Raw genomic sequence first — 56,887 nt, forward strand, 5'->3', positions numbered from 1 at the left:
AAAATCTCTCTCGCCGGAGAGACTCTTCAGTTTATCCCGAAGAATTGGGGACATTTTTAAGTAAGAATCTATTCAGCAGTGCGTATAACATCCGCAACAAAATGAGGAAACGGGAGTGCAGCTCGAAATCTCCCGGGGCCTGGGAAATAAGGTGCAGCGGAATGAAGGTTGATTATTAGTAGAGATTGCGACACGGCTCCGAAAAGCGATCACAGAATATCTGTGCGAGCACGCCGGCTGATTCCAGATCCACATCTATCAGCGATAATTTCGTGACGCGTCACGCAAAATATCGCTGTCCAGACACCGAAGGCAACGTCCGCCTAAACGATGCGCGATAACAGCAGCCCGATGACCAGTGAAACGGCCGCGTAGGCAATCCGACACGGAGCACGTTGAATGCCATTCGCCACGGCCTGGATGGCTTTTAGCCGGTCAATCTCACGCAAGCTCATCATCATCCTGATTCGTGATCATGATGGGCTCCTTGAGTCGAGCCTTCAGCAATCGCCAACCACCAAAATGATCGACATTTCCGGTTTGCAGAAATCGGACATTACAGCTTTGCTGCGACATGCCTAACTTCGCATAATCTATATTATGTCAAATGCGAAGTCGACGCCTGATCCTGTGCGGCTATTGCAGGATACCCCGCCACTTTCTGCTGTTTTTAAGTCCTACCCCGAAATGCCATTTCTGGCATGCAGCCGTTGTTGACCACAACGCCACGAACTACACCCGCAGCTGACTTTACCCGGCAACGTCGCTTTAAAGACTTTAAAGAGTCCGCGCTCAATGTGCTCGCCGTAATCGCCAACTGAAATCCCCCGATCGCACGGGACCGCCGGCCGCGACCGGTTTGACTATCTGTCCAGGCACTCGCACTGCCGTTCGACGCATAAACACTGGCCGCACTTCGCTGGAAATCGTCGCAAAGCATTTACGCGTTGCGCACCGCCAGGCATTTGGACGCCAGCTGGCAATGCCGTTGCCATCACTCCGTAAAACGCTCCATGCTATCAAGTGCGCATTCCGTTGCTCGTGCGGCTCCGGATGGCTGCCTCCCGTGGATTTCATCCCGTAAACGGCCGGTAGGCACTGGATTTGTGGGTTAAGCTCTGGCGGGATCATACGGGACAGTTGGTGACCATTGGGCGCCTGACGCCGTTGCCGTTCTATACATACCGGGGACATTCATGCCAGTTTGGTTTTGCCGGAATCTTGGCAACGGCGCCAGACACATGTGCCGGATTCAGCAAAGTCGACGACTGCTCGGAGCCCGGACTGGGCGGCAGTGCTGTTCCATCTGGCCCACGCCCCCTTGTGCTCAAGTAGGACATGGGGTATTGTTAATGTCATTTAGTAAATCTTATCTAATCGATATTATTGTGCATAATATCGATTAGATTTTGCGGTGACGTTTACCCGGATCGCCAGCACTTCCCCATTGCCATGCGATACGAAACTGGGCTCCGTTCAAATTCGTCCCTGATATAATCTGCCCTCCTCCTTGGACTTCCCGCCCGTGCGACAACTGTTCTGTATCCTGTTGCTGATATGCCTGCCGCTGCAAAGCATTGCCGCGCTGTGGGAACACGCGTCCGTCCAGGATGGCTTGTCGTTGCGGCATTTGGTGGAACATGACGAGCATGTCGAGCACCATCACGACGACGATGGGACGATCCATTATGACCACTCGGATGAGTCGGCCAAACACCTGCAGGACCACGCCGGATCAACACAGCCGGCCGGGATTGTCCTTGCCGCGCAACTCGTCTCCGGGACGGTGCCCCTCGTGACCCCGGCGCCGCCGGAACCCGCAACATTCCTTCCCGATCCGATACCGGATTGTCCCCACAAGCCGCCTTCCGTCGCCCTCGGCTGAGCCGCCGGGGGACCAATCGCACAACCGCCTGACGCCTGATGGCCTGCGCCGCCAGGCGCGGTGTGCCCGCCTCCCGGTGATCCATTGATGCACCTCGGGAGAATTCATGCGTATCTCACGCCTGCCTGTCTTTGTGGCAGTGGCGGCATTACTGATGCCGCCGGCAATCCGCGCGCAAGCCCAGCCCACGCTGGCTGCGCCGCAATTACATGATCTGGTGGAAAGCGCCTGGCAGCGCTCGCCGCTGGCGCGCACCCTGGCGGCCCGCCAGGATGAAATCGCGGCCGCCAGCGCGTTATCCGGTTCCTGGCTGGGCGGCGCGCCGACGCTGGGTTTATCCAATAGCAGCGACCGCTGGATGGCTCGGCACGGCCAACGCGAATCGGAACTGTCGCTGTCGGCGCCGGTGCTGCTGCCAAGCCAGCATGCCGCGCGCCGCTTGCTGGCACGGACGGGCAGCGATGAACTCGAAGCTCAACTATTGCAGGCGAAGCTGGCGATCGCCGGCGAGGTACGCTTGCGCCTGTGGGAAGCATCGGCGGCCTGTGCGGTGCTCGCTGAGAAACAGGATTATCTGGAGCATTTAACGCGGCTGGCCGCTGACGTGCAGCGCCGCGTACGCGTTGGCGAGCTGGCGCGCAGCGATGGCCTGATGGCGGAACAGGAAGTGCATGCCGCCACCTCGGACCTGGCAGCCGCGCGTGGCCGTGCCGCCGAGTCGCTGTCACGCTGGCGCCTGATGACGGGCGCCAGCAGCGTGCCGGACTTGCCGCCCGAAGCGCTGCCGGTAGCGGACGGCGCCACCGCTGGCCATATCCGGCTGCGTGCGGCCCTGGCCACCCAAACGCACGCCAGCGCCGCACTGGAATCGTCGGCGGCGCATCGCCAGGCGCCGCCCACCGTCGCATTGTCGGTGCGCCGTGAACGCGACAGCGCGACGGCCGCCAGCGACAGCCGCATCGGCGTCGCGTTGCATATACCGCTGGGCGGGGCTGTCCATCACCGGCCAGCCGAAACCGCCGCGGCCACCCAATTGGCCACCGCATCGGCCGAACTGTCACAGGTCCAGGCCAGTGTCGACGCGGAACTGCAACTGGCGCACGAACAGCTCGGGTACGCCCGCCAGGCGCTTGATGCGGCAACCGCGCGCGCCACGGCGCTGCGGGAACATACCGCGCTGTTCGACAAGGCGTTCCGCCTCGGCGAAAAGCCGCTGGCGGAATTGCTGCGCTCACAAGCGCTGTCCCATGAAGCGGCGCTCTCGCTGCGCCGGCAGCGCATCCAGCTGGCACTGGCCCACGCTCAACTGAACCAGGCATACGGAATCATTCCCTGATGAAAAATCTCCTTTCTCTACTCATAGTGCTGGCCGCTTTGGGGCCCGCTCATGCCTCCCCTGGCGCCCACGGCCCGAACGGCGAACACCTGGACGGCCCGGTGGCCGCCACCACGGCCGGCAGCGTGCCCCGGGTGGAAACCTTCAGCGAGCTGTTCGAAGTGGTCGGTCACCTGTCCGGCGGCGAACTGTCGGTCATGGTGGACCGCTACGATACCAATGAGCCGGTCTTGAATGGCAAGCTGGAAGTGCAATATAAAAACCTCAAGGCGCAGGCAACCTTCCATTCAGACATCGGCGATTACGCGATCGACGACGAACAATTCCTGCAGGCGCTCGGCAAGCCCGGTAAGCATGCGCTGCTGTTTACCTTCGTCCACGGCGAGGAAAGCGACCTGCTGGAAGGAACGTTGGAGGTCGGCGCTCCCGCAGGGCACAGCCACGACAGCGCATGGTCGCGCTGGTGGCTGCTGGCTGCCGTGCCGGCGGCGCTGCTTCCCGCCGCCGTCACCCGCCTGCGCCGCCGCAACCGCCGCACGGAGGTGCAGCCATGAACCGCCGCCTCCCCGCCCGCATATGCGCGCTCATGCTTGCCGTCGTGTTCAACGCCACCCAGGCATCGCCCGGCGCCCATGGCCCGAACGGCGAACACCTCGATGGCCAGGCGACGGCGCCCGCCAGTGGCCTGGCGCGCCTGCCCGACGGCAGTGTCAATGTGCCGAAGCTGGCCCAGCGGCGCATGACCATACGCACCATCAAGGCCGTACAAGCCGACCATCCCGTCATCCTCGAGCTCAATGGCCGGGTCGCCATCGACCCCAACGCGGGCGGCCGGGTGCAGGCGCCGTTCGCCGGGCGGATCGAGCCGGGGCCACGCGGTTTACCGGTACCCGGACAAGCCGTGCGCAAAGGCGAGGTTCTCGCTTACCTGCGCCCGCTGTCCAGCGCCGCCGAACGGGGCAGCCAGCAGGCGGCGCTGGCCGACCTGCGCGCCATTCGCGGCGCAGCGGAACGGCGCGTGCAGCGGCTGGAAGCGCTGGAAGGCACCGTGCCGGCCAAGGACGTCGACACGGCGCGTGCCGAACTGGCCAGCATCGTCGGACGTGAAAAAGCCATCGCCGCCGCCGTGGCCGGCCATGAGGCGATTGCCGCACCGGCCAGCGGCGTCATTGCCAGCGCCCAGGCGCTGGCCGGCCAGGTCGTCGAGGCGCGCGACGTCCTGTTCGACATCATTGACCCGGCCCGGGTGCTGGTGGAGGCGGCGTCCACTGACCCTGCGCTGGCGGGCCGGATTGCTTCGGCCGCCCTCCCCGCCGCGCCGGACGCGCAGCTGCAATTGGTCGGTGGCAGCCGCAGCCTGCGCGACGGTGCATTGACGATCAGTTTCCGCGCCGCCGGCAAGGCGCTGCCGCTGGCGGTGGGCCAACCAGTCACGGTGCTGGTGCGGCAGTACGCCACGGTCAAGGGCATTGCCGTGCCGGCGGAGGCGCTGGCGCGCAATCCGGCCAACGAAACCGTGGTGTGGATCAAGTCCGGCGCCACGCGTTTTATTGCACTGCCGGTCGAGGCCAAAGCACTCGATGCCCACACGGTTGTCGTCACAAGCGGACTGAGCCCGGAAAACCGGGTGGTGGTACGGGGCGCAGCGCTGATCAACCAGATCCGGTAGGCCGACATGTTTAACGCAATCGTACGTTTCAGCCTGAACAACCGGCTGCCGGTCCTGGCCGCCGCGCTGCTGCTGATGGTATATGGCGCGGTGACGGCGTTACGCACCCCGGTCGACGTGTTTCCCGACCTGAACAAGCCCGTCGTGACGGTCCTGAGCGAGGCCGGCGGTATGGCGCCGGAAGAAGTCGAGCAGCTCGTATCGTTTCCGCTGGAGACCGCGCTGAACGGCATGCCGGGTGTGACGCGGGTCCGCTCGACGTCCGGTGTCGGCCTGTCCATTGTCTATGCCGAATTCGACTGGGGGACCGACGTCTATCGCAACCGGCAACTGGTGGCCGAACGCCTGGCCCTCGTCAAGCAGCAACTGCCGGGCGGCGTCACCCCTGTCATGGGGCCGGTATCGTCGATCATGGGTGAAATCATGCTGATCGCGCTGCCGATCGACATGGCCAGAACCGACCCGATGCAGGCGCGCGACTATGCCGACTTCGTGCTGCGGCCGCGCCTGCTGTCGATTCCCGGTGTGTCGCAGGTGATCCCGATCGGCGGAGAAGTGCGCCAGCTGCGCGTGGAGCCGGACAGCGCCAGGATGGCGCAATGGGGTATCTCGCTGGACCAGGTCACCGGCGCGCTGCGCGGCTTTGCCGCCAACAGCAGCGGCGGCTTTATCGACCTGGGCAGCCGCGAAGTGTTGATCCGCAACCTGGGCCGCACCACCCGGCTTGAAGATGCGCGCGGTCTGCCCGTGGCTTACCGTAACGGTGCGCCCGTGCTGCTGGAACAGGTCGCGGTCGTGCGTTACGCTCCGGCGTTCAAACGGGGCGACGCCGGCATGAACGGCGGCCCGGCCGTCATCGTCAGCGTGCAAAAGCAGCCCGCCGCCGATACCGTCCACTTGACACGCCAGATCGAGACCGCGCTGGCGGAATTGCGGCAGGGCTTGCCCGCCGGCATGGCGGCGCCGCAAGTGCTGTTCAGGCAGGCCAATTTTATCGACGCGTCCCTCGGCAACGTGGCCGAAGCGCTGCGTGACGGCGCCGTCCTGGTGGCGGTGGTGCTGTTCGCTTTCCTGCTCAGCGCCCGCAGCATGGCCATTTCCCTGGTGGCCATCCCGCTGTCTCTGGCAGTCACCGCCGTGGCGTTTCATTTACTGGGACAGTCCATCAATGTCATGACCCTGGGCGGCCTGGCCATCGCCGTTGGCGAACTGGTGGACGATGCCGTCGTTGACGTGGAGAATATCGTGCGCCGCCTGAAGCAGCGCCCGCAAGGGGCATCCATTCTGGAGACCGTATGGCGGGCCTCCGTGGAAGTGCGTTCGGGCATCGTCTACGCCACCGTCATCGTCGTGCTGGTGTTTGTGCCCCTGTTTGCACTGCCCGGTATCGAAGGACGGCTGTTTGCACCGCTCGGGATCGCCTATATCGCCGCCATCCTCGCATCGATGCTGGTCTCCATGACCGTCACACCGGTGCTGGCCCTGTATTTATTGCCTCACATGAAACGGCTGCAACACGGCGACACGCCGCTGGTGCGATGCTTGAAGCGGTGGGATGAACGAGTGTTGCGGTGGTCGTTCCGCCATGCCCGCGCAGTGCTGGCGGTGGCGGCTGTCGCGGTATTGGCCGCCGCGGCATCGGTGCCATTTTTTCCGCGCGCCTTCCTGCCCGCGTTTAACGAGGGTTCGCTGGTGATGGGCATGACGTTTACGCCAGGCACATCGCTGGCCGAAGCCAACCGCATGGGCGCGCTGGCCGAAACCCTGATCGCCCAGGTGTCGGAAGTGGCCAAGGTGGGCCGCCGCACCGGCCGCGCCGAGCTGGACGAGCATGCCGAAGGCGTGCATTCGTCGGAGATCGACGTGGACTTGAAGCCGTCCAGGCGCTCGCGCGAACAGGTCATGGCCGCCATCCGCAGCCAGTTGTCCGTGATTCCCGCCTCGGTGGCGATCGGCCAGCCGATTTCGCACCGGCTGGACCATTTGCTGTCCGGCGTGCGCGCGCAGGTCGCCGTAAAAATCTATGGCGACGACATCGATACCCTGCGCGGGCTGGCCGATACGCTGCGCGGCAAGCTGTCCGGCGTGCCGGGCCTGGTCGACCTGTCGGTCGAACGGCAGGTCCTGATCCCGCAGATCAAGGTCCGCATCGATTACCGCAAGGCGGCGCAAGTGGGCATGTCCCCCGGGCAGATACTGGCGACGCTGGAAGCGATGTCGGAGGGAACGCGGGTGACGCAGGTGATCGACAGCGCGCACCGCTACGACCTGGTGCTGCGGCTGGCCGACACGCACCGCACGCCGCAGGACCTGCAGCGCCTGATGCTCGACACCCCCGCCGGGCGTGTGCCGCTGGGCACGCTCGCCTCCATTGAAGAGAGTGACGGCCCGAACCAGATCGGTCGCGAAAACGGCCGGCGCCGCATTGTGGTCTATGCCAATACCGACGGCACGAACACGTCGCGCATTATCACCGACGTGCGCCATGCGGTGACCGGCGCAGCGCTGCCGGGCGGCTATTTTGTCAGCATCGAGGGCCAGTTCCAGGCACAGGAGCAGGCGCAACGGTTGATCGCGGGGCTGTCGATCGCATCGCTGGCCCTGATTTTCCTGGTGCTCTACACGCGTTACCGTTCGGCCGTCCTGGCGGCGGTCATCATGGGCAACATACCGTTCGCCCTGGTGGGCAGCGTGCTGGCGATGTGGCTGGGCGGCGTCGCCCTGTCGGTGGCGTCGATGGTCGGCTTTATCACGCTGGCAGGCATTGCCACGCGCAACGGCATCCTGAAGATCAGCCACTACGTCAACCTGTGCAAATTCGAAGGCGAGACCTTTGGCTGGCCGATGATCATGCGCGGGTCGCTGGAGCGGCTGACGCCGGTGTTGATGACAGCGCTGGTGGCGGCATGTGCCCTGGTGCCACTGCTGCTGGCCGCCAACGCGCCCGGCAAGGAAATCCTGCATCCGGTGGCGGTGGTGATTTTCGGCGGGCTGCTCAGTTCAACCCTGCTTGACACCTTGCTGACGCCCCTGATTTTCTGGCGGGTCGGCCGCCGGCCGCTGGAAGCGCTGCTGGCCACCGATCACGAACAAGCATATTGAAGCAAAGGGTTGGCGGCGGCGCCCTGTTCCAGCCGCCGCGTCTATCTCAATAAACCATGGAGAGCAAAATGAAAAAACTGTTTGCAATGATGGCCCTCGGCGTGGCAGTCGCCGTTGCCGCGCCGGCCGGCGCGCACGAAAGCCCGGCCAAACACGGCGGCATCGTCAAAAGTGCGGGCGACATGTCGTTTGAACTGGTCAACAAGGATGGCAAGACCACGATTTATGTGGATGACCATGGCAAGGCGGTACCAATGGCGGGCGCCAGCGGAACGCTGACTGTACTGAAAGGCGGCAATAAGACGGAACTCGCCTTGTCCGGTGGCGCCGACAATACGCTGGTCGCCACCGGCGACGTCAAGCTGGACAGCGGCACCAAGGCAGTGGCGTTCATCACCTTCCCGGACAAGGCGCAAATGAGCGTGCGCTTCTCGGTCAAGTAACAGCCGCGCCCGCCGGCCCGCACGGACGGCCGTCGTTGATCACGGCACCAGGATAGCCGGCCCGGCAATGCGGCGTGCCTCGAGATCGGTGTGCGCCTGCACCACGTCGGCCAGGCGGTAGCGGACTGGCGTAATCGTGCCGAACACCCCGTCCTTCAGCGCCGCGAACAAGGTCCTCGCGCCCTGCTCCAGGCCGCTGCGGCTACCCGCATACTGGCCGGTGGTGGCGTGCTGGTAGCGGATGCCGCGCGCCGCCAGCGTATCGTGGTCGATGTCGGGATTGCCGGAGGCATTACCGATGTGAAGCAAGTGGCCGTCGCCGCGCAGCGCCGCCACCGACTGCGCGAAGGTGCTCTTGCCGACCAGTTCAAACACCACGTCGACGCCCCGCCCTCCGTTCAGGGCGCGCACCTTGGCCGCCAGTTCCGGATCGTTCGCATCGAGCACATGCTCGATGCCTGCCGCGCGCACCAGTGCGGCCTTGGACGGCGAACCCACCGTTGCGATCACCCTGGCGCCCAGCGCCCGGGCCCAGCGCGACACCATGGCGCCAACGCCACCCGCCGCCGCATGGACCAGGACTGTTTCGCCACGCTTCACTTGGTGCGCGCCGAACAGCATCATCCACGCGGTCAGCCCTTTGGTCAGCACGGCGGCGGCGGTTTCCGTACTCACCTGCTCCGGCAATTTGACCAGTTGGCTGGCGTCGATCAGCCGTTCGTCCGCATAGGCGCCGAGCGAGAAGAAATATGCCACACGGTCGCCTGGCTGGAGATCATCGACGCCATCACCTGCTGCCAGCACCACGCCGGCCCCTTCGACACCCATGGTGAATGGCAGCGGCACGCTGAAGGCGCCGTTGCGGAACAGGGTATCGACGAAGTTCAGGCCGATGGCGTCGTGGCGGATGCGGACCTGGCCGGGGCCGGGCGCGGCGTTGTCCCGCGCCAGCGCTTCGTATTGCATGACGGACGGCTGGCCGTTCTGGTGGATGCGTACCTGGTGGTTCATGGCGATTTCCTTTCTGTCTGGTTGCGATGCTTCAGGCCATCCGGGCGGCGGTCTTGCGCGTGGCGCCGCGATCAAGGCTGAACGCGCCGGCGCCAAAGGCCACGACTTGCAGCAGCCCGCCGGCCATGGCGATGTTTTTCAGCAGGTGAATCAGTTGGTTCTGGTCGCCGATGGCGCCGTGGAAGGCCAGGCCGGTGACAACAGAGAACACGGCCAGCGCGGCGGCCACCCGACGGGCCTGGAAGCCGAGCGCCAGCATGGCGCCGCCGCCCAGTTCCACGGCGATGGCGATCGCCAGGCCGAGCGTGGCGAACGGCAAGCCGCTGGACTGGATATAGCCGATCGTGGCGGCAGGATTGGCAATTTTGCCGATGCCGCTGAAGACAAAGATGGCGGCCATCAGGATGCGGCCGAGCGCAGGAGCAAGCGTGGTGGGGGTAACGGTGGTTTTCATGGCGATGATTCCTTTCGGGTGACGATGGAGCCATGGTAGGCTTGCCTTATGTATCGCGGTAGCCTATATATTTAGATGGAATATATCTAAGGAGAAGATGGATGCTGGACGCCATGTCACTGGACCAGCTGCGTACCTTTATCGCCGCGGCCGATGAAGGGAGTTTTTCAGCGGCCGGGCGCAAGCTGCGGCGCGCGCAATCGGTGGTCAGCCACACGCTGGCCAATCTCGAGCAGCAGGTCGGCTTTCCCCTGTTCGAGCGCACCGGGCGCTACCCGGTGCTGACCGAGGCCGGCCACGCGCTGCTGCAGGAAGCGCGGGTGGCGGTCAGCAGCATGGATGCGTTCAAATCCAAGGCCCGCATCCTCGCCGAGGGGCAGGAAGCCGAACTGGCCGTGGCAGTCGATGTGATGTTCCCGATTGCGACGCTGACCACGGCGGTGCAGGCCTTTCACCAGGCCTTTCCCGCCACCCCGCTGCGGCTGTACGTGGAAGCGCTGGGTGCGGTGCTGCAGCCCTTGCTCGATGGACGCTGCCGGGTGGCGGTGATTGGCTCGCTGCCGGACGTGCCAGACTCCTGCGCAGCGGAATACCTGCTCAGCGTGCAGGCGGTGACGGTCGTCGCGCCCGGCCACCCGCTGGCGGCCATCCGGGGCCCGGTGCTGCGCGCCACCACCCGGCAGCACGTGCAATTGGTGCTGACGGACCGCTCGTCACTGACCGAGGGCCGCAACTTTGGCGTGCTGTCGGCGCAAATCTGGCGCCTGGCCGATCTCGGCGCCAAGCATGCCTTCCTGCGCGCGGGACTGGGCTGGGGCCACATGCCGCTGCACATGGTGGAGCAGGATTTGCAAAGCGGCGCCCTGGTGCGGATAGAGCTCGAGACCCATCCCACTGTCGGCCCGGGGTTTTCCATGCAGGCGATTCATCGCAAGGACGAGCCGCCCGGGCCGGCCGGGAGATGGTTTATTGAGCGGCTGAAGCAGTAGGTGAAGCCTCTATGGATGGGGGCGTATGTCGAACCACCCTGCGCAAGTCATTCAGTCATTCCCGACGGCGCCCTGGCCTGGGAAATAAGTTCCTTGCAATGCTCCTGCACATCCGACAGCAGCGCTTGACGTGCCGCATCGGTTTCCATGGCGCGGGCGATCATCACCGCGCCCACCATCTGGCAGACCAGGGGCCAGGCCGCCGCTTCGTTTGCGACGTGCTGCCTGGCGATATCCCTGATTTTCTGGACGGTTTCCTCGAAGGCCAGCCGGGTGTCCACGCCTGACCGGGCAATCTCGGGCGTCAGGGAAGGCAGCATGCAGCCGGTCTCCGGGTGTTCCACGTGTTGCGCGCTGAGATAGTGCGCGACCGCCTGCATGAATTCGGCGCCGGTCTTGTCCGCAAAGCCACTGTGGGAGCGCGTCAACTCATGCTCGACCGTCGCGGTCAAGAATTCCGCCTTGGATCGAAAGTGGGCGTAGAACGCGCCGGCGGTCAGGCCTGCCGCCGCGGTGAATCCGTCCACCCCCGTGGCGCCAAAGCCACTTGTCTTCGCCATCCGCCCCGCTGTGCTGAGCAGCTTCGCGCGCGTTTGTTCCTTGTGTCCTGGCGAATACCGCATGGTAATGGTCCCTCGATAGGCAGTAAAAACGGCTTGCATTATAACATGACGACCGTTAGGCTAACGATCGTTATGTTATGAAACAACGGAGCCCATATGCCTGTCTACGAATGCCAAACCACCCAAGGCACGCTCAACGCGCAGCAGCGAAGCGCGCTGGCCGAGTCCATCACCGCAATCCACACCAGGGAAACCGGCGCCCCTGCAAGTTATGTGCATGTGCTGTTTACCGAGCTTGAAAGCGGACATGCGTTCACTGCCGGCAAGCGGGCGACGCCCGCCATCATTCGCGGCCAGATTCGTGCGGGCCGCCCGCAATCCATCCGGCACGCCATCATCCGCCAGGTGTCCGACGCCTATATCGCGCTGACCGGCGCCGATCCCCATGCCGTGATCGTGGCCGTGCTCGACGTGCCCGCTTCGTGGGTCATGGAAGGCGGGCAAATCATGCCCGAACCGGGACAGGAACCGTAAGCGCCGCAGCGGGCGTCACGCCCGGGCCGCGCGCACGAAGACGCGGCCCGGTGGAGGTCAACGTCTTCCTGTGCGGCGCCTTGCCGCCCGCGTCACCCTTCCCCATCAGCCTCCCGCCGGCACTGCGACGGACTCTTGCCGGTCCACCTGGCGAACGCCTTGCGAAAGTTCGCCGTGTCGGCAAAGCCGACGCGGTGCCCGATCTCCTCGACTGAAAGGCGCGTCGAGCGCAGGTACTCGGTGGCCAGCATGCGGCGCACATCGTCGATGATGGCCTGGTAGCTGGTCAGTTCTTCCCCCAGCCTTCGGAAAAACGTCCGTTCGGACAGCCCGAGTTCGCGCGCCATCGCCCCCGCCGTCGGCGACCGCCCGGCATAGCCGAGCAGGACGAGGCGGACTTCCCGCTGCAGCGGCGTCTGCCCGCCGCTCAGGGACATCACCCTGTCGCAAAAACTCGAACAAATCTTCGCGGTCAATGAACTGGCGTTTGGGCAGGCGGCATCGAGCACCGATGCCTCGAAATGCCATTCCATGCGCTCGCCGCCAAAGTGCGCCGCACAGTGCAACGCCTGGGCAAACTCGCCGGCATGGGACGGCGCCGGGTACGGAAAATACATCGCCCGGTTGGGAAACGGATGTTCCAGCACAAGACTCATCAAGGTGGTCATCGAGCTGCGCCAGAATTCCGCGACAAACGGCATCAGGGGCCCCAGCGCCTGCGGGTTGTGGGTGCGGAACACCGCAACCTCCCCCTCCACGACAAAGCTGATGCGCATTACGGGGCCGGCAAGGTCAAGGTGGCGCATGCCGAAGCGGATCGCATCGCCGATCGTCAGGCTGCTGGCGAGGGCATACCCGAACATGCCAAAGTCGCTGATGCGCTGGCGGCGTCCCGCGCGCAAGGCGGTGTCGGGCCGCCGCGCCAAGCGCCACGCATTGCGGATCAACGCCAGGCGCTGGCTGTGCGGCAGGGCCTCGGTGGGATGCGCGAACCAGTCGCGCGCGATCTGGGTACCGGCAAGCAGGTCGGCTTCGGCCACGCCCTGGTCGGCCAATTCGTCGCGCAAAGCCAGGAAGCCTTGCGTCGATCCGGAAGCAAGTTGAAATTCTGTGTGCATGATTGGCAGGATATCACCTCTTGAATGGCATGAAACAACCTTGTTTGCGTTGGGACCTCGCAGCACACTGCAGGTTCACCAAACCAACCAGGAGATCCGCATGTCCAACCCCAGCATCACTCTCACCATGGAAGGCCAGGTCGGCGTCCTGACCATGGCCCACGCCCCGCATAACCTGCTGGGTCCGGTACTCACCGCGGGTATCCTGCAAGGCCTGGACGACGCCATGGCCGCCGGCGCCCGCGCCATCCTGCTGCGCAGCAGCCTGCGCCACTTTTCCGCCGGCGCCGACCCGGTGGTGCTGCAGGAGGCAATGAAAACCGGCGCGGGCCCGTCCCATTCGCCCGTTGAATTCCTTCAACGCTTCGAAGCCTGCCCGCTGCCCATCGTCGCGGCGGTGCACGGGGTCTGTGTCGGCGGCGGCTTTGAATTGGCGCTCGCTTGCGACTTCATCCTGGCAGCCCGCTCGTCCAAGATCGGCTCGGTCGAAGTGACGGTTGGCCTCAATCCGCTGATGGGAGCGGTGCAGCGCCAGGCCCAGCGCGCCGGTGCGCTGCGCGCCAAGGAGATGTCCATGCTGGGCCACCGCTACGACGCCGAGACCATGGAACGCTGGAATCTGATCAACCGCGTGGTCGACGACGCCCATCTCGACGCCGCGGCGATGGCGGTGGCGCTGGAACTGGCCAATGGCCCGACTTTGGCCCACGGCATTACCAAGCGCCTGGCGGCCCTGGCCATCGACCAGGGTGTGGCCGCGGCGGATGCGGCGATGGAGCAGCTGCAACTGCCGCTGTGGCGCAGCGAAGACCTGGCCATCGGCATCGACTCGATGATGAAAAGCGGTTCGGGCATGGCCCGCTTCGTGGGACGCTGAGCATGGCCGCCCCTCTCGACGGCCTGCGCGTGGTGGACTTTTCCCGCGTCCTGGCGGGGCCCCTGTGCGCCCGCACCCTGCAAGACCTTGGCGCCACGGTGATCAAGATCGAACCGCCGCGCGCCGACGTGTCGCGCTTTTCGGCGCCGATCAACGCCAATGGCATGTCCGGCTACTATGCCCAGCAAAACGCCGGCAAGCAAAACATCTCCATCGACCTCAACCGGCCCGAAGCGCGCGAGATCGCGCTGCGCCTGTGCGACGAAGCCGACATCCTGGTCGAGAATTTCCGTCCAGGCACGCTGGCCGCCTTCGGGTTGGATTACGCCACGCTGGCGGCGCGCAACCCGCGCCTGATCTACGCCTCGATTTCAGGCTATGGCCAGCAAGGGCCGTGGCGCGGCCGCATGGCGTATGCCGCGACCGTGCAGGCGGAGGCGGGGTTTACCGCCCATTCGATGGACCACTTCGACAGCAACCTGGCCCAGCCGCAGACCGACGCCCTGTCGCACGGCGACGTCTACGCCGGCATGCAAGGCGTCATCGGCATCCTGGCGGCCCTGCGCCAGCGCGAAGCGACCGGACGGGGGCAGCATATCGACATCGCCATGGCCGCGACCATCATGGCAGTCAACGAGGCGGCGCATGTCAGCCTCAGTGGGCTCGACACGGGCGACGAACCGGCCATCCTCGGGGCGACCGACGGCGCCTTCTTTGACGGCCCGCAGGGCGAGCGCTTTATTTCCGCCATCAGCCTAGTGGGCACGATCACCTTCCGCTTCTTCCTCGCCGCCATGCGCCGCCCCGACTTGGCGGACGATCCGCGCTTCGCCACGGCGGCGGCACGGCGCGCCAATATCGATGCGCTCAAGGCCGTGGTCCAGGCATGGATCTATTCATTCCCCACCTTGGCGGCGGTCGACGCCCAGCTGGACGAGGCAAAAATCGCCATCGGCGAAATCCGCACTCTGGACCAGATTGCCGAAAGCGAATGGGCCGAGTACTGGGGCGCCACGATTGACGTGCCGGACCGCAATGGCGGCGCCTTCCGGCTGCCTGGCCGTCCGTGGCGGTTTTCCGATGCCGAACTTCCATTGCCGGGCGCCCCGGCCTTGCAAGGCGAGGACAACCATGCGGTGTGCCATGCCCTGGGCATGAACGACGCTGAGATCGCCGCGCTGGAAAGCAAAGGCGTTTTAATCGGCAACTTCGCCGCCCGCATGATCGCCGCCGTGATGGGCGGCGCACATTAATATCGAGACAAGCATGACAACGACGAATGAACTTAGCCGGCAACTCGAGGCCCTGCAGCGCGCCTGCCGCGCCCACCCCTACCCGAGTGCCGCCGAGCGCAAGCAACACTTGCAACAGCTGAAGGCCCAGATTTCCCGTTACCAGGACGTGTTTGCCGATGCCGCGCATGCCGATTTCGGCGCCCGCCCGCAGTTCGAGTCGCGCCTGGTCGAAGTGATCGGCACCCTGTGGGTGCTCGATCACGCGCGCAAGCATGTCACGAAATGGATGCGCCCGAAAAGCCGCATGCCGGAATGGATGTTTGCGGGACCGAACAAGCTGCAGGTTACCTATCAACCCAAGGGCGTGGTCGGCATCGTGACGCCCTGGAACATGCCGCTGTACCTGTCGCTGGGGCCGTTGGCGGCGGCGCTGGCGGCGGGCAACCGCGCCATGATCAAGCTGCCCGAGGTGACGCCGCATTGCAACGCCGTCATCAAGCGCATGCTGGCGGAGATTTTTCCGGAAGACCTCGTGACCGTGGTTGGCGAAGAGCTGGCCAATCCCACGGGCTTTACGGAGCTGCCGTTCAACCACCTGATCTTCACCGGGTCGCCCCGCATCGGCCGCATCGTTGCGCGGGTGGCGGCGGACAACCTCGTGCCGGTCACGCTGGAACTGGGCGGCAAGAGCCCGGCCATCGTCTGTGACGACTACCCGGTCGGCGACGCCGCACGGCGCATCGTGCACGGCAAGGCGACCATGTGCGGCCAGATCTGCGTCGCGCCGGACTACGCGCTGGTGCCGGCCAAGGCGGTGGCGGAATTTGTCGCGGCCGCGAAACAAGCCTTTACACAGATGTTCCCGGGCGGGGCCTGCGGCCAGCCGGACTATGCGTCCCTGATCGACGATCGGCAATTGGCCCGCATCAAGCAATTGCTGGCCGATGCGAAAGCCAAGGGTGCGCAAGTGACCGCGCTGGGCGCCTGGGATGGCGGCCGGCAAATGCCGCTGCACGTGGTGGCGAATATCACCGACGACATGGAGATCGCGCACGAGGAAGTCTTTGGCCCACTGCTGCCGGTGAAGAGCTACGGCAGCTTCGACGAGGCGATTAATTACGTCAACGACCACCCCCGCCCGCTGGCGCTGTACTGCTTCAGCAGCGACAGTGGCCGCCGCGACGCGGTGATCAAGCGTACCCATTCGGGCGGCGTGACGATCAACGACTGGGGCTGGCATACCGTCAATGCGGCGGTGCCCTTTGGCGGCACCGGCAACTCGGGCATGGGCACTTACCATGGCGAGGAAGGCTTCCGCGAACTGTCGCACGCAAAATCGGTGTTCCAGCGCGCGCGCCTGTTCCCGACGCAATGGTTCCATCCGCCAGTCAATCTCGGTTGGCGCGGCGCGTTCCAGCGCATGTGGATGAATTTCTATGCCGGCAAGGGCGATGCGTCGCTGGGCGGCACGCCTTACGGTGAGGCATTTGCCCGGAAAGCGGGGCAGCCATGAGCGGCATCACGACACTGCCCCGCATCGCATCGCTTGCCGACATCGAGGCACTGGAAGCCGTGCCGCTGGAGCAACGGCTGGAGGGACTCCACAGCACCTACGATGTGATCCGGCGCGGGGCCGAGCGCTTTGGCGACGCCCCGGCGCTGAGCTTCCTGCCCGATGGCGATCCCGACGCCGACGCGCACACCATCACTTACCGGGAATTGCTGGCCAAGGTGACCCAGGCCGCCAACCTGTTCGGCGAATTGGGCATCGGCGCCGGCGATGTCGTGTCGTATGCGTTGCCCAATCTGCTTGAAACCCACTACACGATATGGGGCGGCGAAGCGGCCGGTATCGTCAATGCCGTCAATCCCATGCTGGAACCGGCCCAGATCGCCCATATCCTGAACGCGGTCGAAGCCCGGGTGCTGGTGACCCTGGGCCCTGCGGCCGATGAGCCATTGTGGCGCAAGATCGACGCGATACGCGCCGAGGTGCCCAGCTTGACGACCGTGCTGCTGGTCGGCGAGCCACACGACCTGGCGCCCGATTTGCCAGCCTTCGGTCCCGCGTTGGCGCGCCAGCCGGCCGGCCGCCTGCTCAGCGGGCGGTCCATCCAGCGCGGCGATATGGCTTCCTGTTTCCATACCGGCGGCACCACCGGCCTGCCCAAGGTCGCGCGCCATACCCACTTGAACGAACTGGCCAACGCCAGTTCAGCCGGCTTGATGTGCGGCTTGACGGCGCGGGACAGCCTGCTGTGCGGATTGCCGCTGTTTCACGTCAATGGCGTCATCGTCACCGGCCTGGTGCCGTTCATGAACGGCGCCCATGTGATCCTGCTGGGTGCCAACGGCTTCCGCCAGAAATCCGCGCTGGCCAACTTCTGGCGCACGGTCGAAACATTCGGGGCCAGCTTCTTTTCCGCCGTGCCGACGGTGTTCGCGGCGCTGCTGGGCGTGCCGGTCGGCGACGCCAAGGTGGGCACGCTGCGCTATGCGCTCTGTGGCGCCGCCGCGATGCCGCCCGAGATCATCCGCCGTTTCGAGGCGGGCACCGGGATCAAGATCCTCGAGGGCTATGGACTGACCGAAGGCACCTGCGTCAGCACCGTCAACCCGCGCGACGGCCAGCGCCATAACGGCTCGATCGGTCTGCGCCTGCCTTACCAGGATGTGAAGACAGCCATCGTCACCGATGGCCAATGGCTGCGCGATTGCGCCACCGATGAAATCGGCACGCTGCTGATCCGTGGCGCCAACGTGTTTCCCGGCTACCGGGACGAAGCCGCCAATCGCGGCATCTGGGCCGCCCCCGGCTGGCTCAACACGGGAGACCTGGCGCGGATCGATGGGCAAGGCTATGTCTGGCTGACCGGACGGCAAAAGGAATTGATCATACGTGGCGGCCACAACATCGAACCGGCGATGATCGAGGACGCGATGCTGCGCCATCCCGCCGTCCAGTTCGCCGCTGCGGTCGGCAAGCCCGACGCCTATGCCGGCGAGCTGCCGGTGGTGTTCGTGGTCCTCCGGGCTGGCATGGCCGCGACCGGCGACGAGCTGCTGGCCCATGCCAGGGCCGCCATCCCGGAACGGGCCGCCATCCCCGTCAACGTCTTCGTGCGCGACGCCTTGCCGGTCACGGCCGTGGGCAAGACGTTCAAGCCACGGCTGCGCTTCGAGGCCACCGAAATGGTCTTGTGTGACCTGTTGCGCGGCCTCGGTGGCGATCAGGGCACGTTTGACGTCGCCGTCACGGCCCATGAACGCCATGGCACGGTCGCCCGCATTCGCGGCCGCGCCGGCGCGGACCGGCTTGCCGACCTGGAGGCCGCTGTGCGCAAGGCGATGGCGGGTTTGTGCCTGCAATACGAACTGGAATGGACGCACTGAACACGGCGCGCGCCGCCGCAAACAATCGAACGGGGAGTGCCAGCGACATGGCAAGCAAGCAATACGATTACGACTGGCTGATCGTCGGTTCCGGCTTCGGCGGCAGCGTGTCGGCGCTGCGCCTGGCGGAGAAAGGTTACCGGGTCGGCGTGCTCGAGTGCGGCCGCCGCTTCCGCGACGAGGACTTCGCCAGCTCGACCTGGCAGCTGGGCCGCTTCTTGTGGGCGCCCATGCTGGGCCTGCGGGGCATCCTGCGGCTGACGCCGTTCAAGGATGTCCTGGTCGCCAACGGTTCCGGCGTCGGTGGCGGCAGCCTGGTCTACGCCAACACGCTGTACCGTGCCAAGCCCGAATTCTTCGCCCATGAACAGTGGCGCGGCCTGGCCAACTGGAACGCGGTGCTGCAACCGCACTACGATACCGCCGAACGCATGCTGGGGGTCAATAACGTACCGTTCGACTCCACCAACCAGCAGTTGCTGCGCCGGATCGCCCGCCATTACGGCACCCCGGACAGTTTCCGGCCGACGCCTTGCGCGGTGTACTTCGGCAATCCGGGCCAGACCGTCCCCGATCCGTATTTTGGCGGAGAAGGCCCGGCCCGCACCGGCTGTATCCGCTGCGGCGCTTGCAGCGTCGGCTGCCGCGTCGGCGCCAAGAACACGCTGGTGAAGAATTACCTGTGGTTCGCCGAAAAGCGCGGGGCCGCCATCCTGCCCGGGCACCAGGTCGTCGATGTCACGCCAGCCGGCGCGCCGGACGGCAGCGAAGGCTACGTTGTCACCACCGAACGCCCCGGCGCGTGGTGTTTCAAAGACCGCAAGACCTTCACCGCGCGCGGCGTGGTGATCGCGGCGGGCACCCTGGGCAGCAACCGCCTGCTCGCCAACCTGAAGCATGGCGGCTCGCTGCCGCGCATCAGCGACCGTCTCGGTGAACTGGTGCGCACCAACAGCGAATCCATCCTCACCGTGCGCCTGCCCAAGGACATCGGCACCTGGAACGACGTGGCAATCAGCGGCAGCATCCATGTCGACGCCGACACCCATATCGAACTGGTGACCTTGGGCCGCAAAGGGGATTTCATGTCACTACTGTACACCTGCCTGGTCGGCGACGGCACGCGCCTGACCCGGCCGCTGACCTGGCTGAGCGGCTTGCTGCGCCACCCGCTGCGCGGCCTGAAAACCCTGTGGCCGGTCGGCTGGAGCGAGCGCACCACCATGTTCCTGGTGATGCAGGCGCTGGATAACGCCATCGCGTTGCGCGCCAGTAAACGCTGGTTCGGCCGCGGCTATGCCCTGAGCACGGAACAGGACGCCGCCCGGCCCAATCCCACCTTCATCGCCGCCGGCAATGCGGCCGCCGCCTGGCTGGCCGCGCAGACCGGCGGTATCGCCCAGAGCAATATCTTCGAAGCCGCCGCCAACATTCCCACCACCGCCCACCTGCTGGGCGGCGCGGTGATCGGCGCCGATGCCGGTTGCGGCGTGATCGACGCCAGCCTGCGCGTGTTCGGCTACCGCAACCTGCTGGTCTGCGATGGCGCCGCCATGCCGGCCAATCCCGGCGTCAACCCTTCGCTGACCATCACGGCGCTGGCCGAGCATGCGATGGCACAGATTCCGGGGGCTGCGGAAAACGCCGGCGCCGCCATTGCGCCTACTGCCTGAGCAACATTGCGGTCGCCTGTACCCGGCGCCACCGGCCAACGCGACGGTGGCCGGCAAGGCGGTGCTAGCACGCCGCGTGATTCACCGTCACCACGTGGATCGCCAGTCCCCCCAGCGACGTTTCCTTGTACTTGTCGAGCATGTCGGCGCCGGTCTGGCGCATGGTCTCAATCACTTCGTCGAGGCTGACAATATGGGTGCCGTCGCCCTTCAGCGCCAGCGTCGCTGCGGTGATGGCCTTGATCGCGCCCATGCCGTTGCGCTCGATGCAGGGAATCTGCACCAGGCCGCCAATCGGGTCGCACGTCATGCCGAGATGGTGTTCGATCCCGATTTCCGCGGCGTTTTCGATTTGCTCGTTGCTGCCGCCGAGCGCCGCCGCCAATCCCGCCGCCGCCATCGCGCACGCCACGCCGACCTCGCCCTGGCAGCCGACTTCCGCGCCGGAAATCGATGCGTTGCGCTTGCACAGCATGCCGATGGCGGCCGCCGTCAGCAGGAAGATCCGTACCCCCTGCTCCGGGTCTGCCGGTTTGCATGATTCGACGTAATAGCGCAGCACCGCCGGAATAATCCCGGCCGCGCCATTGGTTGGCGCCGTCACCACCCGGCCGCCCGCGGCATTTTCCTCGTTGACCGCCATCGCGTACAGGCTGACCTGGTGCATTGCATCGTGCGGCCGCGCATGGGTAGCGTCCGGACCCGCTTCATTGACTTGCCGCCACAGCCGGGCGGCGCGGCGCTTGACGTTCAAGCCGCCTGGTAACGGGCCTTCCGTCACCAGGCCACGGGCGATACAGCCGCTCATCACTTGCCAGAGGCGATCCAGCCCGGCGTCCAGCGCGGCGTCTTCCATGCGGGCGCATTCATTGGCGCGCAACATGCGGGGAATCGATAACCCACTGTCGCGGCCATGCCGCAGCAATTGCCCCATGTTGTGGAACGGGTACGGCACCGGCACGGCGCCATCGGTTCCCTGGGCGAGCGGCGCTTCGCCGGCTTCACGAATAAAGCCGCCGCCTACTGAAAAAAAAACGCGTTCAACAAAACTGCCATCGTCCAGGGTCAGCGTAAACCGCATGCCGTTCGGGTGTTCCGGCAAGCTCTCGGTCTTGTGGAACACCAGGTTGTTACGGGCAGTAAAGCGCACGGGATAGGCGCCAAGCAGTTTTAACTGGCCATCGAGTTCAATTTGCGCCAGCAAGTCATCGACCGCATCCGGATCGACACCCGGCGGAGTCTCGCCCAGCAAGCCCAGGATCACGGCCTTGTCGGTCGCATGGCCGACACCGGTCAGCGCCAGCGAACCATACAGAGCCACTTCAATCGCCACGGCTTTGTCCAGCCGCTTGCATTCAAGTAAAAAGCGGCGCGCCGCCACCATCGGCCCGACAGTATGGGAACTCGACGGGCCAATGCCGACTTTGAAAAGGTCAAACACACTCATGTCCATCAACGGTTTCCTTCAAAAAAATTGGGTAGACAGGCCGGCGGCAGGGGAAGGCGCCACCGGCCGGAACGGGTCAGGCGCGGCCTGGCGCCAGCAGCGACACGGGACACTGCCGCTCGCGGGTGGACGCCATCATGCCGGCCACCATGTCGGCCGTGACGGCGCACAGGGTCCAGCCCAGGTGGCCGTGGCCCGTGTTGTAGAACACGCCCGGTGCGCAGCCGGGACCGACCCGGGGCAGCATGTCCGGCATCATCGGACGCAAACCGGCCCACGGCACCACGCGGTTGGTCTTGATGCCAGGGAAGCATTGCGCCACCCAGTCGGTCAGGGGACGGATGCGGTCGGCCCGGATGTCCCGGTTGAAACCGTTGAATTCCGCAGTGCCGGCCACCCGGAAACGGTCGACGCCGAGGCGGCTGGTCACCAGTTTGGTGGCGTCGTCCAGCAGGCTGACCTGCGGCGCGGCGGCCTGGCTGCCCGCGTCATCGAGGTGGACCGTGATGGAATAGCCTTTGACCGGATAAATGTTGACCCGGTCCCCCAGCATGTGGGCGAAGGTGCGGCTGGCGGTGCCGGCGCACACCACCACGCCGTCAAAGGTCTCGACCTGGCGGAAGCCCAGCTGGACCGTCGCGACTTCCACACGGCCATCCTTGCTCGACAGCGAACGCACGTCCTGGCCCAGGCGGATGCCAACACCGAGGCGCAGGCAGGCGTCCGACAGGGCCGTGGTGAACTTGTGGATGTCGCCGGTGGCATCGCTCTCCGTGTAAAAACCGCCGTAATAGTCACCCTGCAGCGCCGGTTCGATCTGGCGCATCTCGTGCGGCGTCACGGCTTGCCGCTGCAGCCCGCCTTCGGCCAGCATGCCCGACACCGCGCGCGCATGGTCAAACCCGGCGCGGTCGCGGTAGATGTGCAGGATACCCTGGCGGCGGACGTCGAAATCGATCCGCTCGGCGCGGGCCCATTCAAACAGGTGTTCGCGCGCGGCGATGGCCAGGCGCGCCGTGGTAATGGTGTTGCTGCGGTAGTACGGGATGGCCGCCATGAATTCAGCGAACCAGCTGAATTTGTGCCACGACGGCTTGGGATTGACCAGCAGCGGCGCATCATTGCGCAGCATCCATTTCACGCCTTTGACGATGGTCGACCAGTGGTTCCAGACTTCCGCGTTGGAGGCCGACAGCTGGCCGCCATTGGCGAACGAGGTTTCCATGGCGGGATAGCGGTTGCGTTCGAATACCGTGACGGCAAAACCTTGTTTTGCCAGCGCATAGGCGGTCGTGATCCCGGTGACGCCGCCACCGATAACAGCAATTGTTTTCATGATGCTCGAGACTCCAGAAGTCAAAAGAGGGTCCCTGCGCGGATACGCAAGAGACACCCCCTCTGTTCTGGACCTGAGAGATTTCGCATGCCCCTGCCGTGGCAGTTCGATGCTTGCTCCTTCGGTGCACCGGGCGACGACTTCCGGCAGCTCTTCAGAGTGTGAATGTGGTATCGGTCCTTTTGCCTGAGAGTTTCCGGGGCGGTTGCTCCTTCGGCGCTGTCCTCGCACTGGGCGGACAGTCTCTCCCGATATCACCTGGAGCGAAGCATAGTCGAAGATGTGACGATTTACCAAACATTTTTCATATGAATTTCACATTTCAGGGCGCCAAATGCCCATGCTATACTGCGCCGCTATGGCCCGTAAGTTCCTGTTCTTCATGCTGACAATCGTCGCACTCCAGTTCAGCTGGATGGCGATCAGCGTCTATTGCGGACACGAATCGGGCCGCGCCGCGCAGCACTTCGGCCACCACCAGCATACCGGGCACCCCGACGACACCGACCTGGCGAAAGATAGCTCGCCGTCGCTGGCGAAAAAACTGACGCCCCATACCGATTGTTCGTCCTGTTCCCATGCGCCGCTGGCGCCGGCGACTTTGGACACGGCGCTGGCCCATGCCCCGCTGGCCGGACAGCGGCAAACCATGCCGCTGTCCACGCCCTCCTCGGCTTACACCCCGCCACCTGAACGCCCCCAGTGGCGCGCCGCCGCTTAAGCCCGGCGGCTGTTTCACCTCTTTCAGTCGAGCCAAGCAAGCTGAGCCAAGCTGCACAAGTGGCATGCGCGACCGCGCGTGCCCCGTTGCCGCATCGCTCACGCGCTGCATAGCCTGAACGCTGCATAGCCCTCTCGCCGCCGGATTGTCTTCGACGTCCTCTTTCGGAGTGAAATCCATGCGATCCAGATTCATCATGCTGGGCGCCACGGTCCTGTTGTCAGGTCAGTGCCTGCCCCTGGCCGCCCATGCGGCCGCCCCGCAGGTACCCGATCCGGTATCCCCTGCGGCACCCAATGCCACATTCAATCTGGCGCTGATCCAGCCGACATTAACGCTGGAACAGGCCATCGCCCTTTCCCTGTCGTCCAATCCCGCCCTGCGCGCGGCCGGCGCCGGTATTGCCATTGCCGACGGCGCCCGCCAGCAGGCCGGCCTGTTGCCCAATCCCGAACTGTCCGTGCTGCGCGAAGGCGCGTCCCATGGTAACCGCACGCAAACGGTGCAACTCAGCCAGCCGCTGGAACTGGGCGGCAAACGCGCCGCCCGCATCGCGGTGGCGGAGCTGGACCGGACCCTGGCCGCCGACGAGGTGTACGTCAAGGCGGCGGAACTGCGCGCCGACGTGACGGCCGCCTACTTTGATGCGCTGGCAGCCCAGGAACGTGTCGAACTGGCGCAGGGCGCACTGGAGCTGGCGCTGAAAACCAGCCATGCGGCCAACCGGCGCGTGACCGCCGGCAAGGTGTCGCCGGTGGAAGCCACGCGGGCCAATGTGGCCACGTCCCATGCCCGGCTGGAACTGACGCAAGCCAATGCCGACCTGGCCAGCGCCCGGCGGCGCCTGGCGGCGATGTGGGGCAGTCCCTACGCGCTGCAGCAGCGCCTGGCACATCCCGAACCCGATGGGACGGCATTGCCGCCGCTGGAAATGCTGGAAGCGCGACTGGAAGCGGCGCCGCAACTGCGGCAGGCGCGCACCCGCCACGAACGGGAACAGGCGCAAGCCGGCCTCGAACGGGCGCAGCGCCTGCCGGACCTGACCGTCACGCTCGGCAACAAGAAAGACTATGACCAGGGCCGCTCGCAGGCCGTGGTCGGCGTGGCGATTCCCCTGCCCGTGTTCCACCGCAACCAGGGCAATGTGCTGTCGGCGCTGCGCCGTGCGGAACAAGCCGCGCTGCAACTCGACGTGGTGCGGTTGGAAGCCGGCCAGGCGCTGGCCGACGCCTACCTGCGCGCCGAAGTGGCGCAACAGCAGATCGACACCATCCGCACCGACATGCTGCCGGCCGCGCAAAGCGCGCTCGATGCGGCCATGACCGGGTTCGAACTCGGCAAATTCAATTTCCTCGATGTCCTCGATGCGCAGCGCACGCTGTCCCAGACCCGTGCGCAATACCTGGCCGCCCTGTCCGGGCGCTATCGGGCCATCGCCGACCTGCAACGTTACGTGACCATCAAATGAACCAATCCATCAAGCCCGTACTGGGCGTTATCGCGGCCGGCCTGGTGCTGGGCGCCACCATCCTCCTTTGGAACAAGGACGGTCCTGACCGGCATGCGCCGCAAGCGGAACACGCGGAGCATGCGGAACGTCCGGACGGCGCGCCGCATGGCCCGGCAGAAGCCGCCCAGGTCGCCATGACCGCCGAGCAAATCCGTGCGGCCGGCATCGTGCTGGCCAAGGCCGGACCGGCCGGCATCGGCACCGTGCTGCAATTTCCCGGCGAAGTGAAATTCAATGAAGACCGCACCGCCCACGTGGTGCCGCGCCTGCCGGGCGTGGCGGAATCGGTGCAGGCCGATCTCGGCCAGCACGTCAAAAAAGGCCAGGTGCTGGCCGTGATTGCCAGCCCCGAACTGGCGGAATTGCGCAGTACCCAGCTGGCGGCGCAAAAACGGCTGGCGCTGGCGCAATTGACGTATGAACGGGAAAAGAAGCTGTGGCAAGACAAGATCTCGGCCGAACAGGATTACCTGCAGGCGCGCCAGGCGTTCCACGAAGCGCAAATCCAGGCCCAAAGCACCAGCGCCAAACTCGATGCACTGGGTGCGGGCGGCAATGGCAATGGCAATGGCAATGGCAACCAGGGTGCGCTGAACCGGTATGTGCTGCGTGCGCCGTTTGACGGCGTGGTGGTGGAAAAGCATATCGCGCTCGGGGAAGCCGTGAAGGAAGACGCCAATGTCTTCCTGCTGTCCGACCTGTCCACCGTGTGGGTGGAAGTCAATGTGGCGGCGCGCGACATCGAGGCGGTGCGCACCGGCGAACCCGTCACGATCCAGTCCACCACCACCAGCTCCACCGCCACCGGCAAGATCAGCTACGTCGGCAGCCTGCTGGGGGAACAAACCCGCACCGCCAAGGCCCGGGTCGTGATCGCCAACCCGCAGATGGCGTGGCGTCCCGGCTTGTTCGTCAATGTCGCCATGGCGCAAGGCGTGCGCCAGGCGCCGGTCGCGGTGCAATCCGACGCGGTGCAGACGGTCGACGGCAAGCAAGTGGTCTTCCGTCAAACCGCGCAGGGCTTCCAGGCCAATCCGGTGCGCACCGGCGTGACCGACGGCGCCATGGTGGAAATCCTGGAAGGCTTGCCGGCCGGCGCGGCCTATGCGGCGGCGGGCAGTTTTGTGGTGAAGGCGCAGCAAGCCAAAGGCAGCGCCGGCCATGAGCACTGAGCGGGAGGTCGATCATGTTTGAACGGATCATACAACTGGCCATCGGCCACCGCTGGCTGGTGATGCTGGCCGTGCTGGGAATGGCGGCGCTCGGCGTGTACAGCTACCAGCGCTTGCCGATCGACGCGGTGCCCGACATTACCAATGTGCAGGTACAAATCAACACCACGGCCGCCGGCTATTCGCCGCTGGAAGTGGAGCAGCGCATCACCTTCCCGCTGGAAACCGTGATGGCGGGCTTGCCGAAACTGGAGCAGACCCGGTCGCTGTCGCGCTATGGCCTGTCCCAGGTGACGGTCATTTTCAAGGATGGCACCGACATCCATTTTGCGCGGCAACTGGTCAACCAGCGCCTGCAGGAAGCCAGGGATCATTTACCGGCCGGGGTCAATCCGGCCATGGGGCCGATTTCCACCGGGCTCGGTGAAATCTTCCTGTGGACCGTGGAAAGTACACCGGGCGCGAAAAAGGCCGACGGCCAGCCTTACACCCCGGCGGACTTGCGGGAAATCCAGGACTGGATCGTCAAGCCGCAATTGCGCCAGGTGGCCGGGGTCACGGAAATCAATTCGATCGGCGGCTACGCCAGGGAATACCACATCACGCCGGACCCGGCCAAGCTCAGCTCCTACCGCCTGACCTTGAAGCAGGTGGTGGCAGCGATCGAACGCAACAATGGCAATGTCGGCGCCGGCTACATCGAGCGGCGCGGTGAACAGTTCCTGGTGCGCGCGCCCGGTCAGGTGCACTCGCTGGACGATATCCGCAACACCATCCTCGACAACGTGCAGGGGGTGCCGATCCGCGTGCGCGATGTGGCGGCGGTGGAGCTTGGCAGTGAATTGCGGACCGGCGCGGCCACGGAAAACGGGCGCGAAGTGGTGCTGGGGACGGTCTTCATGCTGATTGGCGAAAACAGCCGCACCGTGGCGCAGGCGGTCGCAAAAAAAATGGTGGACGTGAACAAGACGCTGCCGGCGGGCGTCAAAGCCATCCCCGTGTATGACCGCACGGTCTTGGTGGACAAGGCCATCGCCACCGTGAAAAAGAACTTGCTGGAAGGCGCGGTCTTGGTGATCGTGGTGCTGTTCCTGTTCCTCGGCAACCTGCGGGCGGCCATGATCACCGCGATGGTGATCCCCCTGTCGATGCTGTTTACCTTCACCGGCATGGTGAGCTACAAGATCAGCGCCAACCTGATGAGCCTGGGAGCGCTGGACTTCGGCATCATCATCGATGGCGCGGTGGTGATCGTGGAAAACTGTGTGCGCCGCCTGGCCCATGCGCAGCAGGCGCAAGGCCGGGCCTTGAGCCTGGAACAGCGTTTACAGGAAGTGTTTGCCGCCGCCAAGGAAGCGCGCCGGCCCCTGCTGTTCGGGCAGTTGATCATCATGGTGGTGTACCTGCCGATCTTTGCCTTGTCCGGTGTCGAGGGCAAAATGTTCCACCCGATGGCGTTTGCCGTGGTGGCGGCGCTGGCGGGGGCGATGATCCTGTCGCTGACCTTCGTGCCGGCGGCGGTGGCCCTGTTTATCGGCCAGCGCGTGGAGGAAAAGGAAAACCGCCTGATGGCCCTGGCGCGCCGCGCCTACCAGCCGCTGCTGGCCAAGGTGCTCGATCACACTGCACTGGTGGTCACCAGCGCCGTAGTGCTGGTAGTACTGTCGGGCTTGTTGGCGACACGGATGGGCCGTGAATTCGTGCCCAGCCTGAATGAAGGCGACATCGCCCTGCAGGCGCTGCGCATCCCCGGCACCAGCCTGACGCAATCGCTGGACATGCAAATGAAACTGGAAACCGGCCTGAAAGCCAGGTTCCCGGAAATCGACCGTATTTTCGCCCGCACCGGCACGGCGGAAATCGCTTCCGACCCGATGCCGCCCAACATTTCCGATGGCTACATCATGCTGAAACCGGAATCCGCGTGGCCCAAACCGAAACGCAGCCGCGCGGAACTCATCGATGCGATCCAGGACGAGGCGGAACTGTACGCGGGCAACGCGTATGAATTTTCACAACCGATCCAGTTGCGCTTCAATGAATTGATTTCCGGCGTGCGCAGCGACGTCGCCGTGAAAATCTATGGCGATGACATGGATGTGCTGGCGGCGACCGGGCAACAGGTGGCGAACGTGTTGCAGCGCGTGCCCGGCGCCACCGAAGTCAAGGTCGAGCAAACCGGCGGCTTGCCGATGTTGACGGTCAATATCGACCGGGAAAAGACGGCCCGCTATGGCCTCAATATCGCCGACGTGCAGGAAGCGCTGGCCACCGCCACCGGTGGCCAGCATGCCGGGACCGTGTTCGAGGGCGACCGCCGCTTCAGCATCATCGTGCGCTTGCCGGAAGCACTGCGCAATGACGTCGATGCGCTGGGCCGCCTGCCCATTGCGATCCCGCGTCAGGATGGCGCCGGCACCGCCTTTATCCCGCTGGCCGAAGTGGCCACCCTGGACTTCGCGCCCGGCCCGAACCAGGTCAGCCGGGAAAACGGCAAGCGCCGCATTGTGGTCAGCGCCAATGTGCGGGGACGCGACATCGGCAGCTTTGTGCCGGACGCCGAGCGCGCGCTGGCGGCCGGCGTCAAAATTCCACCGGGCTACTGGACTGGCTGGGGCGGCACGTTTGAACAACTGCAATCAGCCACCCAGCGCCTGCAAGTGGTGGTGCCGCTGGCCTTGTTCCTGGTGCTGGCCTTGCTGTTTGCCATGTTTAACAACATCAAGGATGGCTTGCTGGTGTTTACCGGCATTCCATTCGCCCTGACCGGCGGCATTGCCGCGCTGATGCTGCGCGATATCCCGTTGTCTATTTCCGCCGCGGTGGGCTTCATTGCGCTGTCCGGGGTGGCGGTGCTGAACGGCCTGGTCATGCTGGCCTGCATCCGCGCCCTGCGCGAGGAAGGGATGCCGTTGGAGCTGGCGGTGATGCGCGGCGCCCTGACGCGGCTGAGGCCGGTATTGATGACGGCGCTGGTGGCGTCGCTGGGCTTCGTGCCGATGGCGCTGGCCACCGGCACCGGAGCCGAAGTGCAGCGGCCGCTGGCGACGGTGGTGATCGGCGGCATCCTGTCGTCGACCGCGCTGACCTTACTGGTGTTGCCGGTGCTGTACCGGCTGGTGCACCGGCGGTAACTCCCTAAGGCGGTTGCCGCGTTGGCAGGAGCCGCCATGCCGATATCGTAGGGCGGTAAGCCGCAGGCTTGCCGCCATTGTGTGCGGACAGGTGCTGCAAACGCTGGCGATGGCGCACGCATGGCGGCTTCCGCCCCGGCGGAAACCGCCCTACGAAGGCGTCCGCGATTGATTCACAAGCGCTACGCAGTCTGCGCCGCCGGACAACGCAATCGCCAAATCCCGCTGCGCCAGCCCGTCCGGGAAGATCGACAGCACTTGCATGAAGCTGCCTTCCGGCTGGGCCGTCAATTGCAGCCACTCCCCCGTCACCGGATGGTGAAAACCGATACCGGTGGCGGCCAGCATCAGCCGTCCCTGGCCAAACCGCTCGGCAAAATAGCGGTTGTGACGGCCCCGGCCGTGATTCGCATCGCCAATGATGGGATGGCTGATGTGTTTCATATGGCGCCGCAACTGGTGGCGGCGCCCGGTTTCCGGCGTCAGTTCCACCAGGCTGTAGCGGCTGCTGGCATACCCTTCGATGGCCACCGGGATTTCCGTTGTCGCCAGGCGGCGGTAGCGCGTCAGGGCTTCCCGCACCGGCGCTTCCTCGTCCTTGCAGCGGCGGTCTTCCGGTTCTTCGCGCAACGGGTGGTCGATCACGCCCTGCTCCGGGCACCAGCCCCGCACCATCGCCACATAACGCTTGCGCACCAGGCCCTCCATCAGCGCCTTGCCCAGCAGGCTGGCTGTATCCGGGTCGCGCGCAAACACCAGCAGGCCGGACGTGGGCCGGTCCAGCCGGTGCAGCGGGTACACATACTCGCCGCCATTCATGGCGCGCGCATATTGCAGGGCAAATTCAGTTTCGTGCGGGTCGATGGGGCTGCGGTGCACCAGCAACCCGGCCGGCTTGTGCACCACGAGTAGCCACTGGTCGCGGTAAATTTCAGTCAGTGGATTGTGTGGCAGGCTGGACATCGGATGGTGGCGAAAAGCGGCAAGGGCCGCCATCTTACCAGTTGCGCCGGCAGCCGCCCTCTCCAGGCCAGCACCGGGATGCGTGGTTCGCCAGTTGCATCGTGTCATGCGGCACGTTTTTTCTCCTCCAGCCTACAATCGGCCATCGGACCTCAAACACGGTGCAAGGTGTGCTATGTGGCAACAGATCTGGCTGACGTTACAGCAGGAATTTTCCGACCTTGGCGACGTCCGGGGCATTACCCAGGTGGTGATCCGCCTGCTGGTGGCGGTTGCGCTGGGCGCCATGCTGGGCTATGAACGGGAATCGGTGGGGGCCTCGGCCGGATTACGGACCCATATGCTGGTGTCGCTGGGTTCTGCCTTGTTCGTGCTGATCCCCCTGCAGGCGGGCATGCCGATCGCGGACCTGTCGCGGGTGTTGCAGGGGGTGACGGCCGGTATCGGTTTTATCGGCGCCGGCGCGATTTTAAAACTCCAGGATGAAAACCAGATTACCGGGTTGACCACGGCGGCCGGCGTGTGGCTGACGGCCGCCGTCGGGATAGCCGCCGGCATGGGGCGGGAAGCCACGGCGGTCTTGAGCGCCGTGTTCGCACTGATCATCCTGTCGCTGTTGCATCACGGCGTGGAGAAAAAACGCAAACGGCCACCGCCGCCCGCCGGCAATCCGGATGACTGACGCAGGTCAGCGCATTAGCATCCCGACCGCCATTTCAGCCAGCACGTTCCGCACTTGCGCGTGAAATGTTTTCAGGGCTTTGGTCATGATGTGCTCCTTGATGAGGGGGGTATGACACCATGTTAACGGCCATACAGGACAGTTTCCGCCCTGATTTCGAATGATACCGCTTTCCCATGCAACGTTGCCGCCCGCACATGGGATGGCGGCGTCCGCCGCTCCCGCCGGCCACCATACCCGCGCCGATGAATTCCAATAAATCCCATTAAAAACAGTTGCTTACTGTGTCTCATTCTTAACATGCTTGAGGACTTTGTTAAGAATGAGACACCAATGTTGCACAAATGCCGACACAAACACGTCTAGACAGGCGTTTAAGACCACTTTTGCAATTTCCCATTGAAACATTTCGCTGGCTCATGTGACGATATGTTCACGGATGGGCTCACAAGGCCCGCCAAACGACAAGAACTTCAACGATCGGAGATAAGCATGCAATGGAATAATGCGGTAAAGATTGGCGGTTCGGTAATGGCAGCAGCCCTGTGCTTCGGTGCGCAAGCGGCAGGCAATGGCATCGTCACCAGCGTCAGCATGGACAAGAAATCACTGGGCGCCAGCGATGACGTGGTGGTCAAGGTCACGATGACGAACACCTCGTCGTCGCCGCAGCAAATCCTGAAATGGCATACGCCGTTCGGCGATGTCGAAGAAGCGCTGTTTGAAGTGACCCGCGACGGCGTCGCCGTGCCGTATGAAGGCATGCACGTCAAGCGCCAGGTACCGACCGCCAGCGATTACTTCACGATCCAGCCAGGCAAATCGCACTCCGTGCATATCGAACTGTCGTCGATGTATAACATGGGCGTGACGGGCGAATACAAGATCCGCTACAAGACCAAGGGCCGCGCCCTGTTCGCAGCGGACAAGAACAAGAACACCGAAGAAGTCGCGTCGGAAGCCGTATCGGTGTACATCGAAGGCGCGCTGCGCCGTGGTGTCGTGCCGGAAGCGCAACCGCAGCCACTGGCCGGCGGCAGCCTGTCGTTCAGCAAGTGCAGCGCGTCGCAGCAAAGCACCATCACCTCGGCCATGTCCGCTGGTAACAACATGGCGACCAACAGCGACGCCTACCTGACGGCCGGCACCACCGGCACCCGCTACACCAAGTGGTTTGGCGCCTACACGTCGGCCCGCTACAACACGGCCAAATCGCACTTCGCCGCGATCAAGGACGCGTTCAACAACAAGCCGGTCACGGTGGATTGCTCGTGCAACAAGACCTACTACGCTTACGTGTACCCAACCCAGCCATACAAGATTTATGTGTGCAAGGCGTTCTGGACCGCACCGATGACGGGTACGGACTCGAAAGGCGGCACCCTGGTGCATGAAATGAGCCACTTCAATGCCGTGGCAGGTACCGACGACCACGTGTATGGCCAGAGCGGCGCAGCATCGCTGGCAATCAGCAATCCAGACCAGGCGCTGGATAACGCGGATTCGCATGAATACTTTGGCGAGAACACGCCTGCCGGCAACTAAGCGGCAAGCTGGCAACTAAGCAGCAACACAGCAACAAAGCGGTTCCCGGCAGGGGCACGGGAACCGGCTCTCCCTGGTAGTACGCTCCAAAAGACGAAGCCAGCCATTTACCCCGGCTGGCCCGGCGGTTCCCGGCAGGGGCACGGGAACCGGCTCTCCCTGCGTAGTACGCTCCAAAAGACGAAGCCAGCCATTTACCCCGGCTGGCCCGGCGGTTTCCGGCAGGGGCACGGGAACCGGCTCTCCCTGCGTAGTACGCCCCAACAGACGACGGGCCTTCGCCCCTGCTCGCCCCATCCCAGCTTGCAGGGGTCTTTTTGTTTACCGCCCCGCCATTGGCGTGCTGTCGCCCCGGTACGTAAAGCTGACCGGCGCCACCGACAACCGCACCGTTCCATCGAGTTTCGCAAGATCCGGTACGGCAAAAGCCGCATAACTGAGCTGGTACGTGTTCTGGCCCGGCTTGAACGCATAACTGTCGGTGATGTCCAGCGTATTGCTGTGACGCGTGCCTGGTTTCACCGTGAAGTAATCGTCGGCCGTCAGCGGGCCACGCTTGACCAGCGGGCCCTGGTATTCCACCAGCTTGCCAGTGGCCGTATCGCGGATTTCAAACAGCCGCCCCAGCAATTCCTTATCCGTGGCAATCGCGTTGGGGACGTGCATCGGATGGCCATTGGGGTTGTCGAGCACGACAGTGACCAGCACACGGCCGCCACTGGACGCCACCGACAACGTTTCACTGAATGATTTCATTAACTTGCCTCCAGCCTGGGAAGCCAGCGGCACTGCCAGCAGCAGCGCCGCACACGTGGCAGCAGGGATCCATTTCACGGTAACCTCCTTCCGGTGATTCCACATCCGGCCAACCTCTGTTCAACTATAGGCCAAAATACACTTAACAGGCGTCCCTAATCATGCCCGTCAGGCGATATTGTTGCCGTTCACGGACGCCATGATTTCATCATGGCGTTCCAGGTCCGACTTGTGCAGGTAAGCCGCCGTCGTCACGATGCTGGCGTGCCCTGCCGTGTCTTGCAGGGTTTTCAGTTGCACGCCATTGTTGGCGTGGTTGGTCAGCATGCTGTGGCGCAGCCAGTGGGCGGACGCCTGGCGCAATGCGGTGGCGCTGTCGGCGTCGCCCAGCAAGTCGGCCGCCACGGCGGCATCGGCAAACACGGCTTTCATCGCGTCAGCGGCGGCTTCATCCGTGACGCGTTGCAACTGCACACCTCGGCTGGACAACACCATTGGCGTGCTGTCGCCGCGCGCAGTCTGGGGCGTCAAACCATAGGCGCTGCGATAGCGGCGGAAGGCGTCCAGCATATCGGGCGGCACCGGCAAACGGCGCGCCTTGTTGCCCTTGCCTGTCACGTCCAGCCACCAGCGGCCATTGCCTTCCGTATACAGCGCCCCCATGTCCGCGCCGACAATTTCCGACAGGCGCGCGCCGGTGTGGGTATACGCCAGCAACAGGAACCGGTCGCGCTCACGGCGGCGGATGGTCGCCTGGCTCAGCGCTTCGCGCCGCTCCACGGCGGCCAGCGCCAAACGAATCGCATCGGGCGACAGGTAGCGGGTGATGCGGGCGGCCGTGGCGACCCGGACGTGGTGCACCAGGGCGCCGGGATTGCGGTCCAGGTATCCGGTTTGTTCAGCAAAGCGCAGGAAGCCTTTGACGGCAATCACCGCCTGGCGGCGGCTGGCGTCGGACAGCGGCCCGGAAAACGGGCGGTAGCGCGCATCGTTGCGCGGCCACTTGGTGGCGGACACCCAGTCGGGCGGCGGTGCGCGCAGGAAATCCTTATAACTGTTGATATCGGAAACCGTCAGCTCGCGCAAGGTTTTGCGGGCTTCTTCCCGGCACCAGGTCAGGAAGCGGAACAATTCCTTTTGCGAATTGGCGCGCGAGGCGGGACTCAGTTCGCCGTGGCCGATATACTCGCGCGCCAGCTCGCTGTCGGTGTGCGCGGCGGTCAGCCGTCCGCCGCCCGCCTGACCGCCGCTGTACGACGTCATGACGGACGGTAAAGACGGCGTCGTGACCGGCTCGAGGTCAATCAAGGCGAATTTACTGGTCATTTATCCAGTATACCATACAGTGGTTTATACAGTAATCGGCGGCATCGCATAAATTGCGTGACGCGTCACTTTATTTGCGGATATTATCGTTACGCGTCACACAAAATAAGGAATCGGCATGGATGAAAAACGGGGCCGGGGACGGCCGCCCAAAGACGATGCGCTGACGCCGGCCGAACGCGCCAAGCGCTACCGCGACAACCGGCGGGCGGAAAAAGAAGCGATTGCACTCAGCCGCGAACTGGACGACCACCCGCCGGACTCGCCGCACCGCCTGTTCGTGGAACTGGACCGGGCATTGACGCGGGTGGCGGAACTGGAACAGCAGCTGGAACAGGCGCAACAGGAAATCCGGCGCCTGCAAAAGCACGCGCAGTGAGCCATCACGTGATTATGCGGCAACACTGATGTTGCGTATTTGGTAATCCAGTCAGGGATATCGGTTAAGATTCACCGACGAAACTCCGCAAAGGAACACCAGCATGATCGTCGGCATAGACCTGGGCACCACCAACAGTTTGATCGCGGTGTGGGAAAGCGGGCTGGCGCGCCTGATTCCCAATAGCCTGGGCGACGTGCTGACGCCGTCTTGCGTGAGTGTCGATGACGATGGTTCAATCCTGGTGGGCCGCGCGGCGCGCGAACGGCTGCAGACCCACCCCGCGCTCAGCGCCGCCACGTTTAAGCGCCACATGGGCAGCGACAAAGTCACGCACCTGGGCAAACGCGCGTTCCGGCCGGAGGAATTGTCCGCGCTGATCCTGCGCTCCCTGAAAGACGACGCGGAAGCGGCGCTGGGACAGCCGGTGACGGAAGCCATCATCACCGTGCCGGCCTACTTTTCCGACGCCCAGCGCAAGGCCACCCGGGCGGCCGGCCAACTGGCGGGGCTGAAGGTCGAACGCCTGCTCAATGAACCGACCGCCGCCGCGCTGGCCTATGGCATTCACTTGCGTGATACCGAAAGCAAATTCCTGGTGTTTGACCTGGGAGGCGGCACCTTTGACGTCTCCGTACTGGATTTGTTCGACAACGTGATGGAAGTGCGCGCGTCCGCCGGCGACAACTTCCTCGGCGGCGAAGATTTTGTCGGTGCGCTGGTGGAGCGTTTTTTTGAACTGAACAAAATTCCGACACCGCTGAAAAACGACGCGATCTTCATGCAGCGCCTGAATGCCCAGGCGGAACTGGCCAAGCGCGCGCTGTCATCCGCCCACCAGGCAGAGGTCAGGGTGCGCGAAGGCGCGGCGGAATATGCGATGGCGCTCGATGAGGCGGCGCTGGAAAAAATCTGCGCACCGTTATTGATGCGCCTGCGCGACCCCGTCGAGCGGGCGCTGCGCGATGCGAATATCCCGGTGGCGGAGCTGGACAACATCGTACTGGCCGGCGGCGCCACCCGCATGCCGGCCGTGCGCCGCATGGTGGCGCGCATGTTTGGCCGTTTTCCGTCGTGCGACATCAATCCGGACGAAGTGGTGGCGCTGGGGGCTGCCGTGCAGGCTGGCCTGAAAATGAACGACAAGGCGCTCGACGAAGTCGTCATGACCGACGTCGCCCCCTATTCGCTGGGCGTGTCGGCTTCGATGCAACTGGACGCCAACAACTTTTCTTCCGGCCACTTCGACCCGATTATCGAACGCAACACCGTGGTGCCGGTGAGCCGGGTCAAACGTTATTTTCCCGTCCAGGACCAGCAGCGCATGCTGCAGATCGACGTCTACCAGGGCGAAGCGCGGATGGCGTGGGACAACATCAAGCTGGGCGAACTCAGAGTCGACCTGCCCGGCGGCAAGCGCGACAACAATGGCGTCGACGTCCGGTTCACCTATGACGTCAACGGCTTGCTGCAAGTGGAATTGACAGTGCTGGCCACCGGCGACACCCACAGCCTGCTGATCGAAGGCAATCCCGGGCTGTTGACGGAACAGCAAATCCGGGAGCGCTTTGCCGCGCTATCCACCTTGAAAATCCATCCCCGCGACCAGATGGAAAACCGCACCCTGCTGGCGCGCGGCGAACGCCTGTACCAGCAGGTGCGGGGCGACGCGCGTGAACACCTGAGCCGCCAGATCGTGCGTTTTGAGCAGGCACTGGAAACCCAGGACGCCGCCGTCATCGCGCCCGCCGTCAAGGGCTTTTCGGAATTGCTGGATTATTTCGAACACCAGAATTTCACCAACCCTGTGCCATTCGGCGACGAGTAAGCAGCGATGAGTGACAGCCGCGATCTGCCGTGGTTCCTGCAGCGGCTGGCGCTGGACGGCACGGCCGACCAGCGCGCCATCCGGCGCGCCTATGCGCGGGAAGTCAAGCGAATCGACCAGGGCGCCGATGCGGAAGGGTTTCAGTTCCTGCGCGAAGCCTATGAAATGGCATTACGGTGGGAAGAGTACCAGCGCTTGTATGCGCAGCAGGAAACGCCCGCCCCGCCTGTCGATGCCGATGCCGATGTGGACACGGATACACCCAAGCTGGCGCCCGGCCGTGCGGCAGCCGCCGCCCGCAGCGCCGCTCAGAACGGGGACGACGCGTGTGTCCAGCCTTGCGCGCAGGAAGACGCCGAGGTAAATGCGCCGCACATCGCCCCAGCGCAAATCGAGCCTGTGCAAACCGATCCCCAGCAACTCAGCGCCGACGTGTTCGAAGCCTTCATGACCGGCTGTTCCGGCCTGGCGCAAGGCCGCACCTTGCACGACGCGTCCGCCTGGGAATTGCATTTACGGACCTGCCTGAACGACGACCGGCTGATGAACCTGGCCGCGCGCGGTATTTTCGAGGCGCGGGTATTGCACTTGCTGGCGGGCGGTTGGCGGCCGGGCAATGAAACCTTGCTGGAAGCGGCCGCCGACGTGTTCCAGTGGCGCAGCGACCGCCACCGCTTGCTGCGTTTTGGCCACGCCGGTGCGATGGTCGATCGCGGTATCGATGAACGCAGCATGTTCGACAACCAGGAGCGCGACCTGAAAGCCATGCAGCGCCAGGTGATCCTGCGCCTGCGCGACCTGGAAACGCCGGACCCGATCCAGCTGCGCGCCGACATGCCCCATGTGGAACAACTGGCGGCGCGCTTCCCGACTTGGCTGGAACTGGTCGCCAGCATGGACAACCTGGAACAGTGGCGCAGCGCCTATGCCACGCTGCCCGCGCCCGCGCTACCACCTGGCTATGGCGCGGTCCCCTCGGCGTGGACCATCCCAAACACGGCGCGCGACGCGCCGCATCCAGCCGAGACGGACGTTGACGACAGCGCATATGGCGGCGATAGCGGCGAGAGCGCCCGCCCGGCTTTCAAAGACCGCATCAAGCGGATCGCCTGGCGTTTTGCGCTGGGTTTTATTGCCTTCAATGTGGCGCTGGTGCTGATGCGTGCTTTTATCAGCGACGATGCCGCGCCAGGCAAGCCCGGGCCAGCTGTAGTGGCGCAGCCCAAAAGACAACACGATATCGAACACGAAGCGCCCGAGAAAAAATATGCCGCCCATCGCGCCGAACGGGAAGCCCGCGAAGCCACGCCAGCCAAGGCCCGGACTGAAACACGGCCGCCGGCCAGGGAACGCATCGCGGAAATCCAAAGCCGCATCCGCTACCGTCTGACCCGGATGGAAAAGCCGGGCGCCTACCGCGCGGAGTTTTATGTGCAACTGGATACCCAGGGAAGGATCAGCAAGGTGGAATTGCTCACGGCATCGGGCTTGCCGCTATATGACGCGATGGTCGAGCGGGCGATACGCGAGACCGCGCCATTTCCGCCGGGGACGGCGCCGGCCTTCAAACTGGCGTACGGGATCGACATCGTCACCCGGCCAGCCGCGCCGCCCTCGCCCACCACGGCGCCAGAAGGCGTGGCCCCGGAAACGCCACCGCCACAATAACCGCATCCGGCGGGCGCTACGACCCCGCCCGCTCGCGGCTCGCCGCGGACAATTCCCGCGCCGGAATGTCACACTGCGCCACCGGCCGTGCCAACGACATCAAACGTCACTCATTGCTCCTCGCCAGGCGCGCGGAACAAGTCCTCCAGCGCCTGACGGTCGCTGTCCTTGCGGACCCGGCTGGTCTTGCCGGTATAGTCTTCTTCGATGTTGTCGCGGTAATAGCTCCAGGCGGAAGCGGAGGTCGACAGCTTGCGCCAGACATCCGGGCCGACCCCGGCATAATCAATGGCATTGCCGTCATCCAGTTCCACCCGCAACTGGCGCGCCCGCGCATCGTAGCCGATCGCGCGCAGTTTTCCGGCGTTGACGCGTTTCATCTCCATGGCAGCTCCTCAGAAAAAATGCGCCACCGGTCAGGGTGGCGCGCAGGGTTATTTCTTCTCGGGTTCCGCAGGCTTGCTGTCGGCCGGCTTTTCTTCGGGCGTACCGAAGTCCAGCACCGGCGGTTCCTCGTTCTGGTCCGGCTGGGTCCACTCCTGGTTGCCCATGGTTTCCTGGTCGATCACCAGTCCGGGCGGCGTGCCGTCGCCGGCGACGCCCTTGTCGAGGAAGGCCGTCACGGTTTGCGGGAACACCGCCACCAGCAGCACCATCACCAGTTGCAAGCCCACCCACGGCAACGCGCCCCAATAAATATCGGACGACTTGACTTCCTTCGGCGCCACGCCGCGCAAGTAAAACAGTGCAAAGCCGAACGGCGGGTGCATGAACGACGTCTGCATGTTCACGCACAGCATCACGCCGAACCACACCAGGGCCGCCGACGCGGCCGCCTCCGGCGTGCCCATCGAGGCCAGCAACACCGGCGCCAGCACTTTTTGCGCGACGGGCGCGAGCATCGGCACCACGATAAACGCGATTTCAAAGAAGTCCAGGAAGAAGGCCAGGAAGAACACGAACAGGTTCACCACCAGCAGGAAGCCGATCCAGCCACCGGGAATACCCTCGAACAAGTGTTCGACCCAGCGGCCGCCATCAACGCCCTGGAACACCACCGAGAAGCAGGTCGAACCAATCAGGATGAAGACCACCATCGCCGTCAGGCGCATCGTGCTCTGGTAGCTCAGCTTGATCAAGTCGCGCAATTCCTTGATGTGGCTGGCGCGGAACACCAGGTACGCCACCATCGCATAGACCACCGCCAGCACCACCGGCAGCGCCAGTTTGACCGGCGCGGCCAGGCCTTCGCCTTCCTTGCCAAAGACCAGGCGCATCAGGCCGAACACCACCAGCGCCACCATGCCGACGCGGAACACCAGCTTGTCGCGGTCATTGAAGGCCGGATGGCGGATCACGGCCAGGATCACGGCGCCCAACGCCCCCATGGCGCCCGACTCGGTTGGCGTGGCAATCCCCGCCATCATCGTGCCCAGCACCATGAAGATCAGCACGGCAGCGGGAATGATGCCGCGCAGGCATTGCTTCCACAGCGCCCAGCCGGACAGCGAACTGGCGTCGCGCGGCGCGGCCGGCAACCATTCCGGCTTCAGGCGCGACAGGATGAACGTGTACAGCGCGAACATGCCGATCTGGACCAGCGACGGGCCCCATGCGCCCAGGTACATGCTGCCCACGTCCGCACTGGCGGTCTGGGTTTTCAGCTGGTCGGCCAGCACCACCAGGACCAGCGATGGCGGGACCAGCTGGGTAATGGTGCCGGACGCCGCCAGCACGCCGGTGGCGTAGCGCATGTGGTAGCCGTAGCGCATCATGACAGGCAGCGAAATCATCGCCATGGCGATCACTTGCGCCGCCACGGTGCCGGTGATGGCGCCAAGGATGAAGCCGACAATGATGACGGAATAGCCGAGGCCGCCGCGCATCTTGCCGAACAACTGGCCCATCGAGTCCAGCATGTCTTCCGCCAGGCGGCATTTTTCCAGGATCGCGCCCATGAAGGTGAAGAACGGGATCGCCAGCAGCAAGTCATTGGCCAGCACGCTGCCGAAAATACGCTGCGGCACCGCCTGCATGAATGCCACGTTGAAGAAACCCAGTTCGATCGACAGTCCGGCAAACGCCAGGCCCACCGCCAGCAGCGAAAACGCCACCGGGAAACCGACCAGCATGAACACCACCAGGCCGCCAAACATCAGCGGCGGCATTAGCTCCAAAGGAATCATTGCACCGGCCTTTCGTATTTATTGTCGAGATGCGTCTTGCCGGCCAGTGCGGCGATACGTTTGATGAGTTCGGATACCCCTTGCACGGTCAGCAGGGCAAAGCCGATCGGGACGATGATCTTGATCGGGTAGCGCGGCAAGCCACCGGAATTGCTGGACTGTTCCATCACGTCCCACGATGGCATGAACAGCGAGTCCCACGACAGCCAGGTAAACAGGATACAGGCGGGGAACAGGAAGAAAATGATGCCGAACACATCGATCCACAGTTGCTTGCGCTCCGAGACATGGCCATACACCAGGTCCACGCGCACGTGCTCATTGCGCTGGAACGTATACGACGCGCCCAGCATCACGGCGGCGCCAAACAGATACCACTGCATTTCCAGCAGCGAATTGGAACTCCAGTCGAAGCCATAGCGGATCAGCGCATTGCTGGCGCTGATCACGCAGGACGCGAGAATCATCAGGTTGGCCAGCTGGCCGCAGCGGTATCCGATCTTGTCGAGAACGGATGACAGCCGTAGTAAGCCTTGCATAGTTGTCTCCCCAAACAGCGTTTGCATGCCCACCCAGCCATGGTTACCGCCATTCGATATTGATGTAAAAGAATAGTTGCAAGGATACTAGCTGATCGTGCGCAGGTTGAACAGCCGCCGCCCGCGCTATTTGCGTGATGCGTCACGTAAATTTGTGCAAACAGGCAAAGTAGCGCCTTGGTACCGTTCACTCCTCCACAATGGCTGCATACAGGAAGAAGGGGCAACTTGCCAGCGTTCACTCCTCCACAATGGCGGCATACAGGAAGGAGGGGCAACTTGCTAGCGTCCCTTCCTCCACAATGGCTGCATTCTGGAAGGAGGTCAACATGGATACGGAATTGCCCAAGGATGGCGATGTCGTACGGCCGATCGGCTGGCGCCAGAAAATGATGGTGGTGGGTCCGGCGGTGGCGGCGCCGGGTGTGGAAGATGGCGTGCGGTGCCGCTGGCGCGACCGTGAAGGGGCGCATGAACAGGTGTTCAGCGCGGGCCAGCTGGAAATCGTGAAAACCCGTGCGGAATTCAAGGCACGGCCGCGCCGCACGGTCTTCCTGCGGCGCTGGCTGGTGCGAAGTTGACAGCGGAGGCGGCCTTAGCGGCCCATTGACATGGGCGGCTCGGCATCCCAGTAAAACGCGGCGGATTTACTGCCGCCACTGCCCACGCTGATGGTGCGCTGTTGTTGCTGGCCATCGACATTGGCCGTCACGCGATAACGTCCCGGCGGCAATTGCGCGTACAGCAAGGGGCCGGTGTCTTCCGCCTGCATCCGTACGTTGCCGCGCATATCGCGCACTTCCACCGACTGGCCGGAACGGTAATCACCGGTGCCCTTGTCGGCAAACGTGAGTTTCACATTGAATTGCGGACTGAGTTCCTGCATGGCCTGGCGCTCTTCGCTGCCGACGCCGCCGGTCACGTAAGGCACGCCATTGGACGACTTTTGTTCAATTTCCTGTGCCACCGCCGCCGGCAGGAAAGCGCTGTAAGCCAGCGCTGTGGCGGCCAGCAGGCCGCACCGTTGGATCTGGTTCATGATGTGCTCCCTTGATGAATCATGCCGGCAGTATCGGCCATCGGGAACGCGGGTGGCGCGCGTGTGCCACCCGGAAATCATGAAGGTAACGGGCGTTCGATCAGGATCGGCACTTCCTTGAAGGCCGGCGTATTCGAGCCGCGCGCGGTCAGGCCGGGCGGCGACAATGGCGTCAATTCCGGGAAATAGCCAAACACATCGTCGCCGAGAATCGGGTATTGCACCAGGCGGTAACCTTCCACCACGCGGTCGATCCCGTCCAGCGATGCGCCCCGCAGGTTGACGATATCGCCATCCACAAAACCCAGCCGCGCCAGGGTGGCCGCGCCGATGAACAAGACCTTGCGGGTATGGTGCACGCCCCGGTAACGGTCCACTTCCCCGCGCGGGTCGTGGTAGACCGTGGTGTTGTATTGCCGGTGCGCGCGCACGGTGGCCAGGCACAGCACCTTGTCGCCATACACCGCACGGGCGCGCCGCATGATGGAGTCGGCCGGCAGCGCATGGGGCGCGAAATTCGCCCGGCCGGTATCGGTTTTCCAGATCCGCAGCGCGGCGGTATTGGGCAAATGGAAGCCGCGGCGCTGGCGGATATTCTTGTTGTAATCCACGAAACCGGCGACGGCGCCATCGGCCACCTGTTCGATGTAATGGCGCGTGGTGTCGTAATCGCGGCCCATGGCGCGCCAGTCCACCGTGGAATCAGGCAAGGTATGACGCGCCAGTTCCGTCACGATATATGGTTCCGAACGCAACTGTTCGCTGGCCGGCCGGTTGCGCCCGGTCGAGGCATGCACCATGCTGGCGGTATCTTCCACGCTGACGAATTGCTGGCCGTTATCCTGTTCATCGTGCTCGGTACGGCCCAGGCATGGCAACAGCAAGCCGACCTGGCCCGGATACAAATGCGTGCGGTTCAGCTTGGTGGCGATGTGTACCGTCAATTTGCAGCGCGACAAGGCATTCAGCACGCGCGGGCTGTCCGGTCCGGCCACGGCGAAATTGCCGCCCAGGCCGGTGAAGGCGTGCACGGAACCATCCAACAGCCCGTTGATCGTGCCGACCGCATCCAGGCCTGCCTGCTGCGGCGGGGTAAATCCGAACACCCGCTGCAAACCTTGCAGCCATTCCGCCTTCGGGCGGTTGGTAACGCCGACCGTGCGGTCGCCCTGCACATTCGAGTGGCCGCGCACCGGCATCACACCGGCGCCGGGCTTGCCGACATTGCCGCGCAACAGCATCAGGTTGACCAGCATCTGAATGGTTTCAATCGCATATTCGTGCTGGGTCAGGCCCATGCACCAGGTGGCGATGGTGGCGTCCGACGCGATATAAGTCCGCGCCGCCTGTTCCAGTTGCGCGCGGCTCAAGCCGCTGGCCTGTTCGATGGCGTCCCACGGCTGGGCGCGGACCGTATCGGCCATGGCTTCAAAACCTTGCGTATGCTGGGCAATAAAGGCGTGGTCGATGATGGCGGCGCCCGCTGCCGGAGGGACTGGCCGGCCGGTTGCGTCACCGGGCGCGCGATGGGGGTTGTCGCCCGCCGCTCCGTGCGCCGCTTCGTTCCCCGCGCTATTCGCGACGCCATTCGCTGCCTCGGCCGCCGCCAGGACCGCCTTGATCATGCCCGTCAGCGCCGCCAAGTCGCCGCCCACGCGCACCTGGTAATACTCGTCGGCGATCGGCGTGCTGGCGCCGGTCAGCATTTCTCCCGGCGACTGCGGGTCGGTAAATTGCTGCAGCCCCCGCTCCAGCAGGGGATTGAACACGACAATGCGCGCGCCGCGCTTTTTCGCCTCGCGCAAGTCGCCCAGCATGCGCGGGTGGTTGGTGGCGGGATTTTGGCCAAACACAAAAATCGCCTGCGCATGCTCGAAATCTTCGCGCGTCACGGTGGATTTGCCGACACCAAGCGACAGCCGCAGCGCATCGCCCGACGATTCGTGGCAATAATTCGATGAATCCGGGATGTTATTGGTGCCGAACGCGCGGGCAAACAATTGGTAAGGGAACGCGGCTTCGTTGCTGCTGCGGCCCGAGGCGTAAAACACGGCGCGCTGCGGGCTGTCCAGTGCGCGCAGTGCGGCGCCGGCCAGCGTGAACGCCTGTTCCCAGCCGATTTCCCGGTAGGTGTCGGATGGCGCGTCATATAACATCGGCGCCGTCAGGCGCCCGATCGCTTCCAGCTGCCATTCTTCCCGCGTGCGCAATGCCGTGACGGTATGCTGCGCAAAGTATGCCGGCGTGGCGCGCTTGGGCGTGGCTTCATGGGCGATGGCCCAGGCGCCCTGCTCGCAAAAATCCACGGATTTATCGGTGGGCGAATCCGGATAGGCGCAACCGGGACAGTCGATGCCTTGCGGCTGGTTGACGTGCGGCAGCGCTTTCAGGGCAGGCAAGGCGCCATTGCCCTGCAGCGCGCTGGCGGCGCCGCGCAGTGAACCAAAGCCGCCGGCCGGCTTGTCATACGCGTGGATCGGGATGGTTTTCGAGTGTGTCATGGCATGTTGTATAGAGCAGTGGCGCGCACTTTATCATACGCCATGGCCAACTCAAATTGCGCCCGCCGCAGCCGTTGCGTCAGCCAAACGCCTGGTCCGGATGGGCCGCCGCCAGCAACAGAGCACGTTCCGGCGCCGGTGGATAGATCCACTCGCGGTTGATCTGGTTCTTCAATGCCTTCGCGTCGGCGCCGGCCATGCCGACCTCGCGCTGCCAGCCTTGCGTCAACACGGCGCCCCAGCCGCCCAGGTCCAGGCACGTCACATAGTTCGGCTGGCGGTAGGCCAGCGTGGCCAGTCCCAGTACATCGCGCGCGGCATTGTGCCCGGCATAACGCCCCGTCACCAGCGCATGCTGGCACGCCATCAGCGTGGGGTGGCCTTGCTCGTCCGTGCGTGCGATGGCGGCGTCGCCGGCGGCAAAGATGTGATGCGCACCTTCGACCCGCAAGTCATCGGCCACCACGGCGCGGCCCAGCGCGTCGGATTGGCAGGCCACTTGTGCCGCCAGGCCCGTGGCACGCATACCGCCGGTCCAGACCACGGTGGCGGCATCGATGCGCGCGCCGTCGGCCAGCACCACGCCGTTGCCATCGAGCGCCGCGACCGCCCGGCCCAGCACCCGTTCGATTCCCAGGCTGGCGAGCGCCTGTTCGATCACGGGACGGGGACCGGGGCCGAGATCCGGGCCGACGTCATCGGCGCGCTCCACCAGCACGACGCGCGGCTGCGCGCCCGGCAAGCGGGCCTGCAAGCGCGCCGGCAATTCGCACGCCAGTTCAATGCCGGTAAAACCGGCGCCGACCACCACCACCGTATCGCGGGCCGGCGACGCGGGTTGCATGGCCAGCAATGCCAGGTGGGCGTCGAGTTTCTCCGCATCGGCCGGCTGGTCGATACTGTGGGCATGCTCGCCGAGCCCCGGCACGCCGGGCCGGTGCAGCGCGCTGCCCGCCGCCAGCACCAGGCGGTCATAGGCCAGCGACATGTGTTGGCCATCGGCGCCTTCGACGTCCACCCAGCCATCGCCGCGATGGATGCGCCGCACCGTGCCCTGCACATAGCGGACGCCCGCCGCTTGCAGGTGCGGCAAGATATCCGTGCGCCAGGCAACCGGATCGCTTTCATGCAGGCGCGGCCGCATGGCCAGTTGCGGCTGCGGCGCAACCAGCACGATCGCCACCTCCGCCGCCCGCTGTTCATCGACCACCCGCGCCGCCGCCAGTGCGCCCCACAACCCGGCAAAACCGCTGCCCACCACCAAAATCGTTTGTGCCATACCCCAATGCTCCCTGTTAAAGTTAACTACGACTCGTTACATCGTAGTTAACAATATTACACTTCCGTGCGGCGTGCAAGCTTGCCAGCGGCGCGGCCGCTCCGCTATCCTGCAAACTACGAGTGATGAAGTCGGGGTTTAAACAATGTCGCATATCAGTACCGGGGTGGAATACGCGCTGCACTGCCTGCTGTTCCTGTCAGGACGGCCGGGTGGCGCGGAAGAAGCCAGCGTCAGGGACCTGGCGGATTTGCAGGGTTTGCCGGCCGATTACATGGCCAAACTGTTTACCAAGCTGAGCAAAGCTGCGCTGGTCCGCGCGACGGAAGGCGTGCGTGGCGGCTTTGCGCTGGCGCGCGAGCCCGCGGCGATTTCCGTGCTGGACGTGGTCGATGCCATCGATGGCGGCAAGGCGCTGTTTGATTGCCGCGAAGTGCGGCAGCGCTGCGCCGTGTTTGAAGGGAATGACCTGGATTGGAACGGGGTGCCGCCCTGCACCATCCACGCCGTCATGATGTCGGCGGAACAGCGCATGCGGGAAGAATTGGCCCGCCACACGCTGGCGGACCTGGCGCAGCGGGTCGCCACGGTGACGCCGCCCGTCTATAACCAGTCGGTGGTGGCGTGGCTCGATACGCGCGCGGCCAGCAAGCGGCCTGCCCGCGCGCCCGGCACGGCGGAGTGAGTTATTGCAGTGCTTCGGCCGGGCCGAAGAATTCAAAGTGGGTTTGCGTTTCCGGGACACCCAGCTCTCGCAGGTGGGATTTCACAGCCTGCATGAAACCTTTCGGCCCCAGGAAATAGGCATCGACGTCGCGGTTTTCCGGCAGCCATGCGCCCAGCTGCTCCTTGCTCAGGAAACCCGATGCGTGCGCCAAGCCTTCGTCATCGCGTTCATACACATAGTGGCGGCGCAGTTGCGGATGCACGCCGGCCAGGTGATCGATGTGGCCACGGAACGCATGCACACGCTTGTCGCGGGCCGCATGGATGAAGTGGACCGGACGCTGTGTGCGCAGTGCCGCGCCCAGCATGGCCAGGGTTGGCGTGATGCCCACGCCACCGCTGATCAGGACCAGCGGCTTGTCGCCGTCTTTCAGCACGAAATCGCCACTCGGCGGGAACAGGTTCACGGTGTCGCCCAACTGCACGTGCTGGTGCAGATGGTTCGACATTTTGCCGCCCGCTTCACGCTTGACGCTGATGCGGTAGGTTTCGCCGTTCGGCAGCGCGGACAGCGAATAATTACGGCGCTGCTCGCCACCATCGATGGTGGCGACGATCGTGGTGTACTGGCCCGGTTTGAAGGCCAACAGTTTACCGCCATCGGCCGGCGCCAGGACAAACGACGTGATTTCTTCACTCTCGGCCACCTTGCCGACCACCTTGAACGCACGCTCGCCGCGCCAGCCGCCTTCGGCTTGGGCGTTGGCGTCATACACTTGCTGTTCCGCGCCGATCAGGATTTCCGCCAGTTGGCCATACGCCGCGCCCCAGGCCTCCAGGACCGCGTCGGTCGCCACGTCGGCGCCCAGCACTTCACGGATCGCGCCCAGCAGCGCCGCCCCCACCATGGGGTAGTGCTCGCGCTGGATTTGTAACGATACGTGCTTGTTGACGATGGTGCTGACCAGTGGCCCCAGCGCTTCGAGGCGCTCGATGTTCGACGCATACATCAGGATACTGTTGGCCAGCGCGCGCTGCTGGGTGCCGCCGTGCTGGTGCGCTTGGTTAAAGAAGGGCGCCACTTGCGGATAGTCGCGGAACAGCTTTTGGTAAAAGTGGCGCGTCAGGGTTTCTCCGCCTTCCTTGAGGATCGGGACCGTGGCGGTAATGATGGCGCGGTGTTCTTGGGACAACATGGCGAGTCAGCCTTTCTTGAGCGGGTTACTGTTGGTCGTTTGAAGCTCTTGATATGCGTCAACTATAACGAAGTTTCTTTAAACATGCAAATGCTTTACATGTTTATTTGCAAGAAAAACGCCCCGTCCGGAGCGTCATCCGCCGCCTCAGGAACGCACCGCGTTACGCGCATGCCCATACAGCCACAGGAAGACCGCCGTGGCCGCCGCAGCGCCCGCCAACTGTGACAAGACAAAGGCCGGCGCATCGGCCAGACGGATCGCGCCCGCCTCGCCCACCACCTTGGCCAGGGTCAGCGCTGGATTCATGAAGGCCGCCGACGAACTGAACCAGCACGCCGCCATGACATACGCCGACACGGCAAACGGCGCAATGACGGGCCGCGCGCGGCCGCAACCAATGAACACCGCCAGTAAACCAAACGTTGCGACAAACTCGCCGAGCCACTGCCCCATGCCGCTGCGCTGCTGCCCGGCCGCGACCAGGAAGTCGAGGCCATACATGCCGTGCACCAGCGCCACGCCGGCCAGCGCCCCGGCCAGCTGCGCGGCGATATAGGGCGCCACGTACTCCACCCGCAGGTTGCCGCGCCAGGCATCGGACAAGGTCAGCACGGGATTGAAATAGCCGCCGGAAATGCCGCCAAAGGTCAGGATCAGCACCGCCAGGCCCATGCTCGACACCAGGGTCGTCACCAGTTGCGCCATGGCGGCATCGCCGCCCGCCAGCCGTTGCGCGGCTATGCCGCAACCGCCGGAAATCGCCAGCAGCAATGCCGTTCCCAGGCATTCCGCCACCATGCGTTTTGCGATGCCCATGCACGTTTCTCCAGTGAAAAAACCGTACTGTAGGGCAGCCTGCGGCAGCGCTCATCAGCGCCTGGCAATACCGGCTATCCGCCCCTGCGCCAACTGTACTTTGGTGCCGTGGAGCGTCCGCCACATGTCTGCAAATGACAAATTTATGACGTGAAATGACAAGTGCATCCCGCGTCGCTACCCGACAATGACGCATTGATTATTTTTTGTGCAAAGAAGATGAATCCGACTCCACTCCCTGCTGAAAAAGGTTTCCCGGTTGGCGCCCTGGCCGAACTGCCGCAACTGCTGCGCGATTTCGGTCTCGATCCGTGGGAATTGCTGGAAAACTACGGTGTGCACCGCGACATGATGCAAAAGCCGCTGACCCCGCTGCCGGTATTGCAGCACGGCCGCATCATGCAGGCTGCGGTGGAAGCCACCGGCTGCACGCACCTGGGTTTGCTGCTGGGGCAGCGTGCGACGCTGGAAACCGCGGGTCCGCTGCGCCACCTGGTCTTGAATGCCGGCACCCAGCGCGAAGCCGTGGAAGCGGTGGTCCGGTTTGCGCAGCTGTGGCATCCCGCCATGAAAATCGACCTGACGGAAAACAATGGCGACGCCATGCTGGGCCTGTCGATGGAAGGCCGCTTCGCCGGCGAGCTGCAACTGCTGACCTCATGCCTGGCCGCGATGGTCAAGCACCTGGAAGGGATTTTTGACCGCAACTGGCGCCCGGTACAAATCCAGCTGGCGATCGAACCGCCGGCGGTGTCCGACCCGTACCTGCGCTTTTTCCGCTCTCCCGTGCAATTCGGCACGCAGCGCCATGTGATCGTCTTCCGCGCGGCCGGCCTCGACGCGCCGCGCAGCCTGGCGGCGCCCCACCGCGACACGGCCCTGCAACAGCAATTGACCGAGCTGGAAGCGAAAAATGCGCCGGACTTCCGCACCCGCGTGCGCCACGTGATTGAAAGCTTGTTGCCCGCCGGTGATTGCAATGTGGAACGGGTAGCGGAACTGTTCGCCATGCACCGCTTTACCTTGTACCGCTACTTGCAGGAAAGCGGCACCACCTTTGAAACCCTGCTGGCGCAAACCCGCGCCGACATGGCCACCACCATGTTGCAGCATACCGCCATGCCCATCGGCGATATCGCGCTGGCGCTGGGATACAGCACCTCGACCAGTTTTGGACGCGCCTTCACGCGCTGGTTCGGCAAGTCGCCGAAAGACTGGCGCAAGGGCATGCTGGGGATACGCCGCAGCCTGGCGCCGGCGCCGCTGCTGCGCGCCGCGTAATGCCGGCTTGACATGGGGTAATGGGCTTGCTTCAATGCCGGGATGTTGCTATCCCAATTGATCCATTACCTCGTCTTGCCGCCCATTAGCCTGCTGTTGGCGGCATTGGCAGGCCTGGCGCTGCGCCGGTCGCGGCCCCGATTCGGCCAGATGCTTTACCGTGGCGCCATGGTCCTGCTGCTGGTCATCAGCACGCGCTTTGCCGCCAACCTGATGGTGGCGCCACTGGAAACCACCCCGCCACTGACTGCCGACGCCGCGCGTGGCGCCCAGGCGATCGTGGTCTTGACGGCCGGTGTCCTGGCGCGCGCACCGGACTATGGCGGCGGCGATGCGCCGGACAGCTTGGCGCTGGCGCGCATGCGCTATGCGGCGAAAGTGCAGCACGAGACGGGCTTGCCGCTGCTGGTGACGGGCGGCCGGATTGATGGAGAACAGGCGCAATCCCTGGCGGCCAGCATGGCGGCCGCACTGCGCAACGAGTTCCGGACCGACGTCAAATGGGTCGAGGAAGCGTCCACCAACACCGCTGAAAATGCCGCCTATAGCGCCGCCATCCTGCTACCGGCGGGGGCCAAACGCATCGTACTGGTGACCCATGCGATGCACATGCCGCGCGCCGCGCGGGTCTTCCGCAATGCGGGTTTCGACGTCGTCCCGGCGCCGACCGCCTATTATTCGCACGGCCCGATTCGCCTCTTCCAATTCCTGCCCAGCGCATCCGGCCTGGCTGCCAGCTATTACGCGATCTATGAGTGGATCGGCCTGGCCTGGTACCGCGTGCGGCACTGACAACGGCAACCCGGGCCGCCGGGTCAGGCTGGACGGCTGCGCACCACGGCCAGCGCGGCGTCCAGCGCGTCATTCAAGGCGCTGATCTCGATCGGCTTGGTGATGTAACGGAAAACGCCCGCGTCCAGCGCCATGTTGATATCGTTTTGCATGGCATTGGCGGAAATCGCGATCACGGGAATCCCCGCCGTGGCGGGATCGTGGCGAAGGCGCCGTTGCACATCCATGCCGCTGATATCGGGTAAATTCATGTCCAGCAAAATCACGCTGGGAACGCTGGCGCGGATCAGTTCCAGTCCCTTTTCCCCGTTCACCGCCGTCAACAGGCGCACGTCCGGGCGGAAACGCAGCGCCTCTTCCACCAGACGCAAGTTGGCGGGATTGTCTTCCACATAGACCAGCATCGGCGGCGCACCGTCTTCAATGACGCGGACCGGCACGGGCGGCGCCGCGGCCGCTGCGGCGGAGATGGCGGCCCTGGCGGTCTGCGGCGCATCCGTGAGCGCCAGTTCAATGAAAAACACACTGCCGGTTCCGGGCGAACTGGAAACGCTAATGGTCCCGCCCATCAATTCCACCAGCCGTTTCGTGACGACCAGGCCAATGCCGGTGCCCTCTTGCCCATTGTTTTCCTGTCCCAACCGGTTAAACGGCTGGAACAGCCCGTCGACCTGGTCAGAGCGCAATCCCTGCCCGGTATCTTGCACGGACAGGCGGATCCGGCCGCCAGCAGCCGCCACGCAATCGACCACCACCACGCCCAGGTCGCGGTTGTACTTGATGGCGTTGGACAGCAGGTTCAACACCACTTGCTTCAGACGGGTGCGGTCCGCCTGGACGTGCAATCCCGTTTGCGACGGGAAAATCATGCGAATGCCGCGATTGCCGGCCTGCGGTTCCATCATGATATTGGTTTCCGTCAGCAATTCATCGACACCGACTGGTTCCATCGACAAGGTCACCGCGCCGGATTCGATCTTCGACAAGTCCAGGATTTCATTGATCAGCTCCAGCAAATGCTTGCCGGACTTTTGAATGTAACCCATGAATTCCTTGCGCTGTTCCGGCGACACGGGCAGCGCGTCATTGTCCAGCAATTGGGCAAAGCCAAGGATCGCGTTGAGCGGTGTGCGCAGTTCGTGCGACATATTGGCCAGGAAACGGTCCTTGGCCTGGCTGGCGCGTTGCAATTGTTCACGCTGTTCGTGCAAGGTGGCTTCAATGCGCTTGCGCTCGCTGATGTCACGGATCGCGCTGGACACCAGCGTCTCTCCTTCGGTTTCCAGCGGACTCAGGCTGATCTCGACCGGGAATTCGGTGCCGTCGGCGCGCAGGCCGTACAGTTCCAATCCCGCGCCCATCGAGCGAGGGCGTGGCGAATGGAAAAAGCCCCCACGCAACTCGGGGTGGCCTTGCGCAAAGCGCTGGGGAATCAGCACTTCGATGCGCTTGCCCAGCAGGTCGCGGCGGTGGTAGCCGAATAAATTTTCCGCCTGCGTATTAACCAGGACGATTTCGCCGCCGCTGTTGACGATGACGATGGCGTCCGGCGCGGATTCCAGCAAGCCACGGAACTTTTGCTCCGCCTTGCGGCGGTCACTGATGTCGCGGATCGCGCTCATCACCATCGCGCCTTCGTCGGTATTGATTGGACTGAGCGAAATTTCCACAGGGAATTCCACCAAGTCCTTGCGCACGCCGTACAACTCCAGGCCCGCGCCCATGGTGCGGGTACGCGGCTGAGTGAAGTAACTGGAGCGATGGCCAACATGGGTGCCCCGGAAGCGCTCCGGCAACAGGACTTCGATCGGCTGTCCCCGCAATTCACCATTCTGGTAACCGAACAAGCGCTCGGCCTGCGAGTTGGCCAGCACGATCAGGCCGGTGGAATTGGCGATGATGATGGCGTCCGGCGTGGATTCCAGCACATCGCGGAAGCGCGCTTCGACTTGTTTGGCGTCTCGCATGGCTTTTAAACGCGTAATGTCCTTCTTGCAGAACATCACATATTCATTACGGCCGCCACTGTCGTACACGGTCTTGCTGGCGACATCGACAAACACCGGCGACCCGTTCTTCCGCCGCCGCAGGACTTCATAGTCCCACGTGCCGCCGCTGCGCTCCAGGGCCTGGATAAAAGTGTTCCAGTCCTGCCCCGGCATGCCGACCAGCTCATAGAGCGCGCGGCCATCCGCCTCGCTCGCGCCATAGCCAAACACTTGCTCCGCCCCCGGCGACCAGTACACCACGATGCCGCGGCGATTGCACACCACAACAGCGCCCGGCAACTGCTGTAATACCATCTGGTCGAAATCGGTGGCCATGGTTTCCCCTGCAAAATTAACAACTTGAGTATAGAGCGCCCGTTGCCCCGGTCACAAGCACGAAATTCCTCCGCTCTCCCCGAGATGGCGGTCCATCGCAAAAGCAGGATCCGGTGCGGTGGCCATTGCGGCTGGCCGCACGCTGGCGGCCGGGTTGGCGGGTGTGGTCATCACATGTTCGTTAATTGCAATTTTGAATTCCCCCGATGGTGGCTGGCGTTGTTTATTGAGCAGCGTGTCGCACCTGAGAAACTCAGCCGCATACCTGTGCAAATAACAAATCATTACAATTACATACTGTTCAGGTGTCAGGCCGGAAGGCATACTCTGCGGATTCTGCCCTGTTGCGGTGCGCCGCAGCAAATAGCAAAAGCATAATGCTTGTATTGTGCTGTAGAAATAAGTGGTAAGATGGCAGGTGCTGTCCAACAGCAAGAAATCCGAATAAAGGCAAACTTCTCGATGGAATTATTCAACAAATCTGGCATTTTGGTCGCGGCAGTGCTGGTTACTGTGGGCGTACTGATCGGAGCGCAAGCCAAGGATGACATGATGCCTCCGCCCAGTGTCATCGAAGCGACCGCCCAGAAGATGAGTAAGGAAGGGAATTTTGTTGCAGAGCGGCGTCTGCGCGAATGGGCCGCCCAAGGCTCGGCCGTGGCGCGGCGCGAGTTGGCAAGACATTACCAGGCAGACCCGGCGCGCCGTACCGAAGTACTGCAATTGCTGGAAGACGCCGCCCGCGCCGGCGATGGCCAGGCTGCCACGCAATTGGCCCAGTTGCGCGAAGCGGAGCATGGCGATGGCATTGACAACATGAAAGAAGCCGCCGCGTCCCATACCGCCGCCAACAGCTGGACCCGCTACTAATCTTTTCACCGGCCCCGCCGGTTCTCCAGTCCCCACCGCCCTTGCCGGCCGCCTAGCGCTACCCGCATTGCGCTGACGCAAAGGCGCCACAGCTTGCGCGCCTACCCTGAAGCATACACTGCCCAGGAGAGCGCCATGTCCCGATTGACCCGCCGGCACCTTGCCGCCGCCATTTTTCCAGTCTTGCTGGCCACCGCCGGCTGCACCCGCACACCGGATCCGGCGCAGCTGATCGCCTCGGCCACCCGCCACCAGGCCGGCGGCGATAACCATGCCGCCATCATCGAACTGAAAAACGTGCTGCAACAGGCGCCCGCGCATGCCGCCGCGCGCCTGCAATTGGGCGATGTGTATCTCGACAGCGGCGATATGCTGTCGGCGGAAAAAGAATTCCGCCGTGCACACGATGCCGGCGCCGCACCGGCCGCGTTCTGGCCACGGCTCGCCACGGCGTTGCTGCTGCAGCAGCGCTACGAACAAGTGCTGACCGAATTGCCGGACGATGACGCGCTGCCGGCCGCGGCGCTGGCCGACATCCAGGCCCTGCGCGGCTACGCCATGCTGGGATTGCGGCGCAACGGCGATGCCGTCAACCTGTTTGCACTGGCGCTGGCCGGGCATCCGAACCACGCCACGGCGCAGCTGGGGCAAGCCCGCATGGCGCTGCAAGCGGGGGATATGGTCCAGGCGATGGAAATCGCCAGGCGGGTGGTGGCGGCGCATCCGGACCACATAGAAGCCCTGCGGCTGCTGGGCGACTTGCATCGCCGCGCCGGCAATCCGGAACCGGCGCTGGACAACTATCGCCAGGCCATCCGGCGGCGTCCCGGCCATTTGCAAGCCCGCCTGGATGCGGCCGCGCTGCTGGCGGCGCAAGCCCGGCTGGACGACGCGCGCAAGGAATTGGGGCAAGCGGTGCGGATCGCTCCCGGCAGCGCCGCCGTCCTGTATACCCAGGCGTTGCTGGCATTGCAGGAGAAGAAATATCCAGCGGCCCTGGAGCGCCTGCAACTGATCTTGCGCGCCGCGCCGGACCATCCGCCATCGAACTTCCTGGCCGCCGGCATCTACCTGGCACAAAACAATTTGCCCCAGGCCGAACAGCACGTCCAGCAATTCCTGGCGGCGCAGCCACAGCATCCGGTTGGCGCCAGGATGGCCGCGATCATTGCCCTGCGCAATGGCAAGGCCCGCGACGCCGTGGCACTGCTGGAGCCGTTACTGGAACGCTATCCCGACGACAGCGAATTGCACGCGACGGCCGGTGAAGCCTACCTGCGCCAGCAAGCCTATGCCAAGGCCTCCGCCAGTTTCGACAAGGCCGCCGGCGCGGCGCCGGCGACAACAGCGCTGCGCACCGCGCAAGCGCTGACCCAGCTGGGACTGGGCGACAACCAGGGCGCCGCGGCGGTGCTGGAACAAGTCCTGCAAGCGCCGGCGCAAACCGCGTCCGATGGCGCCCAGCAGCGCGCCGGCGCATTGCTGGTCGTGGCCCACCTGCGCGCGGGCGACTATGACAAAGCGCTGGCGGCGGCGCAGTCGCTGGAAAAGCAGCAAGACAATCCGGCCCTGCAAAATTTGAAGGGTGGCGTCCACCTGGCCCGCAAGGACCCGGACCAGGCGCGCCGCGCATTCGAAGCAGCGCTGCAGTTGCAACCGGGCTACCCTCCCGCGCTGCAAAACCTGGCCCAGCTCGATCTGCTGGCCGGCCAGCCGGACGCCGCGCGCATACGTTATGAAGCGGCGCTGGCGCGCGACGGCGGCAATGCGGAAATCATGATGGCGCTGGGCCACCTGGCCGCCCAGCGCGGCCAGGGGCAAGCTGCGCGGCGCTGGCTGGAACGCGCGCATCAAAGCGCTCCCGACGCCATTGGCCCGGCGGTGCAACTGGCGAGCTGGTATTTGCACGCGGGCGAACTGCCCAGGGCGCTCGCGCTGGCGCAAAAACTGCACGCCGCCAATCCCGGCAGCACCGATGCGCTGGCCGCGCTGGCGGCGGCCCGCGCGGCGTCGCACGATACCGAAGGCGCGCTGGAAAGCTACACGGACCTGGCCGGCCGCCAGCCGGATAACGCCGCCGCGCAGTTGCAGCTGGCCGGCGCGCACATGGCGCTGGACCGGCCGGCCGATGCGCTGGCCGCGGTGCGCAGGGTGCTGGCACTGCAACCCGATCATGGCCTGGCGCTGGCCACGGCGGTCCGGCTGCTGGCGCAATCGCGCGCATGGGATCAGGCCTTGGCGCTGGCCAGGCCGGCACAGTCGCGCCCCGCCACCGCCGCATTGGGTTACCGCCTGGAAGGCGATGTAGAAATGGCGCGCGCCCGCGCCGCGCTGGCGCTGCCGCTATACCGCAAGGCCTACGCACTGGAACCGGGTGGTCCGCTGGTGATTTCACTGCACCGCGCACTGAGCGCCACCGGCAAGCCCGGCGACGCGCACAAGCAAATCACCGACTGGCTGGCAACCCATCCGCGCGACTTGCCCACCCGGCTGTACCTGGCCAGCACGCTGGTGGCCGCCGCCGACTACCGCGCCGCCATCCCGCATTTTGAACAGGTGCTGGCGGTCGAACCCAATCATGTGGTGGCGCTCAACGACCTGGCATGGAGCTGCCAGCAACTTGCCGACAAGCGCGCCCTGTCCTAC

Annotated in this window: 48 protein-coding genes, 1 pseudogene and 2 riboswitches (1 of these 51 cut by a window edge); of the genes and pseudogenes, 29 read left to right on the plus strand and 20 right to left on the minus strand. The window is 64.3% G+C overall.

The window, feature by feature from the left end; all coding sequences use genetic code 11:
- Window positions 1–399: 399 nt before the first annotated feature.
- The 7 genes from AC1RRC_RS03440 to AC1RRC_RS03470 all read left to right on the plus strand — a co-directional run bounded on the left by AC1RRC_RS03440 (window position 400) and on the right by AC1RRC_RS03470 (window position 8,435).
- Entirely contained in the window at window positions 400–582 is a 183-nt protein-coding gene (locus AC1RRC_RS03440; protein ID WP_493053850.1) for a hypothetical protein, read from the plus strand.
- Between the two features lie 943 nt (window positions 583–1,525).
- Window positions 1,526–1,885 carry a hypothetical protein gene (locus AC1RRC_RS03445; protein ID WP_493053851.1) on the plus strand — a complete coding sequence of 120 codons (360 nt, stop codon included), beginning with the start codon at window positions 1,526–1,528 and terminating at the stop codon, window positions 1,883–1,885.
- Between the two features lie 106 nt (window positions 1,886–1,991).
- A complete protein-coding gene (locus tag AC1RRC_RS03450) occupies window positions 1,992–3,221 on the plus strand; it encodes a TolC family protein (protein ID WP_493053852.1) in 1,230 nt (409 codons plus the stop codon).
- Window positions 3,221–3,775 (plus strand): hypothetical protein, encoded by a 555-nt coding sequence (locus AC1RRC_RS03455; protein WP_493053853.1) that lies wholly within the window; start codon window positions 3,221–3,223, stop codon window positions 3,773–3,775. The genes AC1RRC_RS03450 and AC1RRC_RS03455 overlap by 1 nt, the downstream gene beginning before the upstream one ends.
- Window positions 3,772–4,890, plus strand: coding sequence for an efflux RND transporter periplasmic adaptor subunit (locus tag AC1RRC_RS03460; protein ID WP_493053854.1), 1,119 nt, complete (start codon window positions 3,772–3,774; stop codon window positions 4,888–4,890). Before AC1RRC_RS03455 ends, AC1RRC_RS03460 begins: the two co-directional genes overlap by 4 nt.
- 6 nt (window positions 4,891–4,896) lie before the next feature.
- Window positions 4,897–7,992 (plus strand): efflux RND transporter permease subunit, encoded by a 3,096-nt coding sequence (locus tag AC1RRC_RS03465; protein ID WP_493053855.1) that lies wholly within the window; start codon window positions 4,897–4,899, stop codon window positions 7,990–7,992.
- Window positions 7,993–8,060: 68 nt separating this feature from the next.
- Window positions 8,061–8,435 carry a hypothetical protein gene (locus AC1RRC_RS03470; RefSeq protein WP_493053856.1) on the plus strand — a complete coding sequence of 125 codons (375 nt, stop codon included), beginning with the start codon at window positions 8,061–8,063 and terminating at the stop codon, window positions 8,433–8,435.
- Window positions 8,436–8,474: 39 nt separating this feature from the next.
- Here AC1RRC_RS03470 and AC1RRC_RS03475 read toward each other — a convergent pair whose 3' ends face one another.
- Both AC1RRC_RS03475 and AC1RRC_RS03480 read right to left on the minus strand, forming a co-directional pair.
- Entirely contained in the window at window positions 8,475–9,446 is a 972-nt protein-coding gene (locus AC1RRC_RS03475) for a quinone oxidoreductase family protein (RefSeq protein WP_493053857.1), read from the minus strand.
- A 31-nt stretch (window positions 9,447–9,477) separates the two neighbouring features.
- On the minus strand, window positions 9,478–9,900 hold the full coding sequence (locus tag AC1RRC_RS03480; protein WP_493053858.1) for a DoxX family protein: 423 nt from the start codon (window positions 9,898–9,900) through the stop codon (window positions 9,478–9,480).
- 101 nt (window positions 9,901–10,001) lie between these two features.
- Here AC1RRC_RS03480 and AC1RRC_RS03485 point away from each other — a divergent pair, with 101 nt between their 5' ends.
- Window positions 10,002–10,889, plus strand: coding sequence for a LysR family transcriptional regulator (locus tag AC1RRC_RS03485; RefSeq protein ID WP_493053859.1), 888 nt, complete (start codon window positions 10,002–10,004; stop codon window positions 10,887–10,889).
- A gap of 47 nt (window positions 10,890–10,936) precedes the next feature.
- On the opposite strand, the gene AC1RRC_RS03490 is transcribed toward AC1RRC_RS03485, so the two are convergent.
- Window positions 10,937–11,512, minus strand: coding sequence for a TetR/AcrR family transcriptional regulator (locus AC1RRC_RS03490; protein ID WP_493053860.1), 576 nt, complete (start codon window positions 11,510–11,512; stop codon window positions 10,937–10,939).
- Window positions 11,513–11,608: 96 nt separating this feature from the next.
- Between AC1RRC_RS03490 and AC1RRC_RS03495 the strand changes: the two genes are divergently transcribed.
- Window positions 11,609–11,986: a tautomerase family protein gene (locus AC1RRC_RS03495; RefSeq protein ID WP_493053861.1), complete on the plus strand. Its 378-nt coding sequence runs from the start codon at window positions 11,609–11,611 to the stop codon at window positions 11,984–11,986.
- A gap of 92 nt (window positions 11,987–12,078) precedes the next feature.
- On the opposite strand, the gene AC1RRC_RS03500 is transcribed toward AC1RRC_RS03495, so the two are convergent.
- A complete protein-coding gene (locus AC1RRC_RS03500) occupies window positions 12,079–13,104 on the minus strand; it encodes an AraC family transcriptional regulator (protein WP_493053862.1) in 1,026 nt (341 codons plus the stop codon).
- 100 nt (window positions 13,105–13,204) lie between these two features.
- On the opposite strand from AC1RRC_RS03500, the gene AC1RRC_RS03505 reads away from it, so the two are divergent.
- From AC1RRC_RS03505 to AC1RRC_RS03525, 5 genes are read left to right on the plus strand one after another with little or no spacing between them, the layout of a single operon-like run.
- Window positions 13,205–13,981, plus strand: coding sequence for an enoyl-CoA hydratase/isomerase family protein (locus tag AC1RRC_RS03505; RefSeq protein ID WP_493053863.1), 777 nt, complete (start codon window positions 13,205–13,207; stop codon window positions 13,979–13,981).
- Window positions 13,982–13,983: 2 nt separating this feature from the next.
- A complete protein-coding gene (locus tag AC1RRC_RS03510) occupies window positions 13,984–15,234 on the plus strand; it encodes a CaiB/BaiF CoA transferase family protein (protein WP_493053864.1) in 1,251 nt (416 codons plus the stop codon).
- Window positions 15,235–15,247: 13 nt separating this feature from the next.
- Entirely contained in the window at window positions 15,248–16,729 is a 1,482-nt protein-coding gene (locus AC1RRC_RS03515; RefSeq protein WP_493053865.1) for a coniferyl aldehyde dehydrogenase, read from the plus strand.
- Window positions 16,726–18,609: an acyl-CoA synthetase gene (locus tag AC1RRC_RS03520; RefSeq protein WP_493053866.1), complete on the plus strand. Its 1,884-nt coding sequence runs from the start codon at window positions 16,726–16,728 to the stop codon at window positions 18,607–18,609. The genes AC1RRC_RS03515 and AC1RRC_RS03520 overlap by 4 nt, the downstream gene beginning before the upstream one ends.
- 47 nt (window positions 18,610–18,656) lie before the next feature.
- A complete protein-coding gene (locus tag AC1RRC_RS03525) occupies window positions 18,657–20,282 on the plus strand; it encodes a GMC oxidoreductase (protein ID WP_493053867.1) in 1,626 nt (541 codons plus the stop codon).
- A gap of 64 nt (window positions 20,283–20,346) precedes the next feature.
- On the opposite strand, the gene AC1RRC_RS03530 is transcribed toward AC1RRC_RS03525, so the two are convergent.
- Both AC1RRC_RS03530 and AC1RRC_RS03535 read right to left on the minus strand, forming a co-directional pair.
- On the minus strand, window positions 20,347–21,735 hold the full coding sequence (locus AC1RRC_RS03530; protein ID WP_493053868.1) for an L-serine ammonia-lyase: 1,389 nt from the start codon (window positions 21,733–21,735) through the stop codon (window positions 20,347–20,349).
- 70 nt (window positions 21,736–21,805) lie between these two features.
- Complete coding sequence (locus tag AC1RRC_RS03535; RefSeq protein WP_493053869.1) at window positions 21,806–23,065, minus strand: D-amino acid dehydrogenase; 1,260 nt, start codon at window positions 23,063–23,065, stop codon at window positions 21,806–21,808.
- A 58-nt stretch (window positions 23,066–23,123) separates the two neighbouring features.
- Window positions 23,124–23,227, minus strand: a riboswitch (glycine riboswitch).
- Window positions 23,228–23,229: 2 nt separating this feature from the next.
- Window positions 23,230–23,326, minus strand: a riboswitch (glycine riboswitch).
- 97 nt (window positions 23,327–23,423) lie between these two features.
- On the opposite strand from AC1RRC_RS03535, the gene AC1RRC_RS03540 reads away from it, so the two are divergent.
- From AC1RRC_RS03540 to AC1RRC_RS03555, 4 genes are all read left to right on the plus strand, one after another.
- A complete protein-coding gene (locus AC1RRC_RS03540) occupies window positions 23,424–23,786 on the plus strand; it encodes a hypothetical protein (protein WP_493053870.1) in 363 nt (120 codons plus the stop codon).
- Between the two features lie 178 nt (window positions 23,787–23,964).
- Window positions 23,965–25,254 (plus strand): TolC family protein, encoded by a 1,290-nt coding sequence (locus AC1RRC_RS03545; protein WP_493053871.1) that lies wholly within the window; start codon window positions 23,965–23,967, stop codon window positions 25,252–25,254.
- Window positions 25,251–26,468 carry an efflux RND transporter periplasmic adaptor subunit gene (locus AC1RRC_RS03550; RefSeq protein WP_493053872.1) on the plus strand — a complete coding sequence of 406 codons (1,218 nt, stop codon included), beginning with the start codon at window positions 25,251–25,253 and terminating at the stop codon, window positions 26,466–26,468. Before AC1RRC_RS03545 ends, AC1RRC_RS03550 begins: the two co-directional genes overlap by 4 nt.
- Window positions 26,469–26,482: 14 nt before the next feature.
- Window positions 26,483–29,602 carry a CusA/CzcA family heavy metal efflux RND transporter gene (locus AC1RRC_RS03555; protein ID WP_493053873.1) on the plus strand — a complete coding sequence of 1,040 codons (3,120 nt, stop codon included), beginning with the start codon at window positions 26,483–26,485 and terminating at the stop codon, window positions 29,600–29,602.
- Between the two features lie 150 nt (window positions 29,603–29,752).
- Here the strand turns inward: AC1RRC_RS03555 and AC1RRC_RS03560 are convergent, their stop codons facing one another.
- The gene (locus AC1RRC_RS03560) at window positions 29,753–30,565 is read right to left on the minus strand and encodes a pseudouridine synthase (protein WP_493053874.1); all 813 of its coding nucleotides are present in this window, start codon (window positions 30,563–30,565) and stop codon (window positions 29,753–29,755) included.
- Between the two features lie 175 nt (window positions 30,566–30,740).
- Between AC1RRC_RS03560 and AC1RRC_RS03565 the strand changes: the two genes are divergently transcribed.
- Window positions 30,741–31,247: an MgtC/SapB family protein gene (locus AC1RRC_RS03565; protein WP_493053875.1), complete on the plus strand. Its 507-nt coding sequence runs from the start codon at window positions 30,741–30,743 to the stop codon at window positions 31,245–31,247.
- Window positions 31,248–31,739: 492 nt separating this feature from the next.
- Window positions 31,740–32,792: a M35 family metalloendopeptidase gene (locus AC1RRC_RS03570; protein ID WP_493053876.1), complete on the plus strand. Its 1,053-nt coding sequence runs from the start codon at window positions 31,740–31,742 to the stop codon at window positions 32,790–32,792.
- Window positions 32,793–33,113: 321 nt separating this feature from the next.
- Here AC1RRC_RS03570 and AC1RRC_RS03575 read toward each other — a convergent pair whose 3' ends face one another.
- Together AC1RRC_RS03575 and AC1RRC_RS03580 are read right to left on the minus strand one after the other, a co-directional pair.
- The gene (locus tag AC1RRC_RS03575) at window positions 33,114–33,548 is read right to left on the minus strand and encodes a hypothetical protein (RefSeq protein WP_493053877.1); all 435 of its coding nucleotides are present in this window, start codon (window positions 33,546–33,548) and stop codon (window positions 33,114–33,116) included.
- 168 nt (window positions 33,549–33,716) lie between these two features.
- Entirely contained in the window at window positions 33,717–34,874 is a 1,158-nt protein-coding gene (locus tag AC1RRC_RS03580) for a tyrosine-type recombinase/integrase (RefSeq protein WP_493053878.1), read from the minus strand.
- A 118-nt stretch (window positions 34,875–34,992) separates the two neighbouring features.
- On the opposite strand from AC1RRC_RS03580, the gene AC1RRC_RS03585 reads away from it, so the two are divergent.
- From AC1RRC_RS03585 to AC1RRC_RS03595, 3 genes are all read left to right on the plus strand, one after another.
- Entirely contained in the window at window positions 34,993–35,253 is a 261-nt protein-coding gene (locus tag AC1RRC_RS03585; protein ID WP_493053879.1) for a hypothetical protein, read from the plus strand.
- A gap of 103 nt (window positions 35,254–35,356) precedes the next feature.
- On the plus strand, window positions 35,357–37,081 hold the full coding sequence (locus AC1RRC_RS03590; RefSeq protein ID WP_493053880.1) for an Hsp70 family protein: 1,725 nt from the start codon (window positions 35,357–35,359) through the stop codon (window positions 37,079–37,081).
- 6 nt (window positions 37,082–37,087) lie between these two features.
- Window positions 37,088–38,749 carry a TonB C-terminal domain-containing protein gene (locus AC1RRC_RS03595; protein ID WP_493053881.1) on the plus strand — a complete coding sequence of 554 codons (1,662 nt, stop codon included), beginning with the start codon at window positions 37,088–37,090 and terminating at the stop codon, window positions 38,747–38,749.
- A 110-nt stretch (window positions 38,750–38,859) separates the two neighbouring features.
- On the opposite strand, the gene AC1RRC_RS03600 is transcribed toward AC1RRC_RS03595, so the two are convergent.
- The 3 genes from AC1RRC_RS03600 to AC1RRC_RS03610 are packed head-to-tail and all read right to left on the minus strand — an operon-like array spanning window position 38,860 to window position 41,474.
- A complete protein-coding gene (locus tag AC1RRC_RS03600) occupies window positions 38,860–39,135 on the minus strand; it encodes a KTSC domain-containing protein (RefSeq protein WP_493053882.1) in 276 nt (91 codons plus the stop codon).
- A 48-nt stretch (window positions 39,136–39,183) separates the two neighbouring features.
- Window positions 39,184–40,935, minus strand: a complete 1,752-nt coding sequence (locus AC1RRC_RS03605; protein ID WP_493053883.1) for a TRAP transporter large permease — start codon at window positions 40,933–40,935, stop codon at window positions 39,184–39,186.
- Window positions 40,932–41,474 carry a TRAP transporter small permease subunit gene (locus AC1RRC_RS03610; protein ID WP_493053884.1) on the minus strand — a complete coding sequence of 181 codons (543 nt, stop codon included), beginning with the start codon at window positions 41,472–41,474 and terminating at the stop codon, window positions 40,932–40,934. Before AC1RRC_RS03610 ends, AC1RRC_RS03605 begins: the two co-directional genes overlap by 4 nt.
- 329 nt (window positions 41,475–41,803) lie before the next feature.
- Between AC1RRC_RS03610 and AC1RRC_RS03615 the strand changes: the two genes are divergently transcribed.
- A complete protein-coding gene (locus AC1RRC_RS03615; protein WP_493053885.1) occupies window positions 41,804–42,055 on the plus strand; it encodes a hypothetical protein in 252 nt (83 codons plus the stop codon).
- A gap of 14 nt (window positions 42,056–42,069) precedes the next feature.
- Here the strand turns inward: AC1RRC_RS03615 and AC1RRC_RS03620 are convergent, their stop codons facing one another.
- From AC1RRC_RS03620 to AC1RRC_RS03630, 3 genes are all read right to left on the minus strand, one after another.
- On the minus strand, window positions 42,070–42,513 hold the full coding sequence (locus AC1RRC_RS03620; protein WP_493053886.1) for a hypothetical protein: 444 nt from the start codon (window positions 42,511–42,513) through the stop codon (window positions 42,070–42,072).
- Between the two features lie 77 nt (window positions 42,514–42,590).
- Entirely contained in the window at window positions 42,591–45,014 is a 2,424-nt protein-coding gene (locus AC1RRC_RS03625) for an FdhF/YdeP family oxidoreductase (RefSeq protein WP_493053887.1), read from the minus strand.
- Between the two features lie 79 nt (window positions 45,015–45,093).
- A complete protein-coding gene (locus tag AC1RRC_RS03630; RefSeq protein WP_493053888.1) occupies window positions 45,094–46,293 on the minus strand; it encodes an NAD(P)/FAD-dependent oxidoreductase in 1,200 nt (399 codons plus the stop codon).
- 145 nt (window positions 46,294–46,438) lie between these two features.
- On the opposite strand from AC1RRC_RS03630, the gene AC1RRC_RS03635 reads away from it, so the two are divergent.
- Window positions 46,439–46,978: an RrF2 family transcriptional regulator gene (locus AC1RRC_RS03635; protein ID WP_493053889.1), complete on the plus strand. Its 540-nt coding sequence runs from the start codon at window positions 46,439–46,441 to the stop codon at window positions 46,976–46,978.
- Window position 46,979: 1 nt separating this feature from the next.
- On the opposite strand, the gene hmpA is transcribed toward AC1RRC_RS03635, so the two are convergent.
- Window positions 46,980–48,155: an NO-inducible flavohemoprotein gene (gene hmpA / locus AC1RRC_RS03640; protein WP_493053890.1), complete on the minus strand. Its 1,176-nt coding sequence runs from the start codon at window positions 48,153–48,155 to the stop codon at window positions 46,980–46,982.
- A 147-nt stretch (window positions 48,156–48,302) separates the two neighbouring features.
- Window positions 48,303–48,974: an aquaporin gene (locus AC1RRC_RS03645; RefSeq protein WP_493053891.1), complete on the minus strand. Its 672-nt coding sequence runs from the start codon at window positions 48,972–48,974 to the stop codon at window positions 48,303–48,305.
- Window positions 48,975–49,193: 219 nt separating this feature from the next.
- Here AC1RRC_RS03645 and AC1RRC_RS03650 point away from each other — a divergent pair, with 219 nt between their 5' ends.
- Together AC1RRC_RS03650 and AC1RRC_RS03655 are read left to right on the plus strand one after the other, a co-directional pair.
- A complete protein-coding gene (locus AC1RRC_RS03650; RefSeq protein WP_493053892.1) occupies window positions 49,194–50,255 on the plus strand; it encodes an AraC family transcriptional regulator in 1,062 nt (353 codons plus the stop codon).
- A 42-nt stretch (window positions 50,256–50,297) separates the two neighbouring features.
- Window positions 50,298–51,047 (plus strand): YdcF family protein, encoded by a 750-nt coding sequence (locus AC1RRC_RS03655; RefSeq protein WP_493053893.1) that lies wholly within the window; start codon window positions 50,298–50,300, stop codon window positions 51,045–51,047.
- Between the two features lie 23 nt (window positions 51,048–51,070).
- Here the strand turns inward: AC1RRC_RS03655 and AC1RRC_RS03660 are convergent, their stop codons facing one another.
- The 3 genes and pseudogenes from AC1RRC_RS03660 to AC1RRC_RS03670 form a co-directional block, all read right to left on the minus strand.
- The gene (locus tag AC1RRC_RS03660; RefSeq protein WP_493053946.1) at window positions 51,071–51,451 is read right to left on the minus strand and encodes a response regulator; all 381 of its coding nucleotides are present in this window, start codon (window positions 51,449–51,451) and stop codon (window positions 51,071–51,073) included.
- Window positions 51,452–51,607: 156 nt separating this feature from the next.
- Window positions 51,608–53,371, minus strand: a pseudogene (locus tag AC1RRC_RS03665) (PAS domain S-box protein); the annotation flags it as partial.
- A gap of 51 nt (window positions 53,372–53,422) precedes the next feature.
- Entirely contained in the window at window positions 53,423–53,800 is a 378-nt protein-coding gene (locus tag AC1RRC_RS03670) for a hypothetical protein (RefSeq protein ID WP_493053894.1), read from the minus strand.
- Window positions 53,801–53,920: 120 nt separating this feature from the next.
- On the opposite strand from AC1RRC_RS03670, the gene AC1RRC_RS03675 reads away from it, so the two are divergent.
- Both AC1RRC_RS03675 and prsT read left to right on the plus strand, forming a co-directional pair.
- The gene (locus AC1RRC_RS03675) at window positions 53,921–54,241 is read left to right on the plus strand and encodes a hypothetical protein (RefSeq protein ID WP_493053895.1); all 321 of its coding nucleotides are present in this window, start codon (window positions 53,921–53,923) and stop codon (window positions 54,239–54,241) included.
- A gap of 135 nt (window positions 54,242–54,376) precedes the next feature.
- On the plus strand, window positions 54,377–56,887 hold the 5' portion of the coding sequence (prsT, locus tag AC1RRC_RS03680; RefSeq protein ID WP_493053896.1) for an XrtA/PEP-CTERM system TPR-repeat protein PrsT. It continues 276 nt past the right edge of the window; the window shows 2,511 of its 2,787 coding nt (coding positions 1–2,511); the start codon lies at window positions 54,377–54,379; its stop codon lies beyond the right edge, outside the window.

It is taken from the genome of Pseudoduganella sp. GW821-FHT12E03 (genome assembly GCF_058807115.1).

Bases quoted from the DNA above. Each gene is read 5' to 3' on its own strand.
- AC1RRC_RS03630 (WP_493053888.1), bottom strand. From the start codon at position 46,293: ATGGCACAAACGATTTTGGTGGTGGGCAGCGGTTTTGCCGGGTTGTGG.
- AC1RRC_RS03515 (WP_493053865.1), top strand. From the start codon at position 15,248: ATGACAACGACGAATGAACTTAGCCGGCAACTCGAGGCCCTGCAGCGC.
- AC1RRC_RS03615 (WP_493053885.1), top strand. From the start codon at position 41,804: ATGGATACGGAATTGCCCAAGGATGGCGATGTCGTACGGCCGATCGGC.
- AC1RRC_RS03490 (WP_493053860.1), bottom strand. From the start codon at position 11,512: ATGCGGTATTCGCCAGGACACAAGGAACAAACGCGCGCGAAGCTGCTC.
- AC1RRC_RS03620 (WP_493053886.1), bottom strand. From the start codon at position 42,513: ATGAACCAGATCCAACGGTGCGGCCTGCTGGCCGCCACAGCGCTGGCT.
- AC1RRC_RS03655 (WP_493053893.1), top strand. From the start codon at position 50,298: ATGTTGCTATCCCAATTGATCCATTACCTCGTCTTGCCGCCCATTAGC.
- AC1RRC_RS03560 (WP_493053874.1), bottom strand. From the start codon at position 30,565: ATGTCCAGCCTGCCACACAATCCACTGACTGAAATTTACCGCGACCAG.
- AC1RRC_RS03550 (WP_493053872.1), top strand. From the start codon at position 25,251: ATGAACCAATCCATCAAGCCCGTACTGGGCGTTATCGCGGCCGGCCTG.
- AC1RRC_RS03480 (WP_493053858.1), bottom strand. From the start codon at position 9,900: ATGAAAACCACCGTTACCCCCACCACGCTTGCTCCTGCGCTCGGCCGC.
- AC1RRC_RS03440 (WP_493053850.1), top strand. From the start codon at position 400: ATGCCATTCGCCACGGCCTGGATGGCTTTTAGCCGGTCAATCTCACGC.
- AC1RRC_RS03610 (WP_493053884.1), bottom strand. From the start codon at position 41,474: ATGCAAGGCTTACTACGGCTGTCATCCGTTCTCGACAAGATCGGATAC.
- AC1RRC_RS03600 (WP_493053882.1), bottom strand. From the start codon at position 39,135: ATGGAGATGAAACGCGTCAACGCCGGAAAACTGCGCGCGATCGGCTAC.
- AC1RRC_RS03450 (WP_493053852.1), top strand. From the start codon at position 1,992: ATGCGTATCTCACGCCTGCCTGTCTTTGTGGCAGTGGCGGCATTACTG.
- AC1RRC_RS03660 (WP_493053946.1), bottom strand. From the start codon at position 51,451: ATGCTGGTCTATGTGGAAGACAATCCCGCCAACTTGCGTCTGGTGGAA.
- AC1RRC_RS03580 (WP_493053878.1), bottom strand. From the start codon at position 34,874: ATGACCAGTAAATTCGCCTTGATTGACCTCGAGCCGGTCACGACGCCG.
- AC1RRC_RS03590 (WP_493053880.1), top strand. From the start codon at position 35,357: ATGATCGTCGGCATAGACCTGGGCACCACCAACAGTTTGATCGCGGTG.
- AC1RRC_RS03525 (WP_493053867.1), top strand. From the start codon at position 18,657: ATGGCAAGCAAGCAATACGATTACGACTGGCTGATCGTCGGTTCCGGC.
- AC1RRC_RS03545 (WP_493053871.1), top strand. From the start codon at position 23,965: ATGCGATCCAGATTCATCATGCTGGGCGCCACGGTCCTGTTGTCAGGT.
- AC1RRC_RS03505 (WP_493053863.1), top strand. From the start codon at position 13,205: ATGTCCAACCCCAGCATCACTCTCACCATGGAAGGCCAGGTCGGCGTC.
- AC1RRC_RS03475 (WP_493053857.1), bottom strand. From the start codon at position 9,446: ATGAACCACCAGGTACGCATCCACCAGAACGGCCAGCCGTCCGTCATG.
- AC1RRC_RS03510 (WP_493053864.1), top strand. From the start codon at position 13,984: ATGGCCGCCCCTCTCGACGGCCTGCGCGTGGTGGACTTTTCCCGCGTC.
- AC1RRC_RS03470 (WP_493053856.1), top strand. From the start codon at position 8,061: ATGAAAAAACTGTTTGCAATGATGGCCCTCGGCGTGGCAGTCGCCGTT.
- AC1RRC_RS03500 (WP_493053862.1), bottom strand. From the start codon at position 13,104: ATGCACACAGAATTTCAACTTGCTTCCGGATCGACGCAAGGCTTCCTG.
- AC1RRC_RS03575 (WP_493053877.1), bottom strand. From the start codon at position 33,548: ATGAAATCATTCAGTGAAACGTTGTCGGTGGCGTCCAGTGGCGGCCGT.
- AC1RRC_RS03455 (WP_493053853.1), top strand. From the start codon at position 3,221: ATGAAAAATCTCCTTTCTCTACTCATAGTGCTGGCCGCTTTGGGGCCC.
- AC1RRC_RS03595 (WP_493053881.1), top strand. From the start codon at position 37,088: ATGAGTGACAGCCGCGATCTGCCGTGGTTCCTGCAGCGGCTGGCGCTG.
- AC1RRC_RS03465 (WP_493053855.1), top strand. From the start codon at position 4,897: ATGTTTAACGCAATCGTACGTTTCAGCCTGAACAACCGGCTGCCGGTC.
- AC1RRC_RS03565 (WP_493053875.1), top strand. From the start codon at position 30,741: ATGTGGCAACAGATCTGGCTGACGTTACAGCAGGAATTTTCCGACCTT.
- AC1RRC_RS03570 (WP_493053876.1), top strand. From the start codon at position 31,740: ATGCAATGGAATAATGCGGTAAAGATTGGCGGTTCGGTAATGGCAGCA.
- AC1RRC_RS03485 (WP_493053859.1), top strand. From the start codon at position 10,002: ATGCTGGACGCCATGTCACTGGACCAGCTGCGTACCTTTATCGCCGCG.
- AC1RRC_RS03520 (WP_493053866.1), top strand. From the start codon at position 16,726: ATGAGCGGCATCACGACACTGCCCCGCATCGCATCGCTTGCCGACATC.
- AC1RRC_RS03675 (WP_493053895.1), top strand. From the start codon at position 53,921: ATGATGCCTCCGCCCAGTGTCATCGAAGCGACCGCCCAGAAGATGAGT.
- AC1RRC_RS03605 (WP_493053883.1), bottom strand. From the start codon at position 40,935: ATGATTCCTTTGGAGCTAATGCCGCCGCTGATGTTTGGCGGCCTGGTG.
- AC1RRC_RS03495 (WP_493053861.1), top strand. From the start codon at position 11,609: ATGCCTGTCTACGAATGCCAAACCACCCAAGGCACGCTCAACGCGCAG.
- AC1RRC_RS03535 (WP_493053869.1), bottom strand. From the start codon at position 23,065: ATGAAAACAATTGCTGTTATCGGTGGCGGCGTCACCGGGATCACGACC.
- AC1RRC_RS03530 (WP_493053868.1), bottom strand. From the start codon at position 21,735: ATGGACATGAGTGTGTTTGACCTTTTCAAAGTCGGCATTGGCCCGTCG.
- hmpA (WP_493053890.1), bottom strand. From the start codon at position 48,155: ATGTTGTCCCAAGAACACCGCGCCATCATTACCGCCACGGTCCCGATC.
- AC1RRC_RS03650 (WP_493053892.1), top strand. From the start codon at position 49,194: ATGAATCCGACTCCACTCCCTGCTGAAAAAGGTTTCCCGGTTGGCGCC.
- AC1RRC_RS03585 (WP_493053879.1), top strand. From the start codon at position 34,993: ATGGATGAAAAACGGGGCCGGGGACGGCCGCCCAAAGACGATGCGCTG.
- AC1RRC_RS03635 (WP_493053889.1), top strand. From the start codon at position 46,439: ATGTCGCATATCAGTACCGGGGTGGAATACGCGCTGCACTGCCTGCTG.
- AC1RRC_RS03645 (WP_493053891.1), bottom strand. From the start codon at position 48,974: ATGGGCATCGCAAAACGCATGGTGGCGGAATGCCTGGGAACGGCATTG.
- AC1RRC_RS03540 (WP_493053870.1), top strand. From the start codon at position 23,424: ATGGCCCGTAAGTTCCTGTTCTTCATGCTGACAATCGTCGCACTCCAG.
- AC1RRC_RS03625 (WP_493053887.1), bottom strand. From the start codon at position 45,014: ATGACACACTCGAAAACCATCCCGATCCACGCGTATGACAAGCCGGCC.
- AC1RRC_RS03460 (WP_493053854.1), top strand. From the start codon at position 3,772: ATGAACCGCCGCCTCCCCGCCCGCATATGCGCGCTCATGCTTGCCGTC.
- AC1RRC_RS03555 (WP_493053873.1), top strand. From the start codon at position 26,483: ATGTTTGAACGGATCATACAACTGGCCATCGGCCACCGCTGGCTGGTG.